Annotated in this window: 61 protein-coding genes and 1 tRNA gene (2 of these 62 running past the window's edge); 35 read left to right on the top strand and 27 right to left on the bottom strand. The window is 69.3% G+C overall.

The annotated features are described in order from the left end of the window. The 3 genes from H286_RS0111050 to H286_RS0111060 form a co-directional block, all read left to right on the top strand. Positions 1-499 carry the final stretch of a glycosyltransferase gene (locus H286_RS0111050; protein WP_020098205.1) on the top strand. Its footprint begins 689 nt before the window's first position, so 499 of the gene's 1,188 nt are visible here — the last part of the coding sequence; the start codon falls outside the window, past its left edge; the stop codon is at positions 497-499. 80 nt (positions 500-579) lie between these two features. Further along, on the top strand, positions 580-2,391 hold the full coding sequence (locus H286_RS0111055) for a glycoside hydrolase family 15 protein (RefSeq protein ID WP_020098206.1): 1,812 nt from the start codon (positions 580-582) through the stop codon (positions 2,389-2,391). A 17-nt stretch (positions 2,392-2,408) separates the two neighbouring features. Next, a complete protein-coding gene (locus tag H286_RS0111060; protein WP_020098207.1) occupies positions 2,409-3,332 on the top strand; it encodes an SDR family oxidoreductase in 924 nt (307 codons plus the stop codon). A gap of 56 nt (positions 3,333-3,388) precedes the next feature. On the opposite strand, the gene H286_RS0111065 is transcribed toward H286_RS0111060, so the two are convergent. From H286_RS0111065 to H286_RS0111075, 3 genes are read right to left on the bottom strand one after another with little or no spacing between them, the layout of a single operon-like run. Continuing rightward, on the bottom strand, positions 3,389-4,918 hold the full coding sequence (locus H286_RS0111065) for a tripartite tricarboxylate transporter permease (protein ID WP_020098208.1): 1,530 nt from the start codon (positions 4,916-4,918) through the stop codon (positions 3,389-3,391). A 1-nt stretch (position 4,919) separates the two neighbouring features. Continuing rightward, positions 4,920-5,516, bottom strand: coding sequence for a tripartite tricarboxylate transporter TctB family protein (locus H286_RS0111070; RefSeq protein WP_020098209.1), 597 nt, complete (start codon positions 5,514-5,516; stop codon positions 4,920-4,922). Then, entirely contained in the window at positions 5,513-6,607 is a 1,095-nt protein-coding gene (locus tag H286_RS0111075) for a tripartite tricarboxylate transporter substrate binding protein (protein ID WP_020098210.1), read from the bottom strand. Before H286_RS0111075 ends, H286_RS0111070 begins: the two co-directional genes overlap by 4 nt. Positions 6,608-6,666: 59 nt before the next feature. Between H286_RS0111075 and H286_RS0111080 the strand changes: the two genes are divergently transcribed. Together H286_RS0111080 and H286_RS0111085 are read left to right on the top strand one after the other, a co-directional pair. After that, complete coding sequence (locus H286_RS0111080) at positions 6,667-7,929, top strand: sensor histidine kinase (RefSeq protein WP_231370944.1); 1,263 nt, start codon at positions 6,667-6,669, stop codon at positions 7,927-7,929. After that, positions 7,926-8,639 carry a response regulator gene (locus H286_RS0111085; RefSeq protein ID WP_020098212.1) on the top strand — a complete coding sequence of 238 codons (714 nt, stop codon included), beginning with the start codon at positions 7,926-7,928 and terminating at the stop codon, positions 8,637-8,639. Before H286_RS0111080 ends, H286_RS0111085 begins: the two co-directional genes overlap by 4 nt. A 66-nt stretch (positions 8,640-8,705) precedes the next feature. Here the strand turns inward: H286_RS0111085 and H286_RS0111090 are convergent, their stop codons facing one another. The 6 genes from H286_RS0111090 to H286_RS0111115 form a co-directional block, all read right to left on the bottom strand. Beyond that, positions 8,706-10,946 (bottom strand): glycoside hydrolase family 3 N-terminal domain-containing protein, encoded by a 2,241-nt coding sequence (locus tag H286_RS0111090; RefSeq protein ID WP_020098213.1) that lies wholly within the window; start codon positions 10,944-10,946, stop codon positions 8,706-8,708. Beyond that, entirely contained in the window at positions 10,943-11,956 is a 1,014-nt protein-coding gene (locus tag H286_RS0111095; protein ID WP_020098214.1) for an ABC transporter permease, read from the bottom strand. Before H286_RS0111095 ends, H286_RS0111090 begins: the two co-directional genes overlap by 4 nt. Before the next feature lie 2 nt (positions 11,957-11,958). Next, entirely contained in the window at positions 11,959-13,038 is a 1,080-nt protein-coding gene (locus H286_RS0111100; RefSeq protein WP_020098215.1) for an ABC transporter permease, read from the bottom strand. After that, positions 13,035-13,844, bottom strand: a complete 810-nt coding sequence (locus H286_RS0111105; protein ID WP_020098216.1) for an ABC transporter ATP-binding protein — start codon at positions 13,842-13,844, stop codon at positions 13,035-13,037. The genes H286_RS0111100 and H286_RS0111105 overlap by 4 nt, the downstream gene beginning before the upstream one ends. Continuing rightward, positions 13,841-14,665: an ABC transporter ATP-binding protein gene (locus H286_RS0111110; RefSeq protein ID WP_018187080.1), complete on the bottom strand. Its 825-nt coding sequence runs from the start codon at positions 14,663-14,665 to the stop codon at positions 13,841-13,843. The genes H286_RS0111105 and H286_RS0111110 overlap by 4 nt, the downstream gene beginning before the upstream one ends. An 86-nt stretch (positions 14,666-14,751) precedes the next feature. After that, positions 14,752-16,413: an ABC transporter substrate-binding protein gene (locus H286_RS0111115; protein WP_020098217.1), complete on the bottom strand. Its 1,662-nt coding sequence runs from the start codon at positions 16,411-16,413 to the stop codon at positions 14,752-14,754. 179 nt (positions 16,414-16,592) lie between these two features. Here H286_RS0111115 and H286_RS0111120 point away from each other — a divergent pair, with 179 nt between their 5' ends. Together H286_RS0111120 and H286_RS0111125 are read left to right on the top strand one after the other, a co-directional pair. Further along, complete coding sequence (locus H286_RS0111120) at positions 16,593-17,234, top strand: TetR/AcrR family transcriptional regulator (protein WP_020098218.1); 642 nt, start codon at positions 16,593-16,595, stop codon at positions 17,232-17,234. A 91-nt stretch (positions 17,235-17,325) separates the two neighbouring features. Then, positions 17,326-17,733, top strand: a complete 408-nt coding sequence (locus tag H286_RS0111125; RefSeq protein ID WP_018187083.1) for a YciI family protein — start codon at positions 17,326-17,328, stop codon at positions 17,731-17,733. A 62-nt stretch (positions 17,734-17,795) separates the two neighbouring features. On the opposite strand, the gene H286_RS0111130 is transcribed toward H286_RS0111125, so the two are convergent. Both H286_RS0111130 and H286_RS15245 read right to left on the bottom strand, forming a co-directional pair. After that, positions 17,796-19,118 carry an HNH endonuclease signature motif containing protein gene (locus H286_RS0111130; RefSeq protein ID WP_020098219.1) on the bottom strand — a complete coding sequence of 441 codons (1,323 nt, stop codon included), beginning with the start codon at positions 19,116-19,118 and terminating at the stop codon, positions 17,796-17,798. 106 nt (positions 19,119-19,224) lie between these two features. Continuing rightward, on the bottom strand, positions 19,225-19,353 hold the full coding sequence (locus tag H286_RS15245; RefSeq protein WP_331271195.1) for a hypothetical protein: 129 nt from the start codon (positions 19,351-19,353) through the stop codon (positions 19,225-19,227). 400 nt (positions 19,354-19,753) lie between these two features. On the opposite strand from H286_RS15245, the gene H286_RS0111140 reads away from it, so the two are divergent. Continuing rightward, positions 19,754-20,932 carry an NAD(P)/FAD-dependent oxidoreductase gene (locus H286_RS0111140; protein WP_020098220.1) on the top strand — a complete coding sequence of 393 codons (1,179 nt, stop codon included), beginning with the start codon at positions 19,754-19,756 and terminating at the stop codon, positions 20,930-20,932. Between the two features lie 20 nt (positions 20,933-20,952). Next, a complete protein-coding gene (locus H286_RS0111145; RefSeq protein ID WP_020098221.1) occupies positions 20,953-21,462 on the top strand; it encodes a hypothetical protein in 510 nt (169 codons plus the stop codon). Here the strand turns inward: H286_RS0111145 and H286_RS0111150 are convergent. Together H286_RS0111150 and H286_RS0111155 are read right to left on the bottom strand one after the other, a co-directional pair. After that, on the bottom strand, positions 21,459-22,478 hold the full coding sequence (locus H286_RS0111150; protein ID WP_020098222.1) for an ATP-binding protein: 1,020 nt from the start codon (positions 22,476-22,478) through the stop codon (positions 21,459-21,461). The genes H286_RS0111145 and H286_RS0111150 overlap by 4 nt on opposite strands. 88 nt (positions 22,479-22,566) lie before the next feature. After that, positions 22,567-23,613, bottom strand: coding sequence for a hypothetical protein (locus tag H286_RS0111155; protein WP_020665446.1), 1,047 nt, complete (start codon positions 23,611-23,613; stop codon positions 22,567-22,569). An 86-nt stretch (positions 23,614-23,699) separates the two neighbouring features. On the opposite strand from H286_RS0111155, the gene H286_RS0111160 reads away from it, so the two are divergent. Continuing rightward, positions 23,700-24,632 (top strand): alpha/beta fold hydrolase, encoded by a 933-nt coding sequence (locus H286_RS0111160; protein WP_020098224.1) that lies wholly within the window; start codon positions 23,700-23,702, stop codon positions 24,630-24,632. Here H286_RS0111160 and H286_RS0111165 read toward each other — a convergent pair. Together H286_RS0111165 and H286_RS0111170 are read right to left on the bottom strand one after the other, a co-directional pair. After that, positions 24,629-25,483, bottom strand: a complete 855-nt coding sequence (locus tag H286_RS0111165; RefSeq protein WP_020098225.1) for a PhzF family phenazine biosynthesis protein — start codon at positions 25,481-25,483, stop codon at positions 24,629-24,631. The two genes, H286_RS0111160 and H286_RS0111165, sit on opposite strands and share 4 nt — an antisense overlap. Before the next feature lie 27 nt (positions 25,484-25,510). Further along, positions 25,511-26,500, bottom strand: a complete 990-nt coding sequence (locus H286_RS0111170) for an endonuclease/exonuclease/phosphatase family protein (protein WP_020098226.1) — start codon at positions 26,498-26,500, stop codon at positions 25,511-25,513. A gap of 150 nt (positions 26,501-26,650) precedes the next feature. On the opposite strand from H286_RS0111170, the gene H286_RS0111175 reads away from it, so the two are divergent. The 4 genes from H286_RS0111175 to H286_RS0111190 all read left to right on the top strand — a co-directional run bounded on the left by H286_RS0111175 (position 26,651) and on the right by H286_RS0111190 (position 30,122). Further along, the gene (locus tag H286_RS0111175) at positions 26,651-27,478 is read left to right on the top strand and encodes a MerR family transcriptional regulator (RefSeq protein ID WP_231370945.1); all 828 of its coding nucleotides are present in this window, start codon (positions 26,651-26,653) and stop codon (positions 27,476-27,478) included. Positions 27,479-27,627: 149 nt separating this feature from the next. After that, a complete protein-coding gene (locus tag H286_RS0111180) occupies positions 27,628-29,187 on the top strand; it encodes a molybdopterin-dependent oxidoreductase (RefSeq protein ID WP_020098228.1) in 1,560 nt (519 codons plus the stop codon). Between the two features lie 21 nt (positions 29,188-29,208). Further along, positions 29,209-29,697: a MogA/MoaB family molybdenum cofactor biosynthesis protein gene (locus tag H286_RS0111185; protein ID WP_020098229.1), complete on the top strand. Its 489-nt coding sequence runs from the start codon at positions 29,209-29,211 to the stop codon at positions 29,695-29,697. Next, positions 29,694-30,122, top strand: a complete 429-nt coding sequence (locus tag H286_RS0111190; protein WP_020098230.1) for a molybdenum cofactor biosynthesis protein MoaE — start codon at positions 29,694-29,696, stop codon at positions 30,120-30,122. The genes H286_RS0111185 and H286_RS0111190 overlap by 4 nt, the downstream gene beginning before the upstream one ends. 14 nt (positions 30,123-30,136) lie before the next feature. Here the strand turns inward: H286_RS0111190 and H286_RS0111195 are convergent, their stop codons facing one another. From H286_RS0111195 to H286_RS0111210, 4 genes are read right to left on the bottom strand one after another with little or no spacing between them, the layout of a single operon-like run. Next, on the bottom strand, positions 30,137-30,370 hold the full coding sequence (locus tag H286_RS0111195) for a MoaD/ThiS family protein (protein ID WP_020098231.1): 234 nt from the start codon (positions 30,368-30,370) through the stop codon (positions 30,137-30,139). Further along, complete coding sequence (gene moaC / locus H286_RS0111200; RefSeq protein ID WP_020098232.1) at positions 30,367-30,852, bottom strand: cyclic pyranopterin monophosphate synthase MoaC; 486 nt, start codon at positions 30,850-30,852, stop codon at positions 30,367-30,369. Before moaC ends, H286_RS0111195 begins: the two co-directional genes overlap by 4 nt. Beyond that, positions 30,852-32,081 (bottom strand): molybdopterin molybdotransferase MoeA, encoded by a 1,230-nt coding sequence (locus tag H286_RS0111205; protein ID WP_020098233.1) that lies wholly within the window; start codon positions 32,079-32,081, stop codon positions 30,852-30,854. The genes moaC and H286_RS0111205 overlap by 1 nt, the downstream gene beginning before the upstream one ends. After that, a complete protein-coding gene (locus H286_RS0111210) occupies positions 32,078-32,860 on the bottom strand; it encodes a HesA/MoeB/ThiF family protein (RefSeq protein WP_020098234.1) in 783 nt (260 codons plus the stop codon). Before H286_RS0111210 ends, H286_RS0111205 begins: the two co-directional genes overlap by 4 nt. Positions 32,861-32,973: 113 nt before the next feature. Between H286_RS0111210 and H286_RS0111215 the strand changes: the two genes are divergently transcribed. The 7 genes from H286_RS0111215 to moaA all read left to right on the top strand — a co-directional run bounded on the left by H286_RS0111215 (position 32,974) and on the right by moaA (position 38,057). Next, positions 32,974-33,366: a TOBE domain-containing protein gene (locus H286_RS0111215; protein WP_020098235.1), complete on the top strand. Its 393-nt coding sequence runs from the start codon at positions 32,974-32,976 to the stop codon at positions 33,364-33,366. Between the two features lies 1 nt (position 33,367). After that, positions 33,368-34,135, top strand: a complete 768-nt coding sequence (gene modA, locus H286_RS0111220; protein ID WP_020098236.1) for a molybdate ABC transporter substrate-binding protein — start codon at positions 33,368-33,370, stop codon at positions 34,133-34,135. Then, complete coding sequence (locus tag H286_RS0111225) at positions 34,132-34,914, top strand: molybdate ABC transporter permease subunit (protein ID WP_020098237.1); 783 nt, start codon at positions 34,132-34,134, stop codon at positions 34,912-34,914. Before modA ends, H286_RS0111225 begins: the two co-directional genes overlap by 4 nt. Further along, a complete protein-coding gene (locus H286_RS0111230) occupies positions 34,911-35,951 on the top strand; it encodes an ABC transporter ATP-binding protein (RefSeq protein ID WP_020098238.1) in 1,041 nt (346 codons plus the stop codon). The genes H286_RS0111225 and H286_RS0111230 overlap by 4 nt, the downstream gene beginning before the upstream one ends. 37 nt (positions 35,952-35,988) lie before the next feature. Continuing rightward, entirely contained in the window at positions 35,989-36,465 is a 477-nt protein-coding gene (locus H286_RS0111235; protein ID WP_020098239.1) for an SRPBCC family protein, read from the top strand. Positions 36,466-36,500: 35 nt separating this feature from the next. Further along, positions 36,501-36,836: a hypothetical protein gene (locus H286_RS0111240; protein ID WP_020098240.1), complete on the top strand. Its 336-nt coding sequence runs from the start codon at positions 36,501-36,503 to the stop codon at positions 36,834-36,836. A gap of 117 nt (positions 36,837-36,953) precedes the next feature. Further along, positions 36,954-38,057 (top strand): GTP 3',8-cyclase MoaA, encoded by a 1,104-nt coding sequence (gene moaA / locus H286_RS0111245; RefSeq protein WP_020098241.1) that lies wholly within the window; start codon positions 36,954-36,956, stop codon positions 38,055-38,057. Between the two features lie 4 nt (positions 38,058-38,061). Here moaA and H286_RS0111250 read toward each other — a convergent pair whose 3' ends face one another. The 3 genes from H286_RS0111250 to H286_RS0111260 form a co-directional block, all read right to left on the bottom strand. Further along, positions 38,062-38,352 (bottom strand): winged helix-turn-helix transcriptional regulator, encoded by a 291-nt coding sequence (locus H286_RS0111250; RefSeq protein ID WP_020098242.1) that lies wholly within the window; start codon positions 38,350-38,352, stop codon positions 38,062-38,064. Further along, positions 38,349-38,753 (bottom strand): VOC family protein, encoded by a 405-nt coding sequence (locus H286_RS0111255; RefSeq protein ID WP_020098243.1) that lies wholly within the window; start codon positions 38,751-38,753, stop codon positions 38,349-38,351. The genes H286_RS0111250 and H286_RS0111255 overlap by 4 nt, the downstream gene beginning before the upstream one ends. 64 nt (positions 38,754-38,817) lie before the next feature. After that, positions 38,818-39,903 carry a hypothetical protein gene (locus H286_RS0111260; protein ID WP_020098244.1) on the bottom strand — a complete coding sequence of 362 codons (1,086 nt, stop codon included), beginning with the start codon at positions 39,901-39,903 and terminating at the stop codon, positions 38,818-38,820. A 157-nt stretch (positions 39,904-40,060) separates the two neighbouring features. Between H286_RS0111260 and H286_RS0111265 the strand changes: the two genes are divergently transcribed. From H286_RS0111265 to H286_RS0111280, 4 genes are all read left to right on the top strand, one after another. After that, positions 40,061-41,101 carry a hypothetical protein gene (locus tag H286_RS0111265; protein WP_020098245.1) on the top strand — a complete coding sequence of 347 codons (1,041 nt, stop codon included), beginning with the start codon at positions 40,061-40,063 and terminating at the stop codon, positions 41,099-41,101. Next, complete coding sequence (locus tag H286_RS14605) at positions 41,095-42,447, top strand: PIG-L family deacetylase (protein WP_028497497.1); 1,353 nt, start codon at positions 41,095-41,097, stop codon at positions 42,445-42,447. Before H286_RS0111265 ends, H286_RS14605 begins: the two co-directional genes overlap by 7 nt. Beyond that, positions 42,444-43,160 (top strand): glycosyltransferase, encoded by a 717-nt coding sequence (locus tag H286_RS0111275; RefSeq protein WP_020098248.1) that lies wholly within the window; start codon positions 42,444-42,446, stop codon positions 43,158-43,160. The genes H286_RS14605 and H286_RS0111275 overlap by 4 nt, the downstream gene beginning before the upstream one ends. A gap of 109 nt (positions 43,161-43,269) precedes the next feature. Further along, positions 43,270-44,217 (top strand): manganese catalase family protein, encoded by a 948-nt coding sequence (locus H286_RS0111280; protein ID WP_020098249.1) that lies wholly within the window; start codon positions 43,270-43,272, stop codon positions 44,215-44,217. A gap of 63 nt (positions 44,218-44,280) precedes the next feature. On the opposite strand, the gene H286_RS0111285 is transcribed toward H286_RS0111280, so the two are convergent. Further along, positions 44,281-45,069 (bottom strand): siderophore-interacting protein, encoded by a 789-nt coding sequence (locus H286_RS0111285; protein ID WP_020098250.1) that lies wholly within the window; start codon positions 45,067-45,069, stop codon positions 44,281-44,283. 109 nt (positions 45,070-45,178) lie between these two features. Here H286_RS0111285 and H286_RS0111290 point away from each other — a divergent pair, with 109 nt between their 5' ends. From H286_RS0111290 to H286_RS0111310, 5 genes are all read left to right on the top strand, one after another. Then, a complete protein-coding gene (locus tag H286_RS0111290; RefSeq protein WP_020098251.1) occupies positions 45,179-46,165 on the top strand; it encodes a siderophore ABC transporter substrate-binding protein in 987 nt (328 codons plus the stop codon). Then, positions 46,162-47,154: an ABC transporter permease gene (locus tag H286_RS0111295; protein WP_018187117.1), complete on the top strand. Its 993-nt coding sequence runs from the start codon at positions 46,162-46,164 to the stop codon at positions 47,152-47,154. The genes H286_RS0111290 and H286_RS0111295 overlap by 4 nt, the downstream gene beginning before the upstream one ends. After that, positions 47,147-48,160, top strand: coding sequence for an iron chelate uptake ABC transporter family permease subunit (locus H286_RS0111300; protein ID WP_018187118.1), 1,014 nt, complete (start codon positions 47,147-47,149; stop codon positions 48,158-48,160). The genes H286_RS0111295 and H286_RS0111300 overlap by 8 nt, the downstream gene beginning before the upstream one ends. Next, positions 48,157-48,912: an iron ABC transporter ATP-binding protein gene (locus H286_RS0111305; RefSeq protein ID WP_018187119.1), complete on the top strand. Its 756-nt coding sequence runs from the start codon at positions 48,157-48,159 to the stop codon at positions 48,910-48,912. Before H286_RS0111300 ends, H286_RS0111305 begins: the two co-directional genes overlap by 4 nt. A 110-nt stretch (positions 48,913-49,022) precedes the next feature. Then, positions 49,023-49,421, top strand: coding sequence for a nuclear transport factor 2 family protein (locus H286_RS0111310; protein ID WP_018187120.1), 399 nt, complete (start codon positions 49,023-49,025; stop codon positions 49,419-49,421). A 28-nt stretch (positions 49,422-49,449) separates the two neighbouring features. On the opposite strand, the gene H286_RS0111315 is transcribed toward H286_RS0111310, so the two are convergent. Beyond that, the gene (locus tag H286_RS0111315) at positions 49,450-50,037 is read right to left on the bottom strand and encodes a 1-acyl-sn-glycerol-3-phosphate acyltransferase (RefSeq protein WP_020098252.1); all 588 of its coding nucleotides are present in this window, start codon (positions 50,035-50,037) and stop codon (positions 49,450-49,452) included. A 291-nt stretch (positions 50,038-50,328) separates the two neighbouring features. Between H286_RS0111315 and H286_RS0111320 the strand changes: the two genes are divergently transcribed. After that, positions 50,329-50,856, top strand: coding sequence for a hypothetical protein (locus H286_RS0111320; protein WP_231370946.1), 528 nt, complete (start codon positions 50,329-50,331; stop codon positions 50,854-50,856). Positions 50,857-50,865: 9 nt separating this feature from the next. Here H286_RS0111320 and H286_RS0111325 read toward each other — a convergent pair. From H286_RS0111325 to H286_RS0111335, 3 genes are all read right to left on the bottom strand, one after another. Beyond that, positions 50,866-50,938 (bottom strand) — tRNA-Lys (locus H286_RS0111325). A gap of 39 nt (positions 50,939-50,977) precedes the next feature. After that, complete coding sequence (locus H286_RS15060; protein WP_018187123.1) at positions 50,978-51,154, bottom strand: hypothetical protein; 177 nt, start codon at positions 51,152-51,154, stop codon at positions 50,978-50,980. Between the two features lie 120 nt (positions 51,155-51,274). Then, positions 51,275-51,949 (bottom strand): fasciclin domain-containing protein, encoded by a 675-nt coding sequence (locus tag H286_RS0111335; protein ID WP_020098254.1) that lies wholly within the window; start codon positions 51,947-51,949, stop codon positions 51,275-51,277. Between the two features lie 215 nt (positions 51,950-52,164). Between H286_RS0111335 and sigK the strand changes: the two genes are divergently transcribed. The 4 genes from sigK to H286_RS0111355 form a co-directional block, all read left to right on the top strand. Next, complete coding sequence (sigK, locus tag H286_RS0111340; RefSeq protein WP_020098255.1) at positions 52,165-52,752, top strand: ECF RNA polymerase sigma factor SigK; 588 nt, start codon at positions 52,165-52,167, stop codon at positions 52,750-52,752. Beyond that, positions 52,749-53,537, top strand: coding sequence for an anti-sigma factor (locus H286_RS0111345; protein ID WP_018187126.1), 789 nt, complete (start codon positions 52,749-52,751; stop codon positions 53,535-53,537). Before sigK ends, H286_RS0111345 begins: the two co-directional genes overlap by 4 nt. 76 nt (positions 53,538-53,613) lie before the next feature. After that, on the top strand, positions 53,614-54,252 hold the full coding sequence (locus tag H286_RS0111350) for a hypothetical protein (protein WP_018187127.1): 639 nt from the start codon (positions 53,614-53,616) through the stop codon (positions 54,250-54,252). A 224-nt stretch (positions 54,253-54,476) separates the two neighbouring features. Next, positions 54,477-54,494: the 5' end (the start) of an aminodeoxychorismate lyase gene (locus tag H286_RS0111355; protein WP_020098256.1), read on the top strand. 867 nt of this gene lie beyond the right edge of the window; only the first 18 of its 885 coding nucleotides appear in the window; the start codon lies at positions 54,477-54,479; its stop codon lies off the right edge, out of view.

Here is a 54,494-nt window from a genome sequence, read left to right on the forward strand (position 1 = left end):
CGGGCTCTTCCTCCGCGCCGTCGGTGCACACGCGGCGCGGGACAGCCGCGCTCAGTACGTCATGTGCGGCGCGGGGATGACCGCCGACAACGCCGCCCTGACGGCGGCGATCGCGGAGGCGGGGGCTCCTGCCGAGCGCGTCCACCTGCTGGGGATCCGCGACGACATGCCCCGCGTCTACCGCGCGGCCGACATCGTCGCGCTGACGAGTGCGTTCGGCGAAGCGTCGCCGCTCTGCCTGATCGAAGGCGCCGCGAGCGGAGCGACCCCGGTCACGACGGCAGTGGGGGACTCCGCCCAGGTGGTGGCGGGCATCGGGCTCGTCACGCCGCACGACGCGCAGGCGATCGCGTCCGCGTGGACGAGGGTCATCGCGCGCCGGCCGGACTATCGCGCGGCCGCGCTGGCGGCGCGTCCGCGCATGGGGGCGGACCGCATGCTCGACGAGTACCGCGGTGCGATCGACGGTCTCGCCGAGCGCGCCGAAGCGGCGGCCTGACGTCCCCAGCTCCCGTCACACATCGTCGACGGGGTGTCAACCGGCATCCCATCCTTCGCGGCCCCAGCGAGACTCGAGCAGTGGCATCCCTCGACGACATCGGCCCCGGCCAGGACCTGCGCAGCTACGCACCGATCGGCGACGGTCGGACGATCGCGCTGATCGGGCTCCGCGGACAGATCGACTGGATGCCGATCCCCGGCATCGACGACCTGCCCATCTTCGGGCGGCTGCTGGACGATGACGCCGGCGGCTGCATCGAGCTCGAACCCGTCGAGGAGTACCAGGTGCGGCGGCGGTACCTGCCGCGCACCAACGTGCTCGTCACGACGTTCACGACCGCGTCGGGCACGGCCAGCGTCACCGACGCTCTCGTGACGGGTGTCGCGGGACGGCTGCCGTGGGCCGAGCTCGCCCGCCGCGTCGACGGGGTCACGGGCGAGATCGCGTTCCGCTGGCGCGTGCAGCCCGGCACCTCGCTGAAGACCGCCGCGCCCTGGCACGACCGCGCGAACGATCGCAGCATCCTGCGCTCAGGGCTCACGACGATAGGCGTGACCGGACGCGACTACGGTCCGGAGCCCGCGGCGTCGGCCGACGGAATCGCCACGGGTCTGGCGGGCGGCTTCACGACCGCGGAGGGCAGCCGCCACCTGCTGATCATCGTCGGCACGCACGACGAGCCCATCCACTTCCCCGACCCCGACAACGTCGACCGCGGGATCGACCGGACCATCGAGGCGTGGCGCGCCTGGTCGCGCGAGTTCTCGTACGAGGGGCCCTGGGCGCGCGACGTGCAACGGAGCGCCCTCATGCTCAAGATGCTCATCCACAGTCCCACCGGCGCGATCGCGGCGGCCGCGACGACCTCCCTCCCCGAGGACCTCACGGGCGGGAAGAACTGGGATTACCGGCTCGCCTGGGTGCGTGACCTGGCGTACACCGTCGATGCCCTCATCGGCTTCGGGCTGCGGGAGGAGACCCACGCGGCGATCTCATGGCTGCTGCGGACGATCCGCCGGCACGGGCCGGAGCTCCACGTCATGTACACCCTCGACGGCGAGCTCGACGGGCACGTCACCGAGTACGACGTGCCCGGCTGGCGCGGCGTCGGTCCGGTCGTCACGGGCAACCCCGCCCGCGAGCAGGTACAGCTCGGCGTGTACGGCGACCTGTTCGCCATCTGCCGGGCGTACGTCGAGGCGGGGAACGCGCTCGACGTCGAGACCGGACGCATGCTGTCGATGTACGCCGACAAGGTGTGCGACGCGTGGCGGAACCCCGATTCCGGCATGTGGGAGCTTCCCGAGGAACGCCACTACACCTCGTCGAAGATGGGATGCTGGCAGGCTCTCAACGACGCCGTCGCCCTCGCGGAGCTCGGCCAGATCCCCGGGAGCAGCGAGCGGTGGGCGGCCGAGGCATCTCTCGTGCGCGCCTGGGTCGAGGAGCACGGGTGGTCGGAGTCCCGCGGCGCCTACGTCATGGCCCAGGGCAGCCGCGACCTCGACGCATCCGTCCTGCTGCATTCGCTGAGCGGCTTCGACCGGGGTGAGCGGATGTCGCGCACGATCGATGCGCTCACGGGCGAGCTCGGTGAAGGACCGCACCTGTTCCGCTACACCGGGATGCGCGACGAGGAGGCGACGTTCGTCGCGTGCTCGTTCTGGCGGGCGGCCGCGCTCGTCTGCGTCGGCCGGCACGACGAGGGCATCGCGGCGATGAACGAGCTCGTCGCTGCGGGGAACGACGTCGGCATGTTCGCCGAGATGATCGACCCCGACGACGGCGCGTTCCTCGGCAACCTGCCGCAGGCACTCAGCCACCTCGCGCTCATCCGCGCGGCACTCACGATCCGCGAGCTGGTCGGCGACGACGCCGACGCCCGCTGACGACCATCACGACCACTATGACCACCACGAAGAAGGAGAGCACGATGGCACGCGACCAGTACACGTTCACGAATCCGGTGGAGCTCTACTCGGAGATCGAACCTCGCAAGGGCCACCAGGAGGAGCCCGGCCTCGACGCGGATCTCGCGCCGAAGGCGGACCTCGGCGAGGAGAGCTACCGCGGCACCGGCCGCCTCACGGGTCGGAAGGCGCTCATCACGGGCGGCGACTCGGGCATCGGCGCGGCCACGGCGATCGCCTTCGCCCGCGAGGGCGCCGACGTCGCGCTGTCGTACCTGCCGGAAGAGGAGGAGGACGCGCAGCGCATCGCCGGCATTCTCCGCGAGGCCGGCGCGACCGTCCTCACCCTTCCGGGAGACCTACGCGACAAGGACTACTGCGTCGATCTGGTCGCGAAGACCGTCGAGGGCCTCGGCGGCCTCGACATCGTCGTCAACAACGGCGGCAAGCAGATCTTCAACAAGGATCTGACGACCCTCGAGGACCAGCAGTTCGACGACACGTTCACGACGAACGTCGACGCGATGTTCTGGATCACCAAGGCGGCACTGCCGCACCTGCCTGCGGGGTCGACGATCATCAACACGACGTCGATCCAGGCATACTCGCCGTCCGAGACCCTCGTCGACTACGCCTCGACGAAGGCGACCATCAACGCCTTCACGAAGGCGCTCGCGCAGCAGCTCGCCCCGAAGGGCATTCGCGTCAACGCGGTCGCTCCGGGACCGATCTGGACGCCGCTGCAGGTGTCGGACGGTCAGCCCCAGGAGAAGATCGAGTCGTTCGGCGAGGAGACCCCGCTCGGACGCATGGGCCAGCCCGCCGAGCTCGCCCCGGCCTACGTGTTCCTCGCGTCGGCCGAGTCGAGCTACGTTCTCGGCGAGACCCTCAACGTCAACGGCGGTATGCCGACGCCGTGACGATCGCATGACGAAGGCCCCGGCGCACACGCACCGGGGCCTTCGTCATGTTCGGATCAGGCGTCGACGAGCTCCTTCGCCGCGGCCTTGGCGCGCTTACGCGCGACGACCTTGCCGCGGATCGAGAACACCAGGACCGCGGCGAGCAGCGCGTAGAGCGTGATCGAGATGGGTCCTTGCACGAGCACCGAGAAGTCGCCGTTGGCGCTCATCGCGGCGTCCCGAAGGCTCGTCTCGGCCAGCGGCCCCAGCACCATGCCGATGATGAGCGGCGCGAGCGGGAAGTCGAGCGCCCGCATCAGGAAGCCGAGCAGCCCGATACCGAGCAGCATCACGAGGTCGAACGTCGAGCCCGACGTGGCGTAGATGCCGAGCCCGCAGAACAGCGTGATGCCGGCGTAGAGGTAGGGGCGGGGGATCAGCAGGAGCTTCGCCCAGAGCATCGCGAACGGCAGGTTCAGGATGAGAAGGACCACCATCGCGATGAAGAAACTCGCCAGCAGGGCCCAGACGAGCTCGGGAGCGCGGTCGAACAGGAGCGGACCGGGCTGCAGGCCGTACTGGCGGAAGGCCGCGAGCATGATCGCCGCGGTCGCCGAGATCGGCAGGCCGAGAGCCAGCAGGGCGCCCATCGCCATGCCGGTCGTCGAGTTGCCGGCGGCCTCGGGCGCGGCGAGCCCCCGGATCGCACCCTTGCCGAACATGGGGTTCTTGCGGCGCTTGTCGAGTCGCTTCTCGAGGCCGTAGGCCAGGAAGGTCGGGATCTCCGACCCACCGGCCGGGATGACGCCGAACGGCAGGCCGATCGCGGTGCCGCGCAGCCACGCGGGGGTCGCTTCTTTGAGCTCGCGGCGGCTCAGCCACGGGCGACCCGTCGGCCGGATGAGCGCCTTGTTCGTCATGTGACGCTCGAGGCAGGCGACGTAGATGACCTCGCCGAGAGCGAGGATCGCAACCGTGACGGTGACGAGCGAGATGCCGTCGAACAGGTTCGGCGAGTCCATCGTGAACCGGGGCGCGCCCGAGACGCCGTCGATGCCGATCACGGCGATGCCGAGGCCGATGAACAGCGACGTCAGCCCCTTGATGGCGCTGTCGGCCACGACCGACGACGTCGCGGCGAACGCGAACACGGCGAGGGCGAAGAACTCCGCCGGCCCGAACCTGCTCGAGAAGTCGGCGAGGGCGGGAGCGACGAAGACGACCACGATCGAGGCGACCATGCCGCCGATGAACGCGCCGATGGCGGCGGTCGCGAGCGCCTGCGCGGCCCGACCGTTCAGCGCCATCTTGTGCCCTTCGAACGTCGAGGCGATGGCGGATGCCTGACCTGGTGTGTTCATCAGGATGCCCATCGTCGAATCGCCGAAGAGCCCGCCGAAGTAGACGCCGGCGAACATGATGAACGCCGCGGTCGGGTCGAGCGAGAAGGTGATGGGCAGCAGGAGCGCGACCGCCATCGACGATCCGAGTCCCGGAAGCACGCCCACGGCGGTACCGAGGAGGCATCCGATCAGGACCCACATCAGGTTCGCGGGGGTGAGTGCGCCGGCGAAGCCTTCGCCGAGAAGTGTCAGGACGTCCATGTCAGAACCCTCCGAGGATGCCGGACGGGAGGGGCATCCCGAGGGCCATGTCGAAACCGATGTAGGCGAGCGAACTGAGCGTGAAGCCCACGATCAGACTGTGGATCGGCCGGGTCGCTCCGAACGCCTTCGCGACGCACCAGAAGAGCAGGCCCGCCGCGATGATCCACCCGAGGAATTCGAGCAGGAAGGCGAAGGCGAGGAACGGGAGGACCACCCAGGCGAACGAGCGGATGTCGACGCGCACCGGTGTCGCCGCGGGCTCTTCACCCGCCGCTTCGGCCCGCGCCGCTTCGATCTCGGCCGTCAGGGCGTCGGGCGTCGCTCGGATCTCGCGGACCGCTCCGACCGCGAGCACGGCGGCGAAGGCGTAGAGGCCCCCCGCGATGATGCCGGGGAAGAACTGCGGACCGGGGAAGTCGGTGCCTTCCGGCACCCGCATCGTCAGGATGCCGACGACGAGGTACGTCGCGAATGCGGCGAGGATGAGGGGCATCGTGAGCCCCTTCAGCAGGGCGGCGGCTCCGGGGCCCGAGACCAGACGCAGGCGCTGGCCGACGACGGCGGATGCCGAGGTGGGGTTGGCGGGGAAGGTCACAGGCCCATCTCCTCGTAGAGACCGCGGATGCGCGTCTCCTCGTCTTTCAGGAACGCGTCGAGCTCGTCGCCCGTGATGATGCGTTCGTTCCAGTGGTAGCGCTCCATCGCGTCGGCCCATTCGGGGGTCGCGACGCTCTCGAGGACGAGTTCGGTCAGGGCTTCGCGCTCGCTGTCCTCGAGGCCGGACGGTGCCGAGAGGGACCGCCAGTTCGTGAGCGAGACGTCGTACCCCTGCTCGATGGCCGTGGGGATGTCGATCCCCTCGACGGGCTCGTTCGCGACGAGGGCGAGGGCGCGCAGGCGCCCGGCCTCGATCTGATCGATGTTGTCGGGGTAGCCGCCGGCGGCCGCCTTCGCGGTGCCGTTCAGGAGGGCCTGGATCGCCTCGCCGCCGCCGTCGGACGAGATGTACGTGGTGTCGACGGGGTCGATACCGGCCGAGAGTGCGAGATCGGTCACGACCAGCTGGTCGAACGATCCGCCGCCGGTCCAGGGGAGGGCCTTCGGGTCCTCCTTCCAGCCCTGCACCAGGTCGTCGAGGGTCTCGTACGGGGAGTCGGCGGGGACGACGATGACGTCGTACTCCTCGACGACCACGGCGAGAGGCGTGACGTCGTCGAGCGTCGCGGACGAGTTGAACTGGATCGTCGCGGCCAGCAGGCCCGTGCCGCCCACGAGCATGTTGTTCGGCTGACCCTCGAGGACCGAGACGTTGCCGAGGGCGATCGTGCCGCCGGCGCCCGGCATGTTGACGACCTGCACGTTGTTGACCAGGCCGTTCGCCTTCTGCGCCTGCTGCAGTTCGCGGGCGACGCCGTCCCAGCCGCCGCCGGCGGCGGCGGGGGCGACGATCGTCATCGACGCGTTGATGTCGTTGCCGGTGCTCGCCGAGGCGATCGAACCGGCGGCCGCCGTGCCGATGGCCGCGGCCGCGATCACACCGCCCACGACGCGGCCGATCACGGTCCTGCGCCGGTTCGGCGGAGCCTGCGGGCTGTCTGTCTGGGTCATCATCGCTCCCTTTCGCGCGGACGTCGTCGTCTCCGCGAGATCGAAATAGGATGACAGCGCGCGGTGCGGCGGCGGCATCCTCCGGCACTTGTTCTCTTAAACGCTCACGCATCGCGCACGGACGGGAATGGTGAACGATGGCGTCTCCGCGGCGGCCCCGCGCGCTCCGGCTCGTGCTGCTCGTCCTGCCCTCGGTCGTCACCCTCGCGGCACTGTCGGCGACGCTCGCGGTCGCGATGACCGTGCAGGAACGCACGATCCGGGACGCGACCGCCGAGCGGGTCATCGGCGTCGCCGAGAGCCTCGCCGATCTCGCGGACGTCCGGACGACGCTCGCGACGGTGACGGATGCCGGGACCCCGGCCGACCTCGCCGACGCCGCCGACCTCGCCGCGGCGACGACGGCGCTGCAGCCGATCGCCGAGCTCGTGGGGGAGTCCGCGGGCGTCTACTACGTCGTCATCACCGACGACGAGGGCGTCCGGATCACGCATCCGCTGGCGTCGGAGCGCGGGGTGCAGGTCGAGACGACGAACTCCTCGGTCCTGCGGGGCGAGACGTTCGTCGGCACCGAGCGCGGCGCCTCCGGACCGTCGCTGCGCGCGAAGGTGCCGGTGCGCGCGAGCGACGGGACGGTCGTGGGGATGGTCGCCGTCGGTGTGCTCGAATCGAGCATCGCCGCCGACCGCGACGCTGCCCTCGCCGCGCTGCTGCCGTGGGGGATCGGGGCCCTCGTGGCCGCGTCCTTCGCCAGTTCCGCGCTGACGGCGATGGTCGAGCGCCGCTTCCGGCGAGCGGATGCCGTCGCCGCCGAGAACGCGCAGATGCGCCGCACGACCGTGGCCCTGCGCGAACAGGCGCACGAGTTCGACACACGGCTCCACGTGATCCACGGGCTCGTGTCGCGCGGAGACGCAGGCGAGGCCCTCGGGTACATCGAGGAGGTGACGCCGGTCCGGACGTCCGGCTCGCCTGACGGCGGCGAGCCCGTCGCGGCGGCGACGATGCACGCGGTGCGCGCGGAGCTCCTCGATCTCGGTGCGCAGGCCGAGTTCGACGTCACCCTCGATCGCGACCTGGACGACGGCGCGGTCTCGGTCGTCACCAACCTGTGTCGGAACGCGGGCGAGGCGGGAGCGCGGCGGGTGCGCTGCGTGCTCCGCGATGCGGACGGGCGCCTGTTCGGCGCCGTCGAGGACGATGGCCCCGGCATCGACCCGAACGCGGCGGCGCGGATCTTCGCTCAGGGTTTCACCACGAAGGACGACGCGTCGGGCTTCGGTCGCGGCTACGGACTCGACACGGTCCGACGGACCGTGTCGTCGCGGGGCGGCACGATCGAGGTGGGTGCCTCCGCCCTCGGCGGCGCGCGATTCGCCTTCGAGATGGAGCGCGTGTGAGCGAGCGACCGATCCGGGTGCTGGTCGTCGACGACGACCAGGGTGCGCGCGCCCTTCATTGCCGGTTCGTCGATGGGGTGCCGGGGTTCACCGTCGCGGGCGCCGCCGGAACCGGGCGCGACGCGCTCGCGCAGAGCACGGCCGGAATCGACCTCGTCCTGCTCGACATGCGCCTTCCCGACATCAGCGGCATCGAGGTGCTGCACCGGTTGCGCACCTTCGGTGACGCCGGTCCCGACGTGCTCGTCATCAGCTCGTCGCAGGATCAGACCACGGTGCGCCAAGCGCTCGCCGCCCGGGTGGCCGGCTACCTCGTGAAGCCGTTCACGGAGGCCGCGCTCCGCGAACGGTTGGAGCGGTATCGCGAGGAGCGGCAGGCACGCACGGATGCCGGGCGTGAGCGCCCCCTTGCGCAGAGCGACATCGATCGACTGCTGGCGACCGGAGGCATCCGCACCGTGTCTGCGTCGTCGAGCGGGCCGCGTGCGCTCCCGAAGGGGCTGGCGGTGCCGACGTTGGAACGGGTCCTGACGGCGCTGGACCCCGGGACGGGCCGTTCGGTCGTCGAGGTCGCGGAGGCGTGCGAGATGTCGCGCGCGACCGCTCACCGCTACTTGACGCACCTCGCCGAGACGGGCGCGATCGTCGTGTCGCACCGGTACGGCAAACGCGGTCGGCCCGAGGTGCTGTACCGGCTCGCGCCGGGGTGAGGCGGGGAGTCGCCACGGCGAGGGGCGGGTGACACCACGACACCCGCCCCTCGCTGTTCCGTCGCGTCAGCGGATCTCGAACGAGACCGCCCGCAGCACCTCGTCGCGGGACGACGGCCCGATGAGGAGTTCGAACTCCCCGGGTTCCACGATGCGGCGGCCAGCCGCATCCACGATCGTGCAGTCCGACGCCGGCAGGTCGATCTCGACCGTGGCGCTCGCGCCCGCGGCGAGGTCGACGTGCCGGTAGGTCTTCAGTTCCTTGTCGGCCCAGCTCACCGAGGTCACCGTGTCGCGGACGTACACCTGGACGATCTCGTGCGCGGGGCGCTCGCCGGTGTTGCGCAGCGTGACCCGCGCGCGGACGGTCTCGCCGGCAGAGACGACGGGCGTCAGGACCTCCGCGTCGCCGTACTCGACGGTCGTGTACGACAGGCCGTCGCCGAACGCGAACGCCGGCTGCTGCGTCAGGTCGGCGTAGCGGTCGCCGTGCTGGCCGCGGATCTGGTTGTAGTACGTCGGCTGCTGGCCGGCGTGCCGTGCGAACGAGATCGGCAGGCGTCCAGCGGGTTCGATCTCGCCGAGCAGGAGCTCTGCGATCGCGCGTCCGCCCTGCATGCCGGGGTTCGCGACCCAGACGACGGATGCCTCGCGCACCGACTCCGGCAGGATCAGCGGCTTCGACGCCATCAGCACGACGACGAGCGGCGTGCCCGTCGCGGCCAGGGCATCGAGCAGAGCGCGCTGCCCGCCGATGAGGTCGAGCGTCGCGGTGGACCGGCCCTCGCCGACGAGCTCGATGCGGTCGCCGACGACCGCGACGACGACATCGGAGCGTTCCGCGAGCGCAACGGCCTCGGCGATCTCGGCGGCATCGGGCTCCTGCGGTGCGACGATCGGCGGCCGGGGCTGCCCGTCGGGGAAGACACCCGCGGGATCGTCGGTGAGGTCCAGGATGCCGGCGCCCCGGGCGTGCTCGACGGTGCCGCCGCTGAGCTCGCGGAGCCCGTCGAGGACCGTCGTGATCTGGGCGCGGGGGTGGCCGTCCGGCATCCAATCGACCTGCCCGGATGAGCCCGCCCAGTCGCCGAGCTGCGTCTGCGCGTCGTCGGCGAGCGGGCCGACGACGGCGATCCGGCGTGTGGTGGAAGCCAGCGGGAGCGTGCCGTCGTTGCGGAGCAGGACCAGGGAGCGCCGCGCGACCTCGAGATTGAGGTCGGCGTGGGCACCCTGCGCGATGATCGTGGCGATGCGCTCCCGGTCGGGCAGGCGCGGGTTCTCGAACAGCCCGAAGCGGAATTTGAGCGACAGGATGCGCGAGACCGCCTGGTCGATGTCGGCCTCGGCCAGCATCCCGCGCTCGACGGCCTCGAGGGCGCCGGCGAAGAACCCGGGCGTCGTCATGACCATGTCGTTGCCGGCCTTCACGGCGGCGGCCGCGGCGCTGGCGTAGTCGGGCTGCACCTTCTGCTCCCACACCATGCGGCCGACGTTGTCCCAGTCGGTGATCAGCGTGCCGGTGTATCCCCACTCGCCCCGCAGCACGTCGCTGAGGAGCCAGTCGTTGACCGTGATCGGCACCCCGTCGGTGGTCTGGTAGCCGAGCATGAAGGTGCGGCATCCCTCCCGCGCGACGCGCTCGAACGGCGGCAGGAACCAGGAGCGGAGCTTTCGCCGCGAGATGTCGGCCTCGCTCGCATCGCGGCCACCCTGCGTCTCGGAGTATCCGGCGAAGTGCTTCGCGGTCGCGAGGATCGCGTCGGGGTCGTCGAGGCCGTCGCCCTGGTAGCCGCGCACCATCGCCGACGCGAGCTCGCCGATGAGGAACGGGTCCTCGCCGAACGTCTCGCCCACGCGCCCCCAACGGAGGTCGCGGGCGATGCAGAGGACGGGGGAGAAGGTCCAATGGATGCCGGTGGCCGCCACTTCGGCCGCCGTCGCCTTCGCGACGCTCGCGATGAGGTCCGCATCCCACGACGCGGCCATCCCGAGCTGCGTCGGGAAGATCGTCGCTCCCTCCCAGAACGAGTGGCCGTGGATGCAGTCCTCGGCGACGAGCAGCGGGATCCGCAGGCGGGTCTGCGACGTGAGTTCCGCGGCGCGGAGCACCTTCTCGGGGGACGTGTGGAGGATCGAGCCGGCGTGACGCTCGAGCACGATGTGCTCGAGCTCCTCGCGGGCGTCGAACTGCATCATCTGCCCGACCTTCTCGGGCAGGGTCATGCGCCCGAGCAGGTCGGCGACGCGCTCGTCGACCGACAGGCGGGCATCCAGGTACGCGGCGGAAGCGGTGTCGACGGTCGTCATTCGCGGGCCTCCCGGCGGGTGGTGGGGACCTCGACGGCGCGGACGGCGGTGACCGCGTCGTTGACGTCCAGGCCCTTCTTCTTCATCGCGCGGGCCCGCTCGCCGGCGGAACGCAGGCGGGGGTTCACGTACTCGTCGATGCCGAAGTTGATGAGCGACAGGGCCACGCCGATGGCGGCGATGCAGAGCCCCGGGGGCAGGTACCACCACCACTGGTTCTGGCGGAACGCACCCTGCGCGCTCGCCCAGTTGAGGATGGTGCCCCAGTTGTAGGTGTTCACCGGGATGACGCCGATGTACGACAGGGTCGTGAGGCCGAGGATCGCGGCCGTCACGGTGCCGACGAAGCTCGCGGCGATGAGCGCCATGAGGTTCGGCAGCATCTCGACGGTGATGATGCGCCGCAGCGGCTCGCCGTTGGCGCGCGCGGCCTGGACGAAGTCGCGGTTGCGGAGCGACATCGTCTGCGCGCGCAGGACGCGCGCGCCCCAGGCCCAGCCGGTGATGCCGAGGACGGCGGCGATGAGGACGAGCGGCGGCTCCTCGAACATCGACGCGACGATGATGATGAGCGGCAGCCCCGGGATGACGAGGAAGACGTTCGTCAGCGCCGAGAGGCCCTCGCTCTTCCACCCCCGGACGTACCCCGAGACGACGCCCACGACGATCGCGATGACCGTCGCGAGGATGGCGGCGAGGAAGCCGACGACGATGACTCCGCGGGTGCCGTGGATGACCTGGCTGAGGACGTCCTCGCCGATGTGGGTGGTCCCGAGCCAGTGCTCGGGGGAGGGCGGCTGGAAGCGCGCGGTGTTGTCGACCTGCGTCGGCGAGAACGGTGCGAGCACGTCCGCGAAGATCGCGACGAGGACGAAGAAGCCGAGGATCACGAGTCCCGTGATGGACTTGCCGTTGCGGAACATCGCGAACGCCGATCCGAGGCGGGCCCAGAACGTGTTCGGCGTCGGGTCCTCGGTGCGGGCCATGCGGATGGTGGCGGTGGTGGTCATGGTCAGGCCTCCGTCTGGCGGGTGCGCGGGTCGAGGAACGCGTAGGCGATGTCGGCGAGGATGTTCGCCACCAGCACCGACAGCGTGATGACCAGGAAGACGCCCTGCATGAGTGCGTAGTCCTTGCCGTTAGTGGCATCCAGCAGCAGCTTTCCAACGCCGGGGTAGCTGAAGACCATCTCCATGACGATCGTTCCGCCGACGATGAAGCCGATCGACAGGGCGAAGCTCTGGATCTGGGGGAGGACCGCGTTGCGGGCGGCGTAGCGCCACAGCACGCGGGAGTTCGGCATGCCCTTGGCCTGCGCGACCGTGATGTAGTCCTCGTCGAGGACGGTGAGCATCATGTTGCGCATGCCGAGCATCCAGCCACCGAGGGAGGCGATGATGATCGTCACCGCGGGAAGCGTCCCGTGGTGGATCACCTGCCCGATGAACTCCGGAGTGAACTCGGGTGAGTAGCCGACGCCGTACGCCTTGCCGATCGGGAACCACTTGAGGTTGACCGAGAAGAGGGCGATGGCGAGCAGCCCCAGCCAGAAGTACGGGATGGTGCTGAGGAAGGTCGTGATCGGGATCATGATCTCGGAGCGGCTGCCGCGGCGCCACCCGATGACGGCGCCGCCGATCGTGCCGATGAGGAACGAGATGATCGTGGCGAAGCCGACGAGCCCCACCGTCCACGGCAGGGCCTGGCTGATGACCTCGCCGACGGGACGGAGACCGTGCAGGAGAGAGACGCCGAGGTCGCCGCGGAGCATGAGGCCCCAGTAGTCGATGTACTGCTGCCACATCGACTTGTCGGTGTCGATGCCGAGCAGGGCGCGGAGCGCGTCCGCCGCCTCGGGCGTGACGTTGCGGTTGCGGGCCAGGTACTGGTCGACCGCGTCGCCCTTCATGAGGCGGGGCAGGAAGAAGTTGATCGTGATCGCGGCCCACAGCGTGAAGAGGTAGAACAGCGCGCGACTGCCGAGGAAGCGCCACGGAATGCGGGAGCGTCCCTTGACGGTCGTGGTCGCGGTCGTGCCGACCTCGAGCGCGTCGGGCGTCTCGACGGGGAGCTGGGGTTCGACGGCGGTCATCGGGTATCTCCGGAGAGTCCCGGAGCCGACGCGAAGTGGCTCTCGGGGTCGGGGGACGCAGCGCGGAGCTCCTGCGTGTACGGGTTCTGGGGACGCAGGATCACGTCGTCGGCGGTGCCGCTCTCGACGACCTTGCCCTGGTTGAGCACGAGGATCTCGTCGCTGAAGTGGCGGGCGGTCGCGAGGTCGTGGGTGATGTAGAGCACCCCGAGTCCCTCTTCACGCTGCAGGTCGGCGAGGAGGTTGAGGACGCCCATGCGGATCGACACGTCGAGCATCGACACCGGTTCGTCGGCCACGAGCAGGCGAGGGCGGGATGCCAGGGCCCGGGCGATCGCGACGCGTTGCCGCTGCCCGCCCGAGAGCTCGTGAGGGCGTCGATCGATGACGGAGTCGGGATCGAGGCGAACGCGGTCGAGGAGGCGGCGCACCTCGTCTTCGACCTCCTTCTTCGGGACGACGTCGTCCAGGCGCAGGGGGCGCTCGATGTGGTGGCGGATCGAGTGGTACGGGTTCAGGGACGCGAACGGGTCCTGGAACACCATCCGCAGCTGCTGCCGGTAGTCGCGCAGGCCCTTGCCGCGGCGGGGGATGGGCTTTCCGTCGAGGCGGATCTCGCCGCTCGTGGGCGTCTCGAGCTGGGTGAGGATCTTGGCGATCGTGGACTTGCCGCTGCCGGACTGGCCGACGAGGCCGATCGTCTGGCCGGAGGAGAGGGTGAACGAGACGTCGTCGAGGGCCTTCATCTGGCCGGCTCCCCGGACGTGGTACACCTTCGTGACGCTGTCGAACTCGAGTGTGGTCATCGGACGACGACCCCCCTTTCACCGGTCAGTCGCGGGAACGAGGACAACAGCGTGCGCGTGTACTCGTGCTGCGGGGCGGTCCAGATGCGCTCGGCGGTGTCGATCTCGACGATCTCGCCCTTGCGCATGATGGCGATGCGGTCGCTGATCTCCAGCAGCAGCGGCAGGTCGTGGGTGATGAAGATGACGGAGAAGCCGAACTCGTGTCGCAACTGCGAGATCTGCTTGAGGATCTCGCGCTGGACGAGGACGTCGAGCGCCGTGGTGGGCTCGTCCATGATCATCAGCTGCGGTCGCAGGGCGAGCGCCATGGCGATCATGACGCGCTGGCGCATGCCGCCGGAGAGTTCGTGCGGGTACGAACGGCTGCGGGCGGCGCCGACCTTGACGATCTCGAGCAGTTCGTTGACCGCGTCGCGTCGTGCGGCCCGGTTCATGTCGGGGCGGTGCACCTCGAAGACGTCGGCGAGCTGCGAGCCGATCGTGGCGACGGGGTTGAGGGCGTTCATCGCGCCCTGGAAGACCATCGAGATCTTGTCCCAGCGGAAGCGGCGCATCTCTTCCGGATCGAGTGAGTTGACGTCGATGTCTTCGCCGGAGACGTCGCGGAAGGTGACGGATCCGCTGGAGATGACGGCGGGCGCCTTGAGCAGGCGCTGCACACCGTAGGCGAGGGTGGTCTTTCCGCAGCCGCTCTCGCCGGCGAGGCCGAGGATCTCGCCGCGGCGCAGTTCGAGGCTGACGTGGGTGACGGCTTCGACCGGCGGGTCGACGTCGTAGACGACGGAGAAGTCGTCGACGGACAGTAACGAATCGCGCATCAGTGCGTGCTCGCTTTCGTGGAGGTGAGCAGGGGTGGGGGACGGATGCCGCGGGCCATGCGGCATCCGTCCCACCGTCGGTCGGATTACTCTTTGGGCTTCAGCTTCGTCAGGATCTGAACGACGCCGACCTGGGTCGGGTCACCCGCGGCGTACTGGTCGTCCTCGGACGGCCAGCCGACGTAGTTGCGCGTGTTGAACTCGCCGAGCAGCGGGTGCGCACCCAGCGGGATGGCGGGGACGTTCTCGACGAACGCCTTCTGCAGGACCGCGCCGGCCTCGGTCCGCTCGTCGTCGGATGCCGCATTGGCGTACGTGTTCAGCGCCTCGGTGACCTTCGAGTCGTCGAAACGGCCGAAGTTGAAGGATGCCTTGCCGTCGACCACCCACTTGGGGTCCATCGTCGACGTGTACAGGCCGTACGCGTTGCCGGTGTCCTCGAGCCAGTGGATGATCGCGTCGAAGTTGCCTTCCTGCTTGCCCGCGTCCCAGCCGCCGAAGTCGGGCTGGTCGACGTTCACCTTGATGCCCAGGGCCTTGTCGAGCTCTTCGGAGATGAGCTGCTGCTCGGTGTTCCAGTCGCTCCAGCCGGCGGGGACCGACACCGAGAACTCGACGGCCTCACCGTCGGGGTCGGTCAGCTTTCCGCTGTTCCAGGTGTAACCGGCGTCGGTGAGGATCTCCTTGGCCTTGTCGACGTCGACGGAGTAGTTGTCGTCCTTGTACTCGTCGATGATCTCGTTCTCGAGCACGGAGCTGAGACCGGTCTTGTTCCAGATCGCCTCGCTCGCGCCTTCGCGGGCGATGTCGACGTAGGCCTCGCGGTCGATCGTCCACGCGAGCGCTTCGCGCAGTGCGGGGTCGTTGAAGGGCTTCTTCTGCAGGTTCATGAACAGCGTGCCCGCGCCCGGGGTGGGCGAGACCAGGAACACGTTGTCGGGATCGGCGTCGAGGTAGCTCTGCTGGACCTGCGGGATGAAGGCCTGGGCCCAGTCCGCATCGCCTGTCGCGAGGGCCGTCGTGAGCGCGGCGTTGTCGCCGTACGAGACGTAGTTCAGCTGCGGGACGGCGAGGTCGCCACCCCAGTAGTCGGGGTTCGCCTTGAGGGAGACGGACTCGGTCGACCAGTTCGACATGACGTACGGGCCGGTGCCGACGAGCTTGCCCTCGTCGGTGAGGGGGTCGGTGTTCGGGTCCTCGATGTCCTTCCAGATGTGCTCCGGGACGATCGGGGTGTGCAGGACGCGGCCCTGCGAGGTGAACTTCGAGCTCGAGAAGGTCAGGACGACCGTGTCGCCGTCGGCGGTGACGTCGGTGACGCCGAGGGCGCCGGTGTCGGTCAGCTTGCCGGTGAGGTACTGGTTGAAGGTGAAGACGACGTCGTCGGCGGTGAAGTCCTCACCGTCGCTCCACTTCACGCCGCTGCGAGGCGTGACGGTGAGCTGCGTGTAGTCGTCGTTCCATTCCACCTTCTCGGCGAGCCACGGGGTCGTCTTGAGGTCGCCCGTCGGGTTGACGAGGGCGAGCGGCTCGAAGATGACCTTGGCGTAGCCGTATCGCTGGCCGGCCGAGTCGCCGAGGTAGGGGTTGTGGGATTCGGTGGTGATCGCGCCGTCGGGCTTCGCGATCGTCAGGGCGGCCCCGGAGCCCTGGCTCCCGGAGTCGTTGTTTCCTCCGCCGGCGGCGCAGCCGGTGAGGATGAGTGCCGCGGTGAGACCGGCGGCGGCGAGGGAGGTCTTCAGCCTCATTGCTTCTCCTTCATCTGTGGTCCCGGCGCCGCGAAAAGACCTCCGAAGGAGTCCCACTCGGCGCTGAGTGTGATTGCATGGAAAACTTACAATCAAGTAAGTAAGTTCACAACCCTCCGATGATGCGGGTCGCGCGACCTGCGTAAGATCTGATCCGCATCCGGGGAAGAAGGCAGATCATGGTCGATAGTCGACACCAGACGAAGTCGCGCCCGGCGACTCTCGTCCGACGCCGGGAAATCCTCGACGCGGCGCAGGAGATCTTCGGCTCGAAGGGCTTCGCGAACGGCACCCTGCAGGACATCGCCGAGCAGGTCGGGATGACGCATGCCGGCATCCTCCATCACTTCGGGTCGAAGGATCAGCTGCTGCTGGACGTCCTCGAGCATCGTGATCAGACGGACGTCGTCGATCTGGACGGGGGGCGCATCCCGGGCGGGATGGAGCTGTTCCGCCACCTGGTCCACACAGCGATCATGAACATGCAGCGGGCCGGGATCGTGCAGGCGTACGCTGTGCTGTCGGCGGAGTCGGTCACCGACGACCACCCGGGGCGGGCGTACTTCGAGCACCGGTACACCGTGCTCCGGAAGGACCTGCGCGAGGCGTTCGAGCGCGTCTGCCAGGAGCGCGGGATCACCGATCCCGGGTCGATCGCGCACGGCTCGGCGGCGATCCTCGCCGTGATGGACGGGCTGCAGGTGCAGTGGCTGCTCGATCCGACGGCCGTCGACCTCGGGAGGGCGTCGGAGTTCGCGATCGAGGCGATCGTGGCCGCCGTCATCGAGCCGCGTCCGTCGGTCCTGGCGGAACCCGCCTGAGTTCTTCTGCATCGACGTCGATTCCCGTCGCGCCCGTTCGGCGCGATAGTGGGAGGGACGGGAAACGTCCCCCGGAACTCAGGAGATGACCATGAAGCACATGCTGATCATGCGGAGCACCCCGGCCTCGGCCGAGGCCTTCGTTGAGACCGATGTCGAGGCGGTGATCAACGCCATGGGCGCGTACAACGAGTCGATGATCACCGCCGGTGTGCTGGTGGGTGGCGACGGTCTCGCGCCCGAGCCCGGGTACGTCGTGGATTTCGACGGCGAGACGCCGGTGGTCAGCGACGGACCCTACGGCGAGGTTCACGAGCTGTTCAACGGGTTCTGGATCGTCCAGACGGCGACCGCCGAAGAGGCGCTCGAGTGGGCGAAGCGCGCACCGCTGACGCCGGGCAGCAAGCTGGAGGTGCGGCGGGTGACCGACGAGACCGACTTCGCGGACTTCGCCGACAACGAGTACATCGAAAAGGAGAAGGGCTGGCGCGCAGAGTAGAGCGCGTGAGCGCGCGACCTGGTCACCTGTCCGCGGATACGATCCGGGCGCGGACGAGCGGTTCAGAACGGAGCGGGGTCTCCGGGTGAAGCTGCGGCAGGGGTGAAGGCGACGGCCGGGGTGGGTGCGCCTTCGCGGTAGATCCTGCCGAGGGGTGAGGTCCATTCCAGGACTCCACCCTTCAGTTGTCGCACTTTCCAGGCGGTGAATTGCTTCATCGAATGGTGCCGTTGGCACAGGTGGGCGAGGTTGGACAGTTCCGTCCGCCCGCCGAGCGCGTGGTCGTGGGTGTGGTCGACTTCACACCGGATGGCGGCGACGCGGCATCCGGGGAACCGGCAGTGCTGGTCCCGGGCTTGCAGGAACCGTCGCATCCCGGAGGGCACGCGGTACGAATCCGTCGACACGGTCACCCCGGTGGTGGGGTCGTGGAACAGGCGCTCCCAGACCCCGGTCGCGCCGGCGAGGATCCGGGCGGTCGCCGGGTCGATGGGGGAGCGGCCGGACAGGTCGCACGGACCGTCGTCGGCACCCGACAACGTCGCCGCGGGAACCAGCACCTGAACCCGCGCACGGATCGCGCCCAGCGGTCCGGCGGTGGTGTCGCGGGTGTCGTCGAGCGTCGGCGTGCCGGCGAGGAGCAGGTCGGCGAACACATCAGCCCGCACTTGATCGGTCGAGCGCGCATCGGTCGCGTCGGCGTCGGCGTTCTCGCCCGTGCTGCGTTCGTCCCGGGTGTCGATGATCGCCCGAGCCTGCTGGGTGAGCCGGTCCTGGATTCCCTCGGCGATCACTGTTGGGAGGGTCGCGATGAGATCGCTCATCCCATCCCGCCCGGGGATCAACCGCACGCACCGCCCCGCCGCAGCTTCCTCGTGTCGTTCCGCGAAGGCCCGCGGGTGCATTCGGTGGGCGAGGATCTCGAGCTCACCTCGAACCCGATTCGGCGTCTCACCGTCGCACCGCTCGATCGCGACCTTCTCGAACTCCGCCCACAACTCAGCCGGCAGGTTCACCCCAGCGTCGACGATCGCCCTCACGTGCGCCTGCACGATCCGCCCCGCCTCCCACGCAGCGACCGCCGCGGGGAATCCTTCGATCGTCAGCCGCGCTTCGCCGATCCGACGCTGCACCGTCCGATCGGTCGTCCGCATCACCCCGGCGACCTCGGCCGAGATCGACCGGAGCACCATGTCGTGGAGGGTCACTTTCGCGTTCGGGGGCGCGCCCTGCTCCTCCGCCAACCGGCCCGCGGCAGCGAGCACACGCAACTCCCGGATCTGCGCCCGAGCGAGCTCAAGGGCAACGTCCTCGACGTCCGCAACGATCCCCGAGATGGCCGCGAGATACGACTCGCCACCGGGGGTTTCCATCGCTTCCGTCATACCTGCACTATCGCACCAGCCTCCGACATCCAGACACCGAAAACCGCCGAGATCACACGTCGCGAACAGGCCTGCAGATGAGAAACCTCTCACCCGCAGGCGGTCCCTAGATCCACCCCGCTCGCTCCAGCACCTCACGCGCGATCTCGGCCACCGCTCGCCCGTCCGTCGCGACCCGTACGGCATCCGGAGCCCCCTCGTCCAAGCGCCGAGCGGCCGCGACGCTTCGGGTCACGTGCTCCTCGAGCGCCGCCCCGATCTCGCGCTTTGCAAGGGGCTCCGCTGACCGTGTTGGTGAAGATGAGTCGCGAGTACCCGGCCTCGCGATAGTTGGCCCACGTCGCGGCGAGGTTCCGCTCCGCGAGCGGGATGCCGCTGCGCCACGGCGGCGGATGCGCCTGGTCCAGGTTGTCGCCGTCGATCACGGCGTGCCGAACGTCAGTGAGCCCGAGCAGGTGAGAGGCCTCAGCCGCGACGGACGATTTCCCCACCCCGGAGCGCCCGCCGATCAAGATCACGTCGGTGTGCATCCCCTCATCCTCACGGCCTAACCGCCTCGGCCGCATCCCGCAACCCCGAGCCACGTCGCGGCACCCCGACATACCGTGGCCGAAACGATGCGAACGGAGCGTGTGATGCGGACGTACGACTATCTGATCGTCGGTGGCGGAATGGTGGCGGATGCGGCGGCCCGCGGCATCCGGGAACTGGATCCCGAAGGCACGATCGGCATCCTCAGCGCAGACGTCGACCCGCCGTACACGCGTCCGGCGCTGTCGAAGAAGCTGTGGACCGACCCGGACTTCACGTGGGATCAGGTTCCGCTGGGTACCGAGGAGACGGGCGCGGAGATCCGGCTCGAGACCTTCGTGACGGGTATCGACCGCGAGGCGAAGACGGTTTCGATCGGCGAGGGCAACGACCTCGGCTACCGCCGGCTGCTGCTCGCGACCGGCTCCCGGCCGCGCGAGATCCCCGTGCCCGAGGACGACCGCATCCTGTTCTTCCGCTCGGCCGACGACTATCGGCGCCTCCGGGACCTCGCTGCCGACGGCGGTCGCGCGGTCGTCATCGGCGGCGGCTACATCGGCGCCGAGATCGCCGCGGCGCTCGTGCAGAACGGTGTCGAGACCGAGCTCGTGTTCCCGTCCGACGTCCTCGGCGACGGTACGTTCCCGCCCGAGCTCGCGACGCGCTACGAGCAGCTCTTCCGTGACGCCGGCGTCGAGTTGATTCCGGGTGCCCGCGTGGAGGAGGTCCGGACCGCCGGCAACCGCCTGCACGTCGCCCTCGAAGGCGGCGAGGAGCGCCCCGCCGACATCGTCGTGCTCGGACTCGGCGTCGACCCTGTGACCGACCTCGCCGAACAGGCGGGGCTGGAGGTGGACGAGGGTGTCGTCGTCGACGAGCACCTCGTCACGAACGACGACGCGATCTGGGCAGCGGGCGACATTGCGTCCTACCCCGACCCGATCCTCGGACGCACGCGCGTCGAGCACGTCGACAACGCGAACGAGCAGGGCGCGGCCGTCGGCCGGTCGATGGCGGGGGAGCGGCTGCCGTACACCCACACCCCGTACTTCTACTCGGCCGTCTTCGGCGTGCGGTGGGAGGCCGTCGGCACGCTTGATCCCGAGAAGGATCCGCTCGTCGTGGACGTCGACGAGGATCGCACCGTCGTCTACTACCGCGATGAGTCCGGCGCGCCCGTCGGCGTGCTGCTGTGGAACGTCGAGGATGCCCGCGACCTCGCGCGCGCCGTCCTCGTCGACGGTGAGACGGATGCCGAGGTCCTCCGCACCCGCATCGGCTGACCCTGTGCCAGGGTGGGCGCATGACGCACCGTCGCCTCGTCGTTCCTGCGCTGCTCCTACTCGTCCTCGGTCTGTCGGCCTGCGCGGGTGGGCCGCCGCTTTCGCTGGGCGGGGGATACGAGTCCTGCGGCTCCGAAATCTATGAGCCGGTGACGTTCGGTGACGTGGCGCGGGCATCCGCAGCCGGCACGGTCGTCATGGAGTCCATCGAGCTGGAGGGCGCCGAGGGGCTCGCGTTGCGCGAGGTCTACCTCGTGCCGATTCAGAACCAGGTCAGCCTGGGTGCGGACGCCTTCCCGCCGGCGGCGGAATTCTGGGATCGGCGAGTCGCCGTCCCCGGGACCGCAATCTCGCCCGGAGAGGAGGTGACCGTGCTGTTCGTCGTCGAGGCCGTCGGTGGGGGCGACACCCATGGCTCCGAGGGATACACCGCGCGGTATTCGATCGACGGACGGCCCTACGAGACGACGAGTTCAGCCCGGTTCCGGCTCGCCCCGGACTGTGGGGCGGAGGATGAGGGCGGGCCCTAGCCTGCCAGCGGAAGCGTGATGGTGATGGTCGTCCCGACGCCTATGGCGCTGTCGATCTCGAGTGCGCCGTGGTGCTCGGTGACGGCGGCCACGACGCCGGCGAGCCCGAGCCCGGTGCCGCCGTCCTCGGGCTCAGCGAGACGTCCGCGTTCGCCGGGCGCCGTGATGGTGTCGATGTCGTCCGGGTGGATGCCGCGGCCCGCATCCCGCACCGTCACGGAGACTGTGTCGTCGCCGCGGACGACCTCGACGTGGATGTCCTCGTCGGAGTAGCGGGCCGCGTTCTCGAGGACGTTCGCGAACGCGCGGCGCAGGGCGAGGACGTCGCCGCGCACCGTCGCCGTGTCCAATCGGTCGAAGTGGATGCGCTCCTCCGCGCCGGGGCGGAGGACGACGGTCGCCGATCCGCGCACGACGAGCGACACATCGAACGTGCGCTCGTCGTCGCGCATGCCGCTTACGGCATCCGCCATCAAAGCGCCCGCCATCGCCGCAAGGTGCTCACTGGTCTCGAGGGCGAGCCGCAGGTAGCGGTTGTCCGTACCGATCTCGTCCTCGAGTAGGTCGAGGTAGCCGCGGAGGGCAGTGACAGGGGAGATGAGGTCGTGGGCGAAGGTGCGCTGCAGGGACACCTGCTCGTCCTGGGCCTGCTTCTCCGCTGTAATGTCGCGCACGATCTTCACGAACCCGCCGACGCCCGTGTCGTCGTGGATCGCGGTGATCGTCACGTGAGCCCAGAACTGCGAGCCGTCCTTGCGCACCCGCCACCCGTAATCCTCGACGCTCCCATCCGAACGCGCCCTGTCGAGCAGCGTGTCGGGGAGCCGGTTCTCGCGGTCGACGGCGCGGTAGAACAGCGAGAAGTGCTGTCCGATGATCTCGTCGGCGGAGTAGCCCTTCAGGTCCTCGGCCCCGACGTTCCATCCCCGCACGAAGCCGCTCGAGTCCAGCTTCACGATCGCGAACAGGGCTACGTGCTGCTCCCACGCCTCGATCGCGTCTGTTCGCACCTTCATGGTCCCCCGCCGGTCGGTGTCAGTCGTATCCGTCAGCATAGAAGCATTCCCGAGGCCCGCCCCGCGCTCCGGTGTGCCCTGACGCCCGTCAGAAGGCGCGGACCTCGCCCGGGCTCGCCGGCGGCAGCGGGGCGTGGGTGTCGAGATCCTCCATGAGGTGGATCGACGCATACGGATGAGGGGTGATGCGACCCGCGTCGTCGAAGACGCGGAGCGCGCGCCGCAGGAGGCCACCGGGAAGAAGCGGATGCCGGAACGTCACCTCGACACGGGTGTCGGGCCATTCCCCCACGATGTCGATGCGGGGCTCGCTCAGCCCCGGAGTCAGCGGTTGACGTTCCCCATCCGGTCCCCGCCAGTACTGGGCGAGGTCGCCGAACTCGTCGACGAGCGCGGTGATCGCGGCATCCCGTCGCTCCATCGGCAGATGGATGCGCCGCCAGGGCACGTCCGGCGTGGTGTCGACGACCTCGTCGGGCTGTCTCCAGTGGAGGATGTCCATGAACTCCTCTTCGGACAGCGGTACCGCATCGCTCATCGGTAAGAGTCGTTCCGGGAGCGGACCGGTGGGCAGCAGAGCGGTCGCGTACCGGTAGTGGTAGGAGGTCCCGCCGTGCTCCGCGCGCACATCGGGCGCGTCGGGCGAGAAGACCATGCGCGGCGCGTCGCCGGCGTCCTCGACGATGAGGACGCGTCGATCGATCGTGTGCGTCGTGCGCGTACCGTCAGCGATCACGATGAGCTCCGTGTCCGTCGACCACGCTGCTCGGTCGTCGGGATCCGGGTCGTGGCGCTCGCGCAGCCAGAGCCCGTGGCGGGTCGCTCCGACGGCGTACCTGCTGGCGTCCGCGTGTGTCTGGGCGACCGCGCCGGCCCAGCGAACGTGGACGGCGGTGATCGGCCGGTGCAGATCGCCCTCATCGTTCTCGCTGGGCGCGTACACGACCCACGCACCGTCCGGAGCGGCGTACACGGTCACACCGACCGCGACGTCGCCGACGTCCAGATCCGGCCAGGCGACGACCCGGTCATCCTCGCCGGCCGCCCGGATCACCGCGACCGGCTGCGTCATGCTGACGAGGATCTCAGCGTCCTGACCCACGGCGACGCGCCGGGCGCGGGAATCGGTGCTCACGTGGTGATTCTGCCCCACGGTGGATCAGTCCGCCTGAGCTCGGCGCGCCGCCCGATCCGATGCGCGGTCGGCGACGAACACCCTCCGTGACGATCACCTGGCAACCCGAATCCGCGCACGCTCGGACGCGACTGGAGACGGATGCCGCAGCCCTCGGCCTGCGTCGGGTCGAGATCCCGACGACCATCGGCACGGTCGTTGCACGCGTGGGGGTCGCCGCCAGCCCCGTGGCGACCGTCCTGCTGCACGGCGCGGCCGGATCGTGGACGACCTGGACCCCGCTGCTGCGAGCCGCTGCTCGATGCGACGACCCGGTGCGCAACATCGTCGCGCTCGACCTGCCGGGCTGGGGTGAGAGCCCGTTCCCGTCCGACGGGATCGACATCGGGCATTTCGGCGAGGCGATCCGCGAGGTCGTCATGGCCCTGGGATACGAGCGATGGGATGTCGTCGGTCACTCGCTCGGCGGCGCGCTGGCCCTCGACCTGGCTGCCCGTTTTCCCGAAAGGACCGATTCCGTCTTCCTCGTCTCGCCGTCGGGACCGGCCGTGTTCGACGCCGTGCGGCGGCCGCTCCGAGGCGGGCTCGGGCTGCCCGCCTTGGCAGGGATGCTCCTGGCCATGCGCATCCTCCGCGGTCTCGGCGACGCGTCCGCTCCGCTGCTCCGCACCCTCGAGCGCGGCGGTCTCCTGCGACCCCTGAGCGCACCCCTCTTCGCGCTGTCCCGCCGGATCGACCCCTCCGTCGTGCACGCGCTCGCCGACGAGATCCGGCCGCGGGCTTTCGTCGCCGCATCCCGTGCCGCCGCAGCCTACGACGAGTCGTCGTGGCGCGGCATCCGCTGCTCGGTGAGGTCGGTCCGCGGCTCCCGCGACGTGTTCGTGGGCACGGATGACGGTGCCGGGCTCGCGGCACTGATCGAGGACTTCGACGAGGTGGTGCTGCCGGACGCCGGCCACTTCGCAGCGGTCGAGCATCCGGCCGAGGTCCTTCGGCTGATGCGCCGCGCGACGAACTAGGAGTCGATGCGGACGGCGTGGCCGGTGACGACGATGCCACCCGAGGCCGGGATGTCCACGATCAGCTCGCCGGCCCGTCCGACGTGCGCGCCCTGCTCAATGACGACCTGAGCGGGCGGTGCGACGGCAGCAAGTGACCGCAGGTAGGCGCCGAACGACGCCGCGGCCGATCCAGTGGCAGGGTCCTCGGTGATGCGTCCGACGGGGAAGAGGTTGCGTGCAACGAAGCGGTCCGGCCCGAGACGGTGGGCGACCGTGATCGTCGCGGGCCATGCGCGGTCGTCCATGAGAGAGCGCACGCGCGCCGCATCGAACGTGAAGCCGTCGAACGCCGCACGGTCGGCGATGACGAGGACCGGATGCGGGTTGCCGGCGTGCGCGATCCGCGGTGGAAGATCCGCATCGAGGTCCGACGCTTCGAGCCCGATCTCGTCGAGAACCGCCGTGAGATCGTCTGCGGTGATCGGCGACACCGACGGTTCGACGCTCGTGAACGAGGCGCGTGTGCCCGCGGCATCCGTGCTCACCCGGATCTCGACGGCACCTACCGGCGTCGCGAAGCGGATCGCGCCCGCCCCCACGCGGCCGGCATCGGCGAGAGCAACGGCGGTGGCGACGGTCGCGTGACCGCAGAACGGCACCTCGGCGATGGGGGAGAAGTAGCGGATCGTCAGGGCGCCGTCGCTGTCGGTCCCTGTGACGAACGCCGTCTCGGAGAAGTCGATGTCCGCAGCGATGCCCTGCATCGACGCCTCGTCGAGGGCGGACGCGTCGAGCACGACGCCGGCGGGGTTGCCGCCATCGGAGTGCGTGGTGAAGGCGGCGTAACGGAGGATCTCGAGGTCGGGCACCGTTCGAGGCTATGCTCGCCCGCAGGGTCAGCGGCGGACGAGGTCGGCGACGATGGGGCGGTGGTCCGTCGCGATGCCGGCGACATCGAGTGTGGCGACCCGCGCGGCATCCCACTCTGGCGTCGCGAGGACGTTATCGATCGCGGCGCCGAACAACGGTGGAACCATCGAGGGCCATGACGGAGCGAAGGCGCCGACGGTGCGGCACGAGCCGAGTCGTCTTCCGGGCATGTTCGCGGGGACGGCGTTGAGGTCGCCCGCGACGATCGTGTCGGGGGAGCCGCAGTGCGACGAGATCCAGTCGAGGCCGAAGTCGCGTCCCGACGAATCGCCACGGAAGCTGAGAGCGACGAGGTGCGCGGCGACGATGCGCGGCGCAGCACCGTCGACCTCGGGAGCGAGGACGAAACCGGACGTGCGGCCAGATTCGTCCGCGTCCACGACCCGGTAGCGCGGCAGGTCGTCCGCGACGAGCACGGTCACCGCGATGCCGCGCACGCCATAGCTCACGTACCCCGCCGGTACATCACCGTCCCGGAGGAGGTTGCCCTGATAAAGCTCGCTGAGGACGACGATGTCGGGTTGGAGCGCGCCGATGAGAGCGGCGCGGGATGCCGCATCCTCCGCGCCCTGCAGGACGTTCCAGCCCAGGACTCGCAGCTGACCGTCCTGACGAGCCGGGACGGCGTCGGGGGTGACGGTGGCGGGCATCGCGAACGCCGTCACGAGCAGGGCGACGAGCAGGCCGGTGCTCACGACACCGGTGCCGAGCAGCGCGATCTTCCTGTTTCGCCGGAGGATCAGTGCGAGGAAGGTCAGGATGAGGGATCCGGCGAGCATCCCGGCGAACACGAAGCCGGGGAAGGCGAGCGCTCCGCTGAACAACCACCATCGCGCGAGCAGGCCGAACTCCCGGCCTGCGAGATAGACGATGGCGACGACAGCGATCATCGCCGCCCCGACGAGGAGGAGCGGCGTGAACCGATCCTTACGGACACGCCGTGCGCCTGTGTTCATGTCCTACGCCCCCCGCGCGGTACCGGTCGGCGAGTTCGCCGCGGCCCACGCTACCCGTGCCGGTCAGCCGCTCGCTGTGCCATGGCCCAATCGCACCGATGGTCAAGAGGTGCTTGACCTCGCCCCTGGGGCCGGGTCGATGCTGAACTCGTGACTGCACAAGACGAAAAGTGGATGACCGCCGGCCGGTTCGGCGCGTCGACCCTGCTGTCGGCGAAGGCGCTCCGGATCTACGCGGATCGCGGACTGCTCGTACCGCGCCGGGTGGATGCCGAGACCGGGTACCGCTACTACTCGGCCGATCAGGTGCCGATGGGTTGGCTCATCGCACTCCTGCGCTCGGCCGACCTCTCACTGGATCAGATCGCGTCGATCGTCGACCTGTCCGACACGGATCCGGATGCCGCTGTCGCCCTGCTCGATGAAGCGACAACAGCGATGGATCGTCGAACGCAGGCTCACCATGTCGTGCTCGCTCGAGCGCGGCTTCATCTCACGAAGGAGACCCTGATGTCCGCTGTCGAAACTGCGATCGAGGGCGATCGCCCTGTCCTGAGCGTCATGCGCCGCATGGCTCCGCAGGAGATGGACCAGATCATCCACGACGGGGTCCACCACCTGCGGCAGATCGCCGAGGGCGCGGGACTGCAGGTGACCGGGGACGCCTTCGGGGTCTTCCATGCGCCGGTCACCGATGACTCCGACGGTCCGCTCGAGATCGTCGTGCCCGTCGACGGCCTGATCGACGGCGCCGACGACGTGCGCAGCTACCGGATGACCGGCGGCCAGGTCGCCCTCCGTCACGCGGAAGGACACGAGACGGACTTCCCCGAGATCCTCGCGCTGTACGACGAGGTGCACGCCTGGATCACGGATGCCGGTCGCACCCCCATCGGCCCGCCGCGGGAGATCTGGCACAACTCGCCGCGCGACGACGAGCCGCTGCGGCTGACGGTGGCGTGGCCGTTCGCCGGGTGAGCTGACCGATCCGCCCCGGATCCGCAAGAGGGAGATTCCGCTCCCGTGATGCGTCAGAGTGGGACACGCAAGCCCGTCACGCATGACATCGCCGCAGCCTCGGTGCATCCGATTCGGTGTTCGCTACGAACAAGCTCGGAAGGGATGACATGAGCACTCACACCACAGGCAAGCGGTTCTACTTCTGGGCGGCCGTCTCGGGCCTGGTCGGAGGCGCCGTCTTCCTCGCGATCGCCGAGCTGGCTGCGCTGCTGTTCTCGAGCACTTCGAGTCCGATCCTCGCGGTCGGGTCGTTCGTCATCGACATCGTCCCGCGTCCGCTGAAGGAATTCGCCATCAGCACGTTCGGCGAGTACGACAAGATCGCGCTCCTCGCCGGTCTCGGTCTCGCTGTCGTGATCGCGTCGGCGATCGCCGGCATCCTCGAGTACATCCGGCCGCCCCTGGGCGTCATCGCGCTGGTGCTCGCCGGCATCCTGTCGGGTGCGGCCATCCTCACGCGCGCCGAAGCAACGGCGCTCGCATTCCTGCCGCCGCTCCTCGGCACGCTGGCCGGTGCCGCGATCCTCTTCTTCCTCGGTCGCCGGCTGCGGGCCTGGCGCGACGCCCACCTCGCAGACGCCGACGCGCGCGAGGACGGCCTCGACCGTCGACGCTTCCTGCTGATGACGGGCATCGCGGGCGTCTCCGCTCTCGTCGTGGGGGTCGCAGCGCGCACGGTCAGCGCGGCCACCGCATCCGCCGACGCGATCCGCCGTGCACTCAAGCTGCCCGCCCCGAAGTCGAAGGTCACGATCCCGTCGGGCGCGGAGCTCGACGTCAAGGGCATCAGCCCGCTCATCACTCCCAATGCCGACTTCTACCGGGTCGACACCGCGCTCACCGTTCCGAACATCGACCCGTCGACCTGGCGCCTGGTCATTGACGGCATGGTCGACAAGCGCGTCGAACTGTCGTTCCAGGACCTGCTCGACATGGGCCTCGACGAGTACGCCATCACGCTCACCTGCGTCTCGAACGAGGTCGGCGGCAACCTCGTCGGCAATGCGATCTGGCAGGGCGTGCCGCTGCGCGACGTCCTCAAGATGGCGGGGCCGAAGTCGGGCGCCGACATGATCCTCTCGACCAGCATCGACGGTTACACCGCGAGCACGCCCCTCTCGGCGGGCACCGACGAGAACATCGATGCGATCCTCGCTGTCGCGATGAACGGCGAGCCCCTCCCTCCCGAGCACGGCTTCCCCGTCCGCATGGTCATCCCGGGTCTCTACGGGTACGTCTCGGCGACCAAGTGGGTCACCGAGCTGAAGATCACGACGTTCGCCGACGACCAGGCCTACTGGACGCCGCGTGGCTACAGCGCCGAGGCGCCGATCAAGTTCTCGTCGCGCGTCGACACCCCCAAGAGCGGCTCACCCGTCAAGGCGGGCACCGTCCCCATCGCCGGAGTGGCGTGGGCGCAAACCGTGGGCATCGAGCGCGTCGAGGTCAGCATCGACAACGGCGAGTGGATGCCGGCGAAGCTGTCCAACCCCATCAACAAAGACACCTGGGTGCAGTGGGTCCTCGAATGGGATGCCACGCCCGGCACCCACTACGTGGCGGTCCGCGCGATCAACAAGAACGGCGATATGCAGGTCGAGGAGCGCGCAGCCATCGCCCCGAACGGCTCGTCGGGCTGGCAGCGTTCCCTCGTCACCGTCTCGTGACGCACGGCCTAGGGTGAGCACGTGACATCCCTTCGCGCCGTCGTGATCACGGTCTCCGACCGCTCCGCCTCGGGCGAGCGCGAGGACCGCGGCGGGCCGCTCGCGGTGCAGCTGCTCGAAGACGCGGGCATCGAGGTCTTCGCACTCGAGGTCGTCCCCGACGGCGCGGATTCCGTCGAATCGGTGCTGCGTCGTGCCCTCGCCACCGGCGCCGGTCTCGTCGTCACGACAGGTGGCACCGGTGTCGGCCCGCGCGATCAGACGCCCGAGGGCACCGAGCGCGTCGTGACCCGACCGCTCGCGGGCATCGCCGAGGAGCTCCGCCGCGTCGGCCTCGCCGACACCCCGCTTTCGGTGATCTCCCGCGGCGTCGCGGGTGTCGCCGACCCCGAGGGAGCCCTGATCGTCAATCTGCCGGGGTCGCCGCGTGCGGTGAGCTCCGGCATCCCTGTGATCGTGTCGATCGCCACGCACGTGGTCGACCAGGTGAGAGGCGGAGACCACTCGTGAACACTGTTCGGATCGCCCGGCTCGAAGAGACCGCTCTCGACCTCGACGCGCACCTGCGCGCGGTGGAGGACCCGAAGTACGGCGCGGTGACCACCTTCGTCGGCCGGGTCCGCGACAACGACCCGGATGCCGCGACCACCGTCGTCGGCCTCGAGTACAGCGCTCACCCCGACGCCGAGTCGACCCTGCATCGCATCGCCGCCGAGGCGGGCGACGCGTCGGGTGCCGTCGTCGCCGTCAGCCACCGTGTCGGCAATCTCGCCGTCGGCGACGCGGCGGTCGTGATCGCGGTCGCGTCGGAGCACCGCGCCGAAGCGTTCGAGGTGTGCCGCGCCGTCATCGAGACGATCAAGACCGACCTGCCGGTCTGGAAGCGTCAGCTCGAGGTCGACGGCACGACGGCGTGGAAGGGCATCGGCGGCTGAGGCTCAGCCTCTGATCAGCCGCCGGCGAAGGGCGGCAGTACGTCGATCATGCGCGCATCCGCGAGCGGGGTGTCGCCGTCGGTGCGCACGCCGTCGACGAGTACGGCGCAGTCGGGCAGTACGAACCACAGCTGAGGGTGCTCGTCGAGGATCGCGGTGCGGAGCTCGGCGAGCGTCGCCTCGGGCCGCTCCTCGCTCTCGGTCCCGGCGGCCTCGGCGGCGGCGGCGAAATAGCGGACGAGCGTCATGAGCGATCCTCTTCTCCGGGGCGTACCCAGTCGCCCGAGCGTCCGCCCGACTTCGCGACGATGCGGACGTTCTCGATCACCACGGCGCGATCGACGCCCTTGATCATGTCGACGACGGCGAGCGCGGTGACCGACACCGCGGTGATGGCCTCCATCTCGACGCCGGTGCGGTCCGCGGTTCCCACGGTGGCCTCGATCTCGACGCCGTCATCGATGATGTCGAGCTCGACGGATGCCCGGTGCACACCGATCACGTGAGCGAGAGGCAGGAGCGTCGCCGTCGACTTCGCCGCCTGGATGCCGGCGATGCGCGCGACAGCCAGCACGTCGCCCTTGGGGGCGGTGCCGTCGCGGAGGGCTGCGACGACCTCGGCGCTGCACCGGACGAACCCGCGAGCGGTGGCCGTTCGGACCGTGGGGGCCTTCGCCGTGACGTCGACCATGTGCGCCCGGCCGGCCGAGTCGAGGTGGGGGAAGCTCATCAGACCAGCATGACATCTACGACGTCGCCGACGGCGACGCTCGCGACTTCGGCGGGGACGATCGCGAACGCGGATGCCTGTGCCAGCCCGCCGGCCAGGTGCGAGCCCGAGCCGCCCGCCGTCGCGGGGCGCACGGTCTGCGCCGCGAGGTCGACGACGGCCGGCAGGTACTGCCGTCGTCCGGGCGGAGTGGTCCACGCCTCCGCCGCGGTCATGGTCATGTGGGCGCGGTGGATGACCGACCGGCCCTGCAGGGCGAGGAGTGCGGGGCGCACGAAGACCTCGAACGACACGGCGACGCTGACCGGGTTGCCGGGAAGGCCGAACACGAGGCATCCGTCACCAACTGTGCCGAAGGCCTGGGGCTTGCCGGGCTGCATCGAGACCTTGGCGAACTCGACCTCGCCGTGGCCGTCGAAGGCGGCGCGCACGGGCTCGTAGGCTCCCGCGCTGACACCGCCGGTGAAGATGATGACGTCCGCCCCCGCGGCGCGCGAAGCGGCGGTGGCCTCTGCGACCGCGTCGCCGTCGTCCGGGACGCGGGCGACCATCACGATCTCGGCATCGGACGCGGGGACGAGATTCTCGAGGAGCGGTCCGTTCGAGTCGGGGATGAGTCCGCGGCGCACGGGCTCGCCCGGGCCGATCAGCTCGCTGCCGGTCGAGACGATCGCGACGCGAGGCGCGCGGACGACCGTCACCTGGTCGATGCCGGCGGCGACGGCGGCAGCGACCTGGAACGGTCCCATGCGCTCGCCGGCGGTGATGACGACGTCACCGGCGTGCAGGTCCGCGCCGCGGCGACGGATGAACGCGCCCGCGGCGGGAGCCTCGAGCACCTCGACGATGTCGAGCGAGTCGGCGAGCCCGCCGTCGGTGTTCTCGAACGGCACGATCGCGTCCGCGTCGGTGGGCGTGGGCGATCCCGTCATGATCCGGGCCGCCTCGCCCTCCGAGAGTGTCGGGTCGTCTGACACCCCGGCAGGAAGGTCCGCGACGACTCGCAGTGAGACGGGATGCCCCGGCCCGGCCGACGCCACGTCCGCGGCGCGCACGGCGAAGCCGTCCATCGCGGAGTTGTCGAAGAGGGGGATGTCGTGCGCGGCGACGGCCGGTGCCGCAAGCGTGCGGCCGGCAGATGTCCCGACGGGGACGACCTCGGTGGGAAGCGTTCGGACCGCGGCCAGGACGCGCGCGAGCTGTTCCTCGACGCTGCGGAGCCCGCTCATGCGCTCGCCGCCGCAGCCGTTGCGGCCGACCGCAGCGGGATCTCGTGCTGACGGCTCGAGAGCGCGTCGAGGACGAGCATGCGACCGAGCAGCGGCGTGCCGACGCCGATCGCGAGCTTCACCACTTCGGTGGCGAGGATGCCGCCGACCTGCACGCACAGGGCACCGAGCACGCCGACCTGCGCGCAGGTGGGCGGGTCGCCCTCGGTGCCGACGGCGAAGAGATCGTTGAGAACGACCGGATCGCCCTCCGGCGGCCGCGACCAGAAGACCGTGATCTGCGCGTGCCACTCGCGGACGGCTCCCCATACGAGAGGGAGCCCCATCGCCTCGGTGGCGGCCGCGACGGCGCGACGCGTGGCGAACGAGTCGCTCGTGTCGATCACGATGTCGGCACCCGCGAAGAACTCCTGCGCGTTGTCGTCATCGAGGCGAGCGGTGACCGGAGTGACGACGGTGACGGGCGACAGTGCCGCGACGGCGCGCACGGTGCTCTCGGTCTTGTGGACGCCGATGTCCTCGATGCGGTGCGCGATCTGGCGCTGCAGGTTGTGGAGCTCGACGGTGTCGTCGTCGATGACGGTGATGGCACCGACGCCCGCGGCGGCGAGGGCCAGGATCGCGGGCGACCCGATGCCGCCGGCGCCGACGACGGCGACGCGCGTGTTCGCGAGACGTCGCTGCCCCTCGTCGCCGATGCCCTTCAGCACGGTGTGGCGCGCGGTCCGCCTGCGCTCGTCGGGATCCAACTCGGACACGGGATCGACCAGGGGGCGCATGTCCCGAGTTTACGGGGGTCCGGATGCCGCGGGATCGGATTCGCTGCAGGTAAGGAAACCGCAGATACGGCTCGTTACACCTCTGACAACCGCGTATGCGGCATGATTGACGCATGACGACCTACCGTGTGGCGCGAGCCGCCCGCCTTCTGGGCGTGAGCGACGATTCGGTGCGGCGTTGGATCGACCAGGGGCTGCTCCCGGTGACCGACGCCGTGCCCGCCGAGATCCCCGGCGAGGCGCTCGCCGCCTTCGCCGTCTCGATGGCGAACGACCCGGGCGACGGCTACGAGCACCGCTCCAGCGCCCGCAACAGCTTCGTCGGGATCGTGACGCGCGTGCAGGTCGACGGCGTCATGGCCCAGGTCGACATCCAGTCCGGTTCGCACCGTGTCGTCTCCCTCCTGTCCGCCGAGGCGGTGCGCGAGCTGGAGCTCGAGGTCGGCACCCTCGCCCGGGCCTCGGTCAAAGCGACGAACGTCGTCGTTGACCTGGCGGGGGAGTGACGTGCGACGGTCCCTGCTTCGCCCGCTCGCCCTCGGTGCTCTCGCGCTGTTGCTCACCGGGTGCGCGGCACCCGCGCCGTCTGCGTCGCCGCCGGCCTCGGGCGATGAGATCGGTGGGTCGTTGACGGTTTACGCCGCAGCATCCCTGAAGGGTTCGTTCGACGAGATCGACGAGGCGTTCACGGCGGACCATCCCGGGGTGGCCATCAGTCCGGTCTACGACGGATCGTCGACGCTCGCGACCCAGATCGCCGAGGGGGCACCGGCGGACGTGTTCGCCTCGGCCGACGAGGCCACGATGGCGAAGGTGTCGGAGTTCGCGCTCGACCCCGCGGTGTTCGCCTCGAACACGCTCGTGATCGCCGTACCGGCGGGCAACCCGAAGAAGGTCTCGACGCTCGCCGACCTGGCGGATGTCGTCACGGTGCTGTGCGCGCCCGAGGTGCCGTGCGGCGCGGCATCCGCGAAGCTGCTCACTGCGGCGGACGTGACCGTCGACGCCGCGAGCCTCGAGCAGAACGTCACGGCGGTGCTGACGAAGGTGGCGGCGGGCGAGGCCGATGCGGGTCTCGTGTACGCGACCGACGTCGTCGGGCGGAGCGACGTCGCGTCCGTGGTGCCCGAAGGGGCAGACGAGGTCGTCAACAGGTATCCGATCGCCGCGCTGAAGGATGCCGCGAATCCCGACGCGGCTGCGGCTTTCGTCGCGTTCGTGCGGTCTGAGGCCGGGCAGAAGATCCTCGCGAGCCGCGGCTTCGGGGCGCCGTGAGTTCCGGGCGGGGGTACGTTCCGCGGAGCCTCGCGTTCCCCGCGCTCGTCGGGATCGCCTTCCTCATCCTGCCGTTGCTGGCTCTCATCGCACGGGTGGAATGGTCGACGTTCGTCGCCGACGTGACCTCGCCCGCGGCGCTCGAGGCCCTCGGGCTGTCGTTCGGCACCGGAGCGGCGGCGACCGCGGCGTGCATCGTGATCGGTGTGCCGTTGGCGCTGCTGATCGCCCGCTCGGGTCCGCGGCTGGCGGCAGTGCTGCGTGCCGCGGTGACCGTTCCGCTCGTGCTGCCGCCGATGGTCGGCGGGATCGCGCTGCTGTACCTGTTCGGTCGTCAGGGCTGGCTGGGCGGATGGGGCCTGTCGTTCACCACGCCGGCGGTCGTTGTCGCCCAGACATTCGTCGCGCTGCCGTTCCTCGTCCTCGCCGTCGAGGGTGCGGTGCGGTCGACCGGAGTGGACTTCGAGCGGACCGCCGCCGCGCTGGGAGCGGGGCGCTGGACAATCCTCCGGCGTATCACGCTGCCGCTGGCTGCCCCCGGCATCGTCGCAGGTGTCGTGCTGTGCTTCGCGCGGGCGATCGGCGAGTTCGGTGCGACAGCCCTGTTCGCCGGCAACCGCCCCGGTGTCACGCAGACGATGCCGCTCGCGATCTACACGGCGTTCAACGGAGCCGGCGTGACGCAGGGCACCGCGGTCGCCCTCGCGCTCTTGCTGCTGGCGACCGCCGTCCTCGTCCTGATGCTGGTGCGCGGCTGGCGACCGGGGGCCGCACGATGAGCGGGCTGCGGGCGCACGTCGTCGTCGACCGGCCGCGCTTTCGCGTGGACGTCGCGCTCGACGCGGCGGCGGGCGAGACCGTCGCCATCATGGGTCCGAGCGGAGCCGGCAAGTCGACGCTGCTCGACGCGCTCGCCGGGCTCGTGCCGCTGGACGGGGGCGAGGTCGTCGTGGCAGGACGGACCGTGGAGCGCGTGGCCGCACCCCGGGTGCACACGCCGCCGATGCAGCGCGGAGTCGTGCTGCTCGGTCAGGACCCGCGCCTCTTCCCGCACCTGAACGCGCGCGAGAACGTCGCCTTCGGGCCGCGTGCCGCCGGCACACCCGCCGCGCAGGCCCGTGCCGACGCCGACGCCTGGCTCGACCGGGTCGGCCTGGGCGGGCTGGGGTCACGCATGCCGCGCGAACTGTCGGGGGGAGAGCAGCAGCGCGTCGCGATCGCGCGGGCGCTGGCGGCGTCGCCGCGGGTGGTGTTGCTCGACGAGCCGCTGGTCGCGCTCGATCCCGTGACCGCGTCCGAGATCCGCGGGATGCTGCGGGAGCAGCTCGGCGGGGTGACGACCGTCGCCGTGACGCACGACGCCGGCGACGCGGTCGCGCTGGCCGAGAGGCTGTTCGTGATCGAGGCGGGCGCCCTGGTGCAGAGCGGTCCGGTGCGGCAGGTGCTGGCGGCTCCGGCATCCGCCTTCGTCGCATCGGTCGCAGACATGAATCGGATGCCGGGCATCGCGGCCCGTGGTGGGTGGACGGATGCCGCGGGCCGCGTGCTGACGAGCGCGGATGCGGCGCTCGCCGTGGCAGACGGCGTCGCGCTCGCCGCCGTGTTCCGGCCGCGCGACGTGCGGATCGTCGACGGGCCCGGGGCCAACGCGTGGCGCGCGGAGGTGGTCCGCGTCGAGCCGACGCTTCTCGGGGTCCGGGTGCATACGACGGCCGGTGTGGTCGATGCCGCCGAGCCCGGTGCGGCGTGGTCGTCGGGCGACACGGTGTGGCTGCACGTCGACCCGTCGCGGGTGCGGTTCGTGCCGCTGGGCTGACGACGCGGCGCGGGCGCGGGCCTGCCACGATGAGTCCATGCCCGTCATCGAATCCCGCTGCGTCGTGCCGGTCGGGGTGGAGGTCGCGTTCGCTGTCTCGCAGACCACGGGCGAGACGCGCAAGCGATGGGACCCGTTCATCCGGCGTCAGTACTTCCTCGGTGGCGCGGACGTTCCGGCGAAGGGCGTGCGAACCTACACCGTGCAGCGCTTCGGCTTCCGGATGGAAAGCGAGTACGTCTCGTTCAACCCGCCGTCGAACGTCGGTATGAAGATGACGAAGGGGTCGTGGTTCTTCGAGCGTCTCGCCGGCGGATGGAAGTTCACCCCGGTCGCGGGCGACCCCGGCAGTACCCTCGCCGTCTGGCGGTACAACTTCGCGTGTCGCCCCCGGTGGTTGGCTCCGCTCGCCGAGCGGATCGGTGCCATCGTGCTGAAGCGCGACATGGACCGGCGCATCCAGGGCTTCGCAAGAGGGTGCGAGGACCCGATCGTCCTCGCGGCAGTCAGCTGATCGGTCGTCGCGGATCGTTCCGGCAGGATGGGGCCGTGCGCATCGTCGGGAGTGTCTCGCTCGCTCTCGCTGGCGTCGTCCTCGGCCTGTTCGGTGTTCTCATGCTCGGCGCGACGGGCATTCATTGGGAGGGTGGCCTCGTCGTCCCGCAGCTCTCGGATTCCGACGACACCGAACGGGCAATCGGCATCGGGATGGGGATTGCGGGCCTCGGGGGTTGGGCGGTGCTCGCGACAGCGGGAGGATTCGTCGGTTTGCGTGGTCCGCGTCTATCTCGCGCACGCTCGGTCACCGTCTGGGTGGCGCTCGCCCTCAGCGTCGCGATCCTGGTCGGAGCGATCACGTTCGTTCTCATCGTCAACGATCGGTAGTCGTCAGGCCGGTTGCGGACGTCGGAAGGTCAGCGACGGCGACGCAGCCCGCATATTGGCGCCGCTAACCAGCCCTGTCCCAGCCCTCGCCGATTAGGCTCGGAAGATGAGACGGCGATGGGGGATGCAGCGGTGACCGCCGTCCCGATTTCGCTGGGTCGAGCGCCGCAGATGCCGTCCGATTCCGCTGCCCTTCCCGATCCGGCCGTCGGCCTCGTCGACACCCACGGACGCGTCCACCGCGACCTGCGGATCTCGCTCACCGACCGCTGCTCCCTGCGGTGTACGTACTGCATGCCCGAGCAGGGCAACGAGTGGCTGGCGCGCACGAGCATCCTGACGACGGATGAGATCGTCGAGATCGCGGAGGTGGCGGCGGGCCTCGGCATCCGCACCTTCCGGCTCACCGGCGGCGAGCCGCTGCTGCGCACCGACATCGTCGACGTGGTGCGTCGCGTCGCCGCGATCTCTGGACCCGACGGGCCGGTCGAGGTCGCGATGACGACGAACGGCATCCGGCTCGCCGAGGTGCTGCCCGACCTGATCGACGCGGGTCTGACGCGGCTGAACATCAGCATCGACACGATCGACCGCGAGCGCTTCGCGGCGCTCACGCGTCGTGACCGGCTCGACGACGTGCTCGAAGGGATCGCGGCAGCTGCGGCATCCGATCTGAAGCCCTTAAAGCTGAACGCTGTCGCGATGCGCGGCGTGAACGACGACCAGCTCGCCGACTTGGTCGCCTTCGCGATGGAGGTCGGGGCGCAGTTGCGGTTCATCGAGCAGATGCCGCTGGATTCCGGACACACCTGGGACCGCAGTGCGATGGTGACGCGCGAAGAGATCCTCGAGGCGCTGTCGGAGCGGTGGACGCTCGAGCCGGTTCCCGGCCGCGGCGGCGCCCCCGCGGAAAAGTGGCGGATCGACGGCGGACCCCACGAGGTCGGCGTCATCGCCTCGGTGACCGCGCCCTTCTGCGGAGCGTGCGATCGACTGCGCCTGACCGCCGACGGTCAGTTCCGCAACTGCCTCTTCTCGCTGACCGAGTACGACGTCACGAGCGCTGTGCGCGGGATGCCTACCTCCGCCACCCGGGCGGATCGTCAGCGCGTCATCGCCGAGACTCTGCACGCGTGCGTGCTGGGGAAGCTGCCCGGCCACGCGATCAACGACCCGTCGTTCCTGCAGCCCGCGCGCGGGATGAACGCCATCGGGGGCTGAGCACTTACTCGACCTGCGGCAGCTCGGCACCCCATCGCCCGAGCGCCGTGATCGCGTCAGCGAGCTCCAGTCCCCGGTCGGTGAGGACGTACGCCCGGGTGTTGTGCTTGAGCGGCAGTCTCCGCAGCACTCCGGCCGCCTCCAGTTCCTTCAGCCGCGTCGCAAGCATGTTCGTCGGAACGCCGAGCTGGCGCTGCAGGTCGCCGTATCGCTGCGGCCCCTCGAGGAGCTGCTCCACGATGAGGAGAGCCCAGCGCGCCCCGACGACCTCCAGGGCTGCGGCGAGCTCGCTCACGAGGCCTGGTCGGCGTCCGGCTTCATCCAGAACGGCGAGTAGTGGTAACCGTCGAGGTCGTCGAACTGCCGTTGGTACATGAAGGGGTAGTCGTCGGTGTCGCCGATCCGCGCCCCCGCGGCTTTCGCCCGCTCGAGAAGTGCGTCTACCTCCTCACGGCTGTTCATATCGAACGAGACCGTGACTTTCGAGGGGGTGTCGGGGCCGCCGATGAGTTCCTCCACGCCGCCGACGCTCGCGTACATCTCGCGACTTCCGAGCATGACGTACTGGTCGGGGGAGATGGCGAAGCACGAGACGTTGTCGTCGGACATCTCGGCGTTGAGGGTCCACCCGATGCCGGTGTAGAAGGCGGTGGCCCGGGCGACGTCCGCGACCGGGCAGGTGATGAAGAGGGTCATGTCGCGATACTTGCAAAATACAAGTGCGGCGTCAATGGGCCACGCCACTGGCGAGTGGGCGATGTCACACAGGTGCCGAGATCGGCAGGCCCACATCAGCACCCGGGGGATCGGCGACCACAGCAGCAGCCTCCGCCCTGGTGAGGTTGTTGGGGTAGAGCTGACGTGAGAATCTGCCGCGCGGGTCATCTTTGTCGTGGGGCAGGTCGATGGCCGAGGCGTCGATGATGCGTGCCAGCAGCTTCGTCTCGTCGTCGCTGAGCTCGAGACAGCCCTTCCGGCGGAGGACGACGCGTCCGCGGTGGGGCGAGTCGCCCCCGATGCTGAGGATCAGCGTGCGCGGAGCTCCCTTCCACGGCGGGTCTGCGGACAGCTCCGCTCGAGTCACCTCGGACCATCGCAGGGTGCGCCCGCGGAAGCGGATCTGCTCTTGGGCCGGAAGGACCTCGAGCGGCCGACGCTGACGGCGGACGAACAGCAGCCAGCAGATGAGGCCGATCGCGACCACTGCTGCCCAGACGACTCCTCCCCAGGGGAACTCGTCTGCGATGCGCAGCAGCTGGAACGACGCGATCACCGCCATCACCACGATCGGGACCGTGACCGTGCTCGGGAACGTCCCTTTCAACGGCCCGCAGACGACCTGCCACGCGTCGTCGCTGCGCTGCGGGCCGATTCGCGTAGGTCGTCGATCAGCGGTGCCCGACGAGGCCGCGTAGGCCGCGTCGAATCGGGAACGTCGGAGGACCCACACGCCCATCGCGGCGTAGCCGGCAGCAGGAAGGGCGAGCAGGAGCATCTCGTTCCACATCGCCGATCCCTCGACGATCATCCATGAGAGCAGGGCCACGATGATCGGGGTCGGCGTCAGGAGGATGATGCCGAGGATCCGGAAGGCCCGCCGGAGTCGGACGTCGGGCGGGAGGTCGCGGCCGGTCGGTGGCCACCTCTTGTCGTCCCAGTTCGGCCGCATCGTCCACAGCACGCCGACGGTCATGGCGATCGTCGAGAGGGTGAGGAGTGCAGCCGCGAGGAGCGACCACGGCGCACGCGCGATAAGCCAGCCCGGACCGATTCCTCCGCCGACACCGATGACGATGAGTACTGCACCGCTCACGCGGGGACCGGGGACGCGGAGGGATGAGGTCACGACGTCTGTCTACCGGGTCGACGTCATGGGGCGCCAGATTCCGGGCTGCGGTTACGGGGTGCTATCCGAGAGATTAGGGAGTGGCAAGCCTCTGCCTGTTGGCGTGGGTTGAGGGGACACTCCGAGGGTGACCGACGTGCGGAGAGACTTATCGACAGTGTCCATAGGCGACGGGCGGATCGGTGGCGCGGCCGCCGCCTCACTCGAGGAGGCCGACCGGATCGATGGATTCGGGGCGGACGTTGCCGCGACCCTCGCGTGGACTGTTCGCGTCGGTGACACACGCGGCGACCAGCGATCGCTCATCGACGACTGGTCGTTCCTCGCCGCGGTCGCCTGCCGGGATGTGGGTGCCGCCCGCATCCTCGAACCCCACCTCGATGCGATCGACATCCTCGATCAGGCGGGTCGCGACGGCTACGCCCTCGACCTCGCCTCGATCCAGGCGGGCCCAGAATCCTCGTGGGGCGTGTTCGCCGCCGAAGGCGCGGGGATGCGGCTCGAGGCCCGGGACGATGGAACGGGGTGGCGACTGACGGGAACGAAACCATGGTGTTCGCTTGCACAGCACCTGAGTCATGCGCTCGTCACTGCGTGGGTCGGCGACGAGCGTCGCCTGTTCGCCGTCGCTCTGCGGACCCCCGACGTCACGCCGCACACCGGACCGTGGCACGCGCGCGGACTTCAGCAGGTCGTGAGCGCGCCGGTGGACTTCGCCGCAGCTCCAGCCGTGCCTGTCGGCGAGCCCGGCTGGTACCTGCGCCGACCCGGGTTCGCGACGGGCGGCATCGGGGTGGCCGCGTGCTGGTGGGGTGGCGCCCTTCCGCTGAGGGATGCCCTGGTCGACGCCGCCCGACGCGACGGCGCTGACCAGCTATCGCGGGTCCACCTCGGACGGGTGGATGCCGCGCTCTGGGCAGCCAGGCTCGCCCTCCGCTCCGCGGCACGAGAGATGAACGGGCTGCCCCAGGCATCCCACCCCGCCACCCTTGCCGCGCGCGTCCGGGCGATCGTCGCCGACGCGGTCGAGACGACGCTCGCCGAATCCGCTCGCGCTCTCGGACCGCTGCCCCTTGTAGCCGACGAGGCTCACGGCCGGCGCGTGTCCGACCTCGAGATCTATTTGCGTCAGCACCACGGGGAACGAGACCTGGCTCGGATCGGCGCCGACATCGCAGAGGGGAGAGGCGCATGGTGAGTTTCAGTCACCGCGACCCGGGAACAGACGAAGCGCTGTGGCACCGAGCGTTCGCTGACCGCGCGCTACGGACGCTGGATGAGACCTTCGGGCATCTCGTTGTCGTCGCGGCCCACCCCGATGACGAGACGCTCGGTGCTGCAGGGCTCATGGCTCGCACAGCTCGTCGCGGTGCGAGGATCACGGTTCTCATCGCGACCGACGGTGAAGGCTCGCATCCTGAGTCCCCGACGCATACCCCTGTCGAACTCGCCGCGATGCGACGGCAGGAGGTGGCCGAAGCGCTCCACCAACTCGGCCCGTCGATCGATCTTCACTTCCTCGGCCTTCCGGACGGCGGGACGGATGACCATCGCGAGGCGATCGCGACCGCGCTCGGCGCGGTTCTCGGCGGAAGCGGCACGCACCTCGTCGTCGTCCCGTGGGTGGGCGACGGGCACCGCGATCATCGTGTCGCGGCTGAGGTGACCGCCGAGGTGTGCGCTGACCTCGGCGTCTCTTGGCGCGAGTATCCGATCTGGCTGTGGCACTGGGGTTCACCGGACGAGGCGCCCTGGGGAGACCTCGAGGTCGTGCTCCTCGACGAGCCGACGGCGGATCTCAAGCGTGCCGCCATGCACCACCATCGCAGTCAGATCGCTGCGCTGTCGCCGGCGCCTGGCGACGAGGTGATGCTCCACGAAGGGATGCAGGCGCATTTCGACCGGCCGTTCGAGGTCTTCGTCCGACCGGCCGGCCCCAGCCTCGCGGAGGGGTTCTTCAACGACTTCTACCGCCGCAACGGCGATGATCCGTGGGGTTTCGAGTCGCGCTGGTACGAGCAGCGCAAGCGCAGCATCGCCCTGGCGAGCCTGCCGCGTGCCCGGTATGCGTCGGCGCTCGAACTGGGGTGCTCGACGGGCGTGTTTACCGAGCTTCTCGCCGACAGATGCGACGCGGTACGTGCGGTCGACATCGCGGACGCTCCGCTCGAGATCGCACGCCGTCGCCTCGGGGACCGAGAGGGTGTTCGCCTCGACCGTCTCGAGCTGCCGGGGGAGTGGCCCGCCGGCACGTTCGACCTCGTCGTCCTCTCGGAGGTCGGCTACTACTGGAGCCCCGCCGATTTAACCGTCGCCATCGACCGGATTCGACGTGCGATGGATGCCGGTGGCCACCTCATCGCGTGTCACTGGCGGCATCCGGTCACGGAGTACCCGCAGTCCGGAGACGACGTGCACGCGGCGCTTCGTGCAGCCGACGGGTTCGTCCGCCTGGTTCAGCACGAGGAGGAGGACTTCGTGCTCGAGGTCTACGGGTTCGAGGGCGCCCGGTCGGTCGCCGCGGAGACGGGGCTCGTCGAATGACGGCGGTCGGTGTTCCGGCAGTGGCGATCGTCGTTCCCGTGCACAATGAAGCCGAGCTCCTCGACGGCTGCCTCACCGCGCTCACCGCAGCCATCGAGCACACCCGGCGGACGCACCCGGGAGTGCGGATCTCGACGGTCGTCGTCCTCGATGCCTGCACGGATGCCTCGGCCCGGATCGCGCGGTCATGGCCGGTGCGAACGATCAGCATCGACGCGCGGAACGTGGGGACGGCTCGCCGCCGTGGCGTGGCGGCAGCCGTCACGGAGCTGGTTTCACCGTCTGCCGACGTCTGGATCAGCACGACGGATGGGGACTCTGTCGTCCCTGTCACGTGGCTGACTCACCAGCTGGCTCTGCGCACCGCGGGTGCGGATGTCGTTCTCGGCACCGTCCGCCCAGACTTCGCCGACCTCACCGCCGAGCACGCGGAGCACTGGCTCGAGACGCATCCGCGCGGCCGTCCGGTGGGCAACGTCCACGGCGCGAACCTCGGGTTGCGTGCCGACGTGTACCTCGCGGCGGGGCAGTTCGGTGACCTCGACCAGCACGAAGACGTCGAGCTCGTCCGCGCGGCGCGAGCGCTCGGGGCACGGGTGGTCGCGACGGACGAGAACGAGGTGGTCACCTCGGGCCGCTTCTGGGGGCGGACGCCAGGCGGGTACGCCGCATTCGTCCGCGCGACGCACGAGCGTATCGCCGGTGTCGGCTGACCCTATTCCCACAGGGCCGAAAGGTAGCTGGTGCCGTCCACGTCGGCAAGGGGCGCGGTGAGGCGAGGGGACAGGCGGATCGTCGGGCTCCCCAACCCCCGGAGGAAGCATGTACTTCCACGTTCAAGAGTTCATCAATGAAATCGCACAGGACGAGCCGGATCCCGCAGCCGCCAACGCGCTGCAGGAGGGTCTCGGCGGACAGTTCGGCGAGATGCGCACGATGATGCAGTACCTGTTCCAGAGCATCAACTTCCGCGGCCCGGCGGGCAAACCGTACAAAGACCTCATTCAGGGCATCGGCACCGAGGAGATCAGCCACGTCGAGCTCATCGGCACGACGATCTCGCGGCTGCTGGATGGGTCGCCCCGATACAACGGAAAGCCGACCGACCCGGTCGACGAACCCGGCGCGGGCGGTGCGACACCGCTCAGCATCGCCGTCGACCACGGCAACATCCATCACTATCTGGTCGGGGCGCAGGGTGCACTTCCCGTCGACGCAGCCGGCAATCCCTGGATGGGCAGCTACGTCTACAACTCCGGCAACCTCGTGCTCGACCTTCTGTACAACCTGATGCTGGAGTCGACGGGGCGGCTGCAGAAGTGCCGCCTCTACGAGATGACGGACAACAAGATGGCGCGCAGCACGATCTCGTACCTCATCGTGCGAGACCAGGCGCACGAGAACGCCTACGCGAAGGCCCTCGAGACCCTCGGAGTCAACTGGCGCACCTCGCTCCCGATCCCGAAGACGAACGCCCAACAGTTCCCCGAGGTCAAGCGTCTCGTCGACCTGGGGCTGCAGAGCAAGCAGTACTCGTTCGACCTGGGCAACCAGTCCGAAGCCGGCCGTATCTTCCAGGGGGCGTCGCCGTCGAACGACGGAACGCAGCTGGATGCCAGTGAGCAGGCGCCGGCAGGTTCACCCATGACCATCTCCCCGGAGCGTCCGGAAGAGTTCTCGCCGGGAGCCGACGAGGAGCTTCGGGCGCTGATCGAAGCGACGGCCGCCATGGAGATGGCCGACATCGACGCGACGTTCGGTCGCATGTAACGTTCCGCCGCGTGCGGTCGGTGCCTGGGCAGCGAGCCCCCTACCCGGGCCACCGATCGCACCTCAGTGCGGTGCGTGGTACTCGGCTTCGCCGGACTTCCAGTAGCCCTTCACGACGACCTGATCGGATGCCACGCCCCACCGATCGAGCAGCAGGCGCCGCCCTGTCTTGACGATCCCCTGCTCGGCCGCGACGAACCCGAGAAGGTCGCCGTCCGGCCGATCGGACGCCGAAAGGTCGTCGAGGGCGGCCGCCAGCACAGTCCCCGGGAACGCACCGCCCCGGTGGACGAACGCGACGGTCACGCCGGCCGGAGCCGCGATCGTCAGCTCGTGTGCCGCATCGGCGACCTCGATCAGGATGCGACCGGTCGCCTCCTGATCCATGTGCGCCGTGAAGCGCCGGATCGCCGGGACGGCGGTCTCGTCGCCGGCCAGGAACCAGGAGTCGGGACGACCGGCGATCACCATCGACCCGCGAGGGCCGCCGACGCCGATGACCGAGCCCAGCGGCGCGGTCGCGGCCCACGGGGCGGCGATCCCGGCGTCGCCGTGGACGGCGAACTCGACCTCGAGCCAGCCCGCCTCGGCATCCCATGCGAGCGGGGTGTACTCCCGGCTCGGGGACTGACGGATGGCATCGAGCTCCTCGGTGGTCTCACCGGTGAAGAACAGGCGCATGTGGTCGTCGCTGCCGAGCGACGTGAAGCCCCGCAGGTCGTCGCCCTCGAGCCGCACGCGCACGTACGTCGAGGTCTCCCAGGTCCGCGCGCTGAGCGTCGCTCGCCGGAATGTCAGGTCGAGCGGCTGCCGCTCGAGACGGAAGGAGGAGGCGGATTTGACGAAGCTCACATAGGTAAGGCTAGCCTAAGTAGCACCGGCGATCGCCCGGCATCCCCTTCCGAACGGACGCGCCAGCGCGCTGATACGCGCCCGCGCCTCCGACGACAGGAGCAGTCACATGCGCAGCATCCGTCCCCTCACCGCCACCCCGCTCGTCGCGCTCGCGGCCGTCATCCTCGCCGGATGCGCGGGCACGACCGCCGACGCAGAGCCCGCCGCCGAGGCGGACGCAACGACCGTCACGGTGGAGGACAACCACGGTGAGCAGACCGTCACGACCCCGCCGAAGCGCGTCGTGGCGACCGACAACCGCACGATCGCGATGCTCGACGCCTGGGGCGTCGACGTCGTCGGCGCGCCGCTCGACATCTTCCCGGCCGGGCTGTCGTTCAAGGACGACCCCGACGTCGCCAACCTCGGCAACCACCGCGAGCCCGATCTCGAAGCCGTCGTCGCCGCCGACCCCGACCTCATCGTCAACGGTCAGCGCTTCTCGACGTACTACGGCGACTTCACGACACTCGTCCCGGACGCCGCGATCGTCGAGCTCGACCCGCGCGACGGCGAGCCGCTCGACGCGGAGCTGAAGCGCCAGGTCACCGCGCTCGGCGAGATCTTCGGAAAGCAGGACGAAGCGGCAGCCCTCGTCAACGACTTCGACGCCGCGATCGAGCGCGCGAAGGCCGCGTACGACAAGAGCGAGACGGTGATGGGCGTCATCACCTCGGGCGGCGAGATCAACTACGCCGCGCCGACGACCGGTCGCACCCTCGGGCCGGTGTACGACATCCTCGGGCTCACCCCGGCGCTCGACTCCGAGGGTTCGACCGACCACCAGGGCGATGACATCTCGGTCGAGGCGGTCGCATCGTCGAACCCGGACTGGATCCTCGTGATGGATCGGGATGCCGCGGTCAGCGTCAACACCGACGAGGCGTACACGCCCGCCAACGACCTGATCAGCGACTCCGAGGCGCTGCAGAACGTGACCGCCGTGAAGGAGGGCAACGTCGTCTACATGCCGCAGGGCACCTACCTGAATGAGGGTATCGAGACGTACACCCAGTTCTTCAGCGACCTGGCTGACGCCCTCGAAGGTCGATGACCGACACCCTCTCGGCGCCCGCGGTCAGCCGACGCTCCCGCGGGCGCCTGCTCACCTGGCCCCTCGTCGGCGGCATCGCCGTCGTCGGGGGGCTGGTGGTCCTGTCGCTCTTCGTCGGCGTCTACGACGTGATCGGCACGGACGACGGCGCGGAGATGTTCGCGATCACCCGGATCCCGCGGACGGTCGGACTCGTCCTCGCGGGAGCGGCGCTGGCCATGTGCGGCCTCGTCATGCAGCAGCTGACGCAGAACCGGTTCGTCGAGCCGACCACGACCGGCACTACCGAATGGGCGGGCCTGGGTCTTCTCCTCGTCATGCTCGTCTTCCCCGACGCGCCGCTGATGGTGCGGATGGTCGGCGCGGTCGGCATGGCCTTCGTCGGCACGATGCTCTTCTTCCTCTTCCTGCGTCGCGTCATGCTGACCTCATCGATCATCGTCCCGATCGTCGGCATGATGCTCGGCGCCGTCGTCGGCGCGGTGTCGACCTTCATCGCGCTGTCGACGAACCTCCTGCAGAGCATGGCGGCCTGGTTCACCGGGTCGTTCACCTCGGTGCTGCGGGGGCAGTACGAGCCGCTGTGGATCGTCCTGCTCGTCGTGGTCGCCGTGTTCATCACGGCGGACCGCTTCACGATCGCCGGGCTCGGGCGCGACGTCGCGACGAATGTCGGCGTCGACTATTCGCGGGTGGTCCTCATCGGCACGGTGCTGATCGCCCTGGCGGCCGGTGTCGTCACCGTCGTCGTGGGCAATCTGCCGTTCCTCGGGCTCATCGTCCCGAATGTCGTGTCGCTCATCCGGGGCGACGATCTGCGCTCGAACCTGCCGTGGGTGGCGCTCGGCGGCATCGCACTGGTCACCGTGTGCGACATCCTCGCCCGCATCGTGAACGCACCCTTCGAGGTGCCCGTCTCGCTCATCCTCGCCATGATCGGGGCTGTCGTCTTCATCACCCTTCTCCTCCGGCAGCGTCGTCGTGGCTGATTCCGTCGCGCTGTCGGGCGCCTTCCCGACCGCCCTGCGCGCTCGGCGGTACGCGCTCACCGTCGCGGTGCTCATCGTCCTCGCCGTCGTGGTGGCCGTCGGCATCCTCGCCTGGGACAACCCCGCACCCGCGGGCAGCGCCGGCTTCTGGCGGATTGCTCAGCTGCGGGTCACGAGCGTCGTCGTCATCGCGATCGTCGCCGTCTGCCAGGGGATCGCGACCATCACCTTCCAGACCGTGACCGGCAACCGGATCGTCACGCCCTCGATCATGGGCTTCGAGTCGCTCTACACGGCGATCTCGACCGCCGCGATCTTCTTCTTCGGTGCGGCCGGCGCGCTGCTCGTCCAGGGCGCGGGGCCATATCTCCTGCAGATCCTCGCGATGCTCGCGTTCTCGGGTGTTCTCTACGGCTGGCTGCTCTCCGGCCGCTACGCGAACGTGCAGATCATGCTGCTGGTCGGCATCATCCTGGGCGGAGCGCTGGCCGCGTTCTCGACGTTCCTTCAACGGATGCTGACGCCCACCGAGTTCGACCTGCTCACCGCGCGGCTCATCGGCAGCGTCGCAAACGCCGACGGCACGCACCTGCCGATCGCGATCCCGTTCGTCGTCGTCGCGGCGGGACTCATGGTGTGGGGAGGCGGCCGTCTCAATGTGCTCGGGCTGGGACGCGAGGTCGCCCTGAGTCTCGGGTCGTCACAGCGGCGCGACTCGATCCTGGCGCTGCTGCTCGTGTCGATCCTCATGGCGGTCTCGACGTCGCTGATCGGGCCGATGACCTTCTTCGGCTTCCTTGTCGCGATGCTCACGTACCAACTGGCCGACACGTTCGACCATCGCCGGATGTTTGCGCTCGCCGCGCTCGTCGGCTTCGTCGTGCTCGGCGGTGCCTACGTCGTGCTCAAGCACGTCTTCTACGCCGCCGGGTCGGTCGGTGTCATCGTCGAGATCGTCGGCGGCACGCTCTTCCTCATCCACCTGCTCCGAAAGGGACGCCTGTGATCTCTCTCACCGCCGTCGAGAAGCGCTACAGCACCCAGGTCGCGATCGGCCCCGTGACCCTCGACCTGCCCGCGGGCGGCATCACCGCGCTCATCGGGCCGAACGGCGCCGGCAAGTCCACGCTGTTGACGATGATCGGCCGTCTGCTGCCCGCCGACGCCGGGTCGATTTCGGTCGGGGGACACGACGTCGCGGCGGTGAAGTCGCGGGAGCTCGCGAAGGTCGTCGCGATCCTTCGGCAGGAGAACCATTTCGTCACTCGTCTGACGGTGCGGCAGCTGGTCGGTTTCGGTCGGTATCCGCATTCGCAGGGCCGCCTCACGGTCGACGACGAGCGGATCATCGACCGGTCCATCGACTTCCTCGGCCTGGACGGGCTCGAGGGTCGGTACCTCGACGAGCTGTCGGGCGGGCAGCGTCAGCGCGCCTACGTGGCGATGGTGCTCGCACAGGACACGGAGTACGTGTTGCTCGATGAGCCGCTCAACAACCTCGACATCCAGCACGCCGTGCAGATGATGAGCCACCTGCAGCGCGCCGCGCGCGAGCTGGGTCGCACGATCGTCGTCGTGCTGCACGACATCAACTTCGCCGGTCACTACGCGGATCGGGTGTGCGCCATGAAGGACGGGTGCGTTGCTGCGTTCGGGACGCCTGACGAGATCATCCGCGGGGATGTCTTGACGGGGATCTTCGATACGCCGGTCGATGTGGTCGACGGTCCGCGGGGGCGGCTGGCGGTGTACTACTGACGCGGTCGGTCTGACCGCGCGGGCGATGGGTGTGGGGGAGTTCGTTAGCCGATGTTTGTGGCGCGACGACGCACCTTGCGCTCGCCGCACGCGTCAGCGAGCCTGAGGCCATGTGGGATCGCGAGGCAGCGGCGGTAGCCGCCAACGACTGGATCGGCCGATACGTCCGTGCGTGGGGGACCAACGACCCGGACGACATCCGGTCTCTGTTCACGCCAGACGCGGAGTACCGCGACGGCCCCTCGACCGAGCCATGGATCGGCCACGACGCCATCCTCGCGGGTTGGCTCGGTCAGAAGGATGAGCCCGGCACGTGGTCATTCGAGCATGAGCTCACGGCGGTCGACGGCGACATCGCGATCATCCGCGGCCGGACCAGCTACCCGGGCGCAACGACGAAGAGTCGGCGCTACGACAACCTCATGGTCATTCGCTTGACGGATGACGGCCGCGCGAGGTCGTTCACCGATTGGTATGTGACATCGGCCGCAGCGGAGACGGAAGAGTAGGACCTCTTGTCGCCGAATTTTGGTGCGGCTAAGCCGAGGCTGCCGGCCGAGGCTCGTCCTCTTCGCGCAAGCGAGGCTCGACGCGTCGAGCAGGACGCAGCCCCGACTTGTCGGAGTAGAACGTGCGAATGGCATCCATGTCCGCGCCGACGTCGCCGGTGAGCGTGAGCGTCGGCCCCAGTCCGGTTGTCATGGTCGAGCGATCCACGTATCCGAGCGTGACGCCAAGGTCGGCCTCTCGGGCGATGCGGTAGAAGCCCGACTTCCAGTGTTCGACGCCGCCGCGCGTGCCTTCGGGCGTCACCACGAGGCCGAAGACCTCGCCGTCACGGATGCGGCGGACGAGAGCGTCGACCACCCCGGTGGGGTTCGCTCTGTCGACCGGGATGCCGCCGATCGAGCGCATCAGTGGGCCGCGCCAGCCGCGAAAGAGGCTCTCTTTGCCCAGCCAGCGGAAGCGCATCTTCAGGCGCCACGCGATCGCCAGCATGAGCACGAAGTCCCAGTTGGAGGTGTGCGGCGCCCCGAGGACGACGGTAGATCGGGTCGGCGCGGGCTCAGTTGCGAGCGTCCATCTGCTGAATGTCCAATAGACCCGGGCGACGAGGCGGAGCATTCCGCAACCGTAACGCTCCCGCGCTGTCGACGGCTCGAGGCGCCGGGTCGACTCTCAGGTTGCCGCGGTAGCGTTGGGATCGATAGGCGGACTTCTCATTCGTCTCGCCCCGGCTGTGTGGTAACAGTCGGGGCTTTTTCTTGCTCGGATGTCCCGCGGCTACGAGCGCGGGCAGCCGCCCGTCATTCGCCCCAGCGCTCGTCGGACTCCTTGAGTCTCTTGAGCTTGGACTACGGTCTCCGCTTTCACTGCACCCTCGGCCGATCCTGCTTCGCACGTAACGTGGCGCCCATGAGCCGACGCCCGATGTGGACTGCCGCTGTGATGCTCGCCGCGTCGATGGTGCTCGCGGGGTGTGTCTCCACGACCGACCTGAGCGATGACCCGACGACGACTCCGCCGCCGGTGAGGCCTTCTCCCACGCCGTCCGTCCCCAGCGCTCCCGCGACGGTCGATGGCGACTATGCCGTACCCGGCGTCGCTGACGACGAGCTCTCGCGGATCACCTTCGTCGCCGAGGGGGCCGACGGCGTTTCCGAAGGCGAGGCGACCGTCTCGGGTGTGGTGAAGGCCGGGGAGCGGTACGTGATCGACTTCGACTGCAGTCCGTCGACTGCCCGGGTGACGCTCGAATGGACCCCGGCTCCCGCCGAAGGCGAGGAACCGGCCAATCCCGTCGGGCCGACGTCCGTCACCCAGGATTGTGGCGCGCCCGGCAGGATCGAGGGCATCGCCTACGACGCGGACACCCTCGTGCAGCTCAAGATGTTCGCGGATGAATTGAACGCGGGCTGGGCCGTCCTCCGCCCCGGCGGCTGACAACAGAGGTGGGCCCCGTGGGGCTCGAACCCACGACCCGCGGATTAAAAGTCCGATGCTCTACCGACTGAGCTAGAGGCCCTCAGTGATCCAGCCTAATAGGCGAGGGTGGAGGCATCCGTCACTTGATGCTCTTCTGCGAGCTGAAGATGATGCCGAACATGATCCCGAACGAGAGGCCGAAGGCAGCGCCGAGGCCGATGTTGTCGAGGAAGAGCATTCCGGCGATCGTGCCGCCGATCATTCCGAACGCGATCCACAGTCCGAACGACATCTCCTGCTTGTTGTTCTCCGCCATGCTTCGACGCTAGGCAGGATGCACGCCCGCGGCATCCCCCGGAAGAAGGAAACGCAAAAGGAGGCGGCGCCGCCGAAGCCCGCAGAGCTTCGACGACGCCGCCGGTCAGGAGACCGTGAATTACATCGGGGGCATCAGCACCGAGTCGATGAGGTACACGGTTGCGTTCGCGGTCTCGACGCCACCGCAGATGACCTTGGCGTCGTTGACCATGAGCTCGTCGCCCGAGCCGGTGACCTCGAGGTCCTGGCCCTCGACGGTCTTGTGGGTGCCGTCGATGTCAGCCGGAGCGATCTCGCCGGGGACCACGTGGTACGTGAGGATCTTGGTCAGCGTGGCCGAGTCGGTCTTGAGGCCGTCGATCGTGGCGGCCGGGATCTTGGCGAACGCGTCGTCAACGGGAGCGAAGACGGTGAACTTGTCGCCGTTCAGGGTGTCGACGAGGTTGACGTCGGGGTTCAGCTGGCCGCTGACAGCAGCGGTGAGCGTCTTGAGAAGCGGGTTGTTCGAGGCCGCGGTCGCAACCGGGTCCTTCGACATGCCCTCGACCGAGCCGGCGCCGTCCGGAACAGCTGCCGCGTAGTCCGCGCAGCCGGGACCGACGAGGTTCGACGCGGTGTCCATGCCGCCTTCGGTGGCCTCGGGCGATGCCGACTCCATCGGAGCCTGCGACTGCATGCCGTCATCGGTGTTCCCGGCCTCGGGCGTCGCGCTCGACGAGCAACCGGCCAGGGCGAAAGCGCCGGCCAGCGTCAGAGAGAGTGCTGCGGTCATCTTCTTCTTCGTGCTGAGCATGATTTCCTCCATGTGTTGGGACCGCCCTCTGCGGCGGCGATAACAGGTCTTCGGAACCACTAGGCAAACGGATTGCACATCTGCCGAGATTTTTTCCCGAGCGGTCGTTCCGGGGATCCGGGGGGCCACGGAACGACCTCGATCTGCTCGTCTCACCAGGACTTCCCACTCGCGCCTGCGCGTCTGGGTGCGCGCGTAATGGCATGCTTGTCGGAATGGTTATCGACGGTGTTGAAGTCCCCGACGACGGGCAGGCGGCAGATCATGCCGGTGAGCTCCTCGTCCGCATCGCCGGTGGCGACCAGGCGGCCTTCGCAGAGCTCTACGACATGCTGTCCTCCCGCGTCTTCGGTCTGATCCGACGGGTCCTCGTCGACCCCTCCCAGAGCGAGGAAGTCCTGCAGGAGGTGTTCCTCGAGATTTGGCAATCCGCTTCCGCCTTCGCTCCGAACAAGGGTCAAGGAAGAAGCTGGATCCTGACGATGGCACATCGTCGGGCCGTGGATCGAGTTCGCGCTTCGCAGTCCAGTTCGGACCGCGATGCGCGAGTCGGAGCTCGTGACGCGTACACACAAGAAGAGAGCATCGCCGAGCAAGTCGAGCTGAGGATCGAAGGACGCCGCGTCGTGCGCGCACTCCGGACTCTGCCTGATGCCCAGCGTGAAGCACTGACCCTCGCCTACTTCGGGGGGTACAGCCAAAGCGAGATCGCAACGCTCCTCGGAGCACCGCTCGGAACGATCAAGACGCGAATGCGCGATGGATTGAACCGCCTACGACAGGAGATGGGGGTGACACTGTGAACGAGAAGGAGTTCGCCGAACTCTCGGCAGGGCACGCGCTCGATGCTCTGTCGCTTGAGGACGAGCAGGCGTACCAGCAGGCCCTCGCCGCTCACCCCGAGTGGGAAGCCCTCGTCGACGCCGATGCACAGGTCGCGGGTTTCCTGGCCGAAGGCATGGGTGAAGAAGCCCCACCGCTCGAGGTGCGAGCACGTCTCCTCGACCAGATCAGCGCGATGCCGCAGCGGATGCCGGTGGCCGCCGCCGACGCATCCGTACCCGCTCCCGAACCGGAGCGCGAGACCGTTCCCGCCGGACCGCCCACCGAGGCCGTCCAGACCGTGGAACGACGCAACTGGACCCGTGGGCTGTTCGCCCTCGTCGCCTCTGCCGCTCTCCTCGTCGGGATCGGCTGGGGAGTGGGCTCGCTCGTCGAGCAGGCTCGTACGCCCCTCGAGGTCCAGGCTCTCGAGCAGATCGAGTCCGCTCCCGACGGGCAGACCGTCACCGGACAGTTCGCCGATGGCGGCGAGGCTGAGCTCCACTGGTCGGCTGAGCTCGGCAAGGTCGTGCTGACCACCGACGACGCCCCCAAGATCGCCGACGACCGCACGTTCGAGCTGTGGTTCGTCCGTGGTGAGGAACCGATCGCCGCCGGCACCTTCGACCCGTCCGACGACGTCACCGCACTTCTCGACGGCGACTTCAAGCCTGGCGACGTGATCGCCGTCACCGTCGAGCAGGCGGGCGGATCGCCCGATGGCAAGCCGACGACGAAGCCGATCATCGCCATCCCCACCGCCTGATCGCCCCCCGCTCACCACGAACCCCGCCTCGGCTCCGTCCGGGCGGGGTTCGTCGTTGCGGGGGTAGCCTGGAACGATGTCCGACGCGTCCCGCGACTTCCACAAGCCGGTCCGCCGCTCACCCGATTCGTTCGACCGGAACTTCGCTGCCGACGATCCCGCTGAAGCCAGCCGCGTGGCTCACGCCACGGCATCCGCTCTGCTGTCGCGGGTGCGGGAGCAGCCGCACGATGAGGTCATCGACCGGCTCGTCACCTTCACCGATGCGCACGGCATCGCGACGATCGCGGAGCTCTGGGCGCACTCGCCCGCACGGTCTCTGCCTGGCGCGCTGTGGCGGCTTTACCTGCTGCAGCTGATGATCCACGACGACCCGACGACCGCGGCACTGCTCTACGAGCGCGGGCGCACGCGGCTGTCGTCGGCGGATGTCGTCATCGCGGGGGCGCCCGCTCCGGCGAGCCCCGACGAGCTCGTCTCGCTCATCGACCTGATCCTGCGGGGAGTGTTCGCGGGCGACTTCGCGCTCGCGCTCGAGCGGGCGGCATCCTTCTCGCGCGTCGTGTCGGCGGGGGCGACCGATCTCGCCGACGACTACGACGAGAGCGAGCCCATGCGGGCGTCGACGTTCACAACGCGGGCCCTGCGCCTCGACACGTATGCGAGTGATCTGGCGGCGGCCGCGGCTCTCTGGCGCCGGGACGGCCTCACGTAGACATGAAAGTGCCGGGCCGCAGAACGCCTCTCGGCGCGTGGCCGCTCGCAGCGGCTGAAGATGGAGCCCGGGGTTACTGCGGCCCGGCTAGAAAAGTGTAACGGAGGGGCCCCCGAGGTATTCCGGTCAGCCGAGGATTTTCGTGCGGCCGGGCGTGTCGCCACCGATCCCCTCGCATCCGCTGACGGGGACGAGGACGGATGCCGCCGCGTAGGCTTCGTGCCATGGCTTGGCGCTTCGCT

The sequence above is a fragment of the Microbacterium sp. 11MF genome (genome assembly GCF_000383475.1).
Classification (GTDB): domain Bacteria; phylum Actinomycetota; class Actinomycetes; order Actinomycetales; family Microbacteriaceae; genus Microbacterium; species Microbacterium aquilitoris.

What these genes read in the sequence shown, in the direction of transcription:
- H286_RS0111060 (WP_020098207.1), top strand. Translation starts at nt 2,409, where the DNA reads ATGACCACCACGAAGAAGGAGAGCACGATGGCACGCGACCAGTACACG.
- H286_RS0111065 (WP_020098208.1), bottom strand. Translation starts at nt 4,918, where the DNA reads ATGGACGTCCTGACACTTCTCGGCGAAGGCTTCGCCGGCGCACTCACC.
- H286_RS0111075 (WP_020098210.1), bottom strand. Translation starts at nt 6,607, where the DNA reads ATGCCGCCGCCGCACCGCGCGCTGTCATCCTATTTCGATCTCGCGGAG.
- H286_RS0111080 (WP_231370944.1), top strand. Translation starts at nt 6,667, where the DNA reads ATGGCGTCTCCGCGGCGGCCCCGCGCGCTCCGGCTCGTGCTGCTCGTC.
- H286_RS0111090 (WP_020098213.1), bottom strand. Translation starts at nt 10,946, where the DNA reads ATGACGACCGTCGACACCGCTTCCGCCGCGTACCTGGATGCCCGCCTG.
- H286_RS0111095 (WP_020098214.1), bottom strand. Translation starts at nt 11,956, where the DNA reads ATGACCACCACCGCCACCATCCGCATGGCCCGCACCGAGGACCCGACG.
- H286_RS0111100 (WP_020098215.1), bottom strand. Translation starts at nt 13,038, where the DNA reads ATGACCGCCGTCGAACCCCAGCTCCCCGTCGAGACGCCCGACGCGCTC.
- H286_RS0111105 (WP_020098216.1), bottom strand. Translation starts at nt 13,844, where the DNA reads ATGACCACACTCGAGTTCGACAGCGTCACGAAGGTGTACCACGTCCGG.
- H286_RS0111110 (WP_018187080.1), bottom strand. Translation starts at nt 14,665, where the DNA reads ATGCGCGATTCGTTACTGTCCGTCGACGACTTCTCCGTCGTCTACGAC.
- H286_RS0111115 (WP_020098217.1), bottom strand. Translation starts at nt 16,413, where the DNA reads ATGAGGCTGAAGACCTCCCTCGCCGCCGCCGGTCTCACCGCGGCACTC.
- H286_RS0111120 (WP_020098218.1), top strand. Translation starts at nt 16,593, where the DNA reads ATGGTCGATAGTCGACACCAGACGAAGTCGCGCCCGGCGACTCTCGTC.
- H286_RS0111125 (WP_018187083.1), top strand. Translation starts at nt 17,326, where the DNA reads ATGAAGCACATGCTGATCATGCGGAGCACCCCGGCCTCGGCCGAGGCC.
- H286_RS0111130 (WP_020098219.1), bottom strand. Translation starts at nt 19,118, where the DNA reads ATGACGGAAGCGATGGAAACCCCCGGTGGCGAGTCGTATCTCGCGGCC.
- H286_RS0111140 (WP_020098220.1), top strand. Translation starts at nt 19,754, where the DNA reads ATGCGGACGTACGACTATCTGATCGTCGGTGGCGGAATGGTGGCGGAT.
- H286_RS0111145 (WP_020098221.1), top strand. Translation starts at nt 20,953, where the DNA reads ATGACGCACCGTCGCCTCGTCGTTCCTGCGCTGCTCCTACTCGTCCTC.
- H286_RS0111150 (WP_020098222.1), bottom strand. Translation starts at nt 22,478, where the DNA reads ATGAAGGTGCGAACAGACGCGATCGAGGCGTGGGAGCAGCACGTAGCC.
- H286_RS0111170 (WP_020098226.1), bottom strand. Translation starts at nt 26,500, where the DNA reads ATGAACACAGGCGCACGGCGTGTCCGTAAGGATCGGTTCACGCCGCTC.
- H286_RS0111180 (WP_020098228.1), top strand. Translation starts at nt 27,628, where the DNA reads ATGAGCACTCACACCACAGGCAAGCGGTTCTACTTCTGGGCGGCCGTC.
- H286_RS0111195 (WP_020098231.1), bottom strand. Translation starts at nt 30,370, where the DNA reads ATGACGCTCGTCCGCTATTTCGCCGCCGCCGCCGAGGCCGCCGGGACC.
- moaC (WP_020098232.1), bottom strand. Translation starts at nt 30,852, where the DNA reads ATGAGCTTCCCCCACCTCGACTCGGCCGGCCGGGCGCACATGGTCGAC.
- H286_RS0111205 (WP_020098233.1), bottom strand. Translation starts at nt 32,081, where the DNA reads ATGAGCGGGCTCCGCAGCGTCGAGGAACAGCTCGCGCGCGTCCTGGCC.
- H286_RS0111210 (WP_020098234.1), bottom strand. Translation starts at nt 32,860, where the DNA reads ATGCGCCCCCTGGTCGATCCCGTGTCCGAGTTGGATCCCGACGAGCGC.
- H286_RS0111215 (WP_020098235.1), top strand. Translation starts at nt 32,974, where the DNA reads ATGACGACCTACCGTGTGGCGCGAGCCGCCCGCCTTCTGGGCGTGAGC.
- H286_RS0111230 (WP_020098238.1), top strand. Translation starts at nt 34,911, where the DNA reads ATGAGCGGGCTGCGGGCGCACGTCGTCGTCGACCGGCCGCGCTTTCGC.
- H286_RS0111235 (WP_020098239.1), top strand. Translation starts at nt 35,989, where the DNA reads ATGCCCGTCATCGAATCCCGCTGCGTCGTGCCGGTCGGGGTGGAGGTC.
- moaA (WP_020098241.1), top strand. Translation starts at nt 36,954, where the DNA reads ATGGGGGATGCAGCGGTGACCGCCGTCCCGATTTCGCTGGGTCGAGCG.
- H286_RS0111255 (WP_020098243.1), bottom strand. Translation starts at nt 38,753, where the DNA reads ATGACCCTCTTCATCACCTGCCCGGTCGCGGACGTCGCCCGGGCCACC.
- H286_RS14605 (WP_028497497.1), top strand. Translation starts at nt 41,095, where the DNA reads ATGGTGAGTTTCAGTCACCGCGACCCGGGAACAGACGAAGCGCTGTGG.
- H286_RS0111275 (WP_020098248.1), top strand. Translation starts at nt 42,444, where the DNA reads ATGACGGCGGTCGGTGTTCCGGCAGTGGCGATCGTCGTTCCCGTGCAC.
- H286_RS0111280 (WP_020098249.1), top strand. Translation starts at nt 43,270, where the DNA reads ATGTACTTCCACGTTCAAGAGTTCATCAATGAAATCGCACAGGACGAG.
- H286_RS0111290 (WP_020098251.1), top strand. Translation starts at nt 45,179, where the DNA reads ATGCGCAGCATCCGTCCCCTCACCGCCACCCCGCTCGTCGCGCTCGCG.
- H286_RS0111295 (WP_018187117.1), top strand. Translation starts at nt 46,162, where the DNA reads ATGACCGACACCCTCTCGGCGCCCGCGGTCAGCCGACGCTCCCGCGGG.
- H286_RS0111310 (WP_018187120.1), top strand. Translation starts at nt 49,023, where the DNA reads ATGTGGGATCGCGAGGCAGCGGCGGTAGCCGCCAACGACTGGATCGGC.
- H286_RS0111315 (WP_020098252.1), bottom strand. Translation starts at nt 50,037, where the DNA reads ATGCTCCGCCTCGTCGCCCGGGTCTATTGGACATTCAGCAGATGGACG.
- H286_RS0111320 (WP_231370946.1), top strand. Translation starts at nt 50,329, where the DNA reads ATGAGCCGACGCCCGATGTGGACTGCCGCTGTGATGCTCGCCGCGTCG.
- H286_RS15060 (WP_018187123.1), bottom strand. Translation starts at nt 51,154, where the DNA reads ATGGCGGAGAACAACAAGCAGGAGATGTCGTTCGGACTGTGGATCGCG.
- H286_RS0111335 (WP_020098254.1), bottom strand. Translation starts at nt 51,949, where the DNA reads ATGCTCAGCACGAAGAAGAAGATGACCGCAGCACTCTCTCTGACGCTG.
- sigK (WP_020098255.1), top strand. Translation starts at nt 52,165, where the DNA reads ATGGTTATCGACGGTGTTGAAGTCCCCGACGACGGGCAGGCGGCAGAT.
- H286_RS0111350 (WP_018187127.1), top strand. Translation starts at nt 53,614, where the DNA reads ATGTCCGACGCGTCCCGCGACTTCCACAAGCCGGTCCGCCGCTCACCC.